Annotated in this window: 51 protein-coding genes; 19 read left to right on the forward strand and 32 right to left on the reverse strand. The window is 69.1% G+C overall.

The annotated features are described in order from the left end of the window. The 3 genes from AC1Q49_RS10550 to AC1Q49_RS10560 form a co-directional block, all read right to left on the reverse strand. Positions 1 to 2,248, reverse strand: a 2,248-nt coding sequence (locus AC1Q49_RS10550; RefSeq protein WP_492492055.1) for a heavy metal translocating P-type ATPase, incomplete at its 3' end; no start/stop codon positions are given. Then, a complete protein-coding gene (locus AC1Q49_RS10555) occupies positions 2,245 to 2,604 on the reverse strand; it encodes a heavy-metal-associated domain-containing protein (RefSeq protein WP_051498747.1) in 360 nt (119 codons plus the stop codon). The genes AC1Q49_RS10550 and AC1Q49_RS10555, both read right to left, overlap by 4 nt. A 46-nt stretch (positions 2,605 to 2,650) precedes the next feature. Further along, positions 2,651 to 2,935, reverse strand: a complete 285-nt coding sequence (locus AC1Q49_RS10560; RefSeq protein ID WP_005049572.1) for a metal-sensitive transcriptional regulator — start codon at positions 2,933 to 2,935, stop codon at positions 2,651 to 2,653. Positions 2,936 to 2,995: 60 nt separating this feature from the next. Between AC1Q49_RS10560 and AC1Q49_RS10565 the strand changes: the two genes are divergently transcribed. The 5 genes from AC1Q49_RS10565 to AC1Q49_RS10585 are packed head-to-tail and all read left to right on the forward strand — an operon-like array spanning position 2,996 to position 8,116. Next, complete coding sequence (locus AC1Q49_RS10565) at positions 2,996 to 3,583, forward strand: AAA family ATPase (protein WP_036286077.1); 588 nt, start codon at positions 2,996 to 2,998, stop codon at positions 3,581 to 3,583. Next, complete coding sequence (locus AC1Q49_RS10570) at positions 3,583 to 5,238, forward strand: ABC1 kinase family protein (RefSeq protein WP_036286080.1); 1,656 nt, start codon at positions 3,583 to 3,585, stop codon at positions 5,236 to 5,238. The genes AC1Q49_RS10565 and AC1Q49_RS10570 overlap by 1 nt, the downstream gene beginning before the upstream one ends. A gap of 39 nt (positions 5,239 to 5,277) precedes the next feature. Next, the gene (locus tag AC1Q49_RS10575; protein ID WP_492492059.1) at positions 5,278 to 5,820 is read left to right on the forward strand and encodes a type II glyceraldehyde-3-phosphate dehydrogenase; all 543 of its coding nucleotides are present in this window, start codon (positions 5,278 to 5,280) and stop codon (positions 5,818 to 5,820) included. A 26-nt stretch (positions 5,821 to 5,846) separates the two neighbouring features. Further along, positions 5,847 to 6,206 (forward strand): Cd(II)/Pb(II)-sensing metalloregulatory transcriptional regulator CmtR, encoded by a 360-nt coding sequence (cmtR, locus tag AC1Q49_RS10580; RefSeq protein WP_060960787.1) that lies wholly within the window; start codon positions 5,847 to 5,849, stop codon positions 6,204 to 6,206. Continuing rightward, positions 6,203 to 8,116, forward strand: coding sequence for a heavy metal translocating P-type ATPase (locus AC1Q49_RS10585; protein WP_492492062.1), 1,914 nt, complete (start codon positions 6,203 to 6,205; stop codon positions 8,114 to 8,116). The genes cmtR and AC1Q49_RS10585 overlap by 4 nt, the downstream gene beginning before the upstream one ends. Positions 8,117 to 8,270: 154 nt before the next feature. On the opposite strand, the gene merT is transcribed toward AC1Q49_RS10585, so the two are convergent. From merT to merA, 3 genes are read right to left on the reverse strand one after another with little or no spacing between them, the layout of a single operon-like run. Further along, entirely contained in the window at positions 8,271 to 8,591 is a 321-nt protein-coding gene (gene merT / locus AC1Q49_RS10590) for a mercuric ion transporter MerT (protein ID WP_492492064.1), read from the reverse strand. A 28-nt stretch (positions 8,592 to 8,619) separates the two neighbouring features. Continuing rightward, a complete protein-coding gene (merB, locus tag AC1Q49_RS10595) occupies positions 8,620 to 9,117 on the reverse strand; it encodes an organomercurial lyase (RefSeq protein ID WP_492492066.1) in 498 nt (165 codons plus the stop codon). After that, positions 9,027 to 10,451 carry a mercury(II) reductase gene (merA, locus tag AC1Q49_RS10600; RefSeq protein ID WP_492492101.1) on the reverse strand — a complete coding sequence of 475 codons (1,425 nt, stop codon included), beginning with the start codon at positions 10,449 to 10,451 and terminating at the stop codon, positions 9,027 to 9,029. The genes merB and merA overlap by 91 nt, the downstream gene beginning before the upstream one ends. 115 nt (positions 10,452 to 10,566) lie before the next feature. Here merA and AC1Q49_RS10605 point away from each other — a divergent pair, with 115 nt between their 5' ends. Then, positions 10,567 to 10,956, forward strand: coding sequence for a heavy metal-responsive transcriptional regulator (locus AC1Q49_RS10605; protein ID WP_017828519.1), 390 nt, complete (start codon positions 10,567 to 10,569; stop codon positions 10,954 to 10,956). Between the two features lie 74 nt (positions 10,957 to 11,030). Here the strand turns inward: AC1Q49_RS10605 and AC1Q49_RS10610 are convergent, their stop codons facing one another. From AC1Q49_RS10610 to AC1Q49_RS10620, 3 genes are read right to left on the reverse strand one after another with little or no spacing between them, the layout of a single operon-like run. Then, positions 11,031 to 12,986, reverse strand: a complete 1,956-nt coding sequence (locus AC1Q49_RS10610; RefSeq protein WP_492492068.1) for a hypothetical protein — start codon at positions 12,984 to 12,986, stop codon at positions 11,031 to 11,033. A gap of 6 nt (positions 12,987 to 12,992) precedes the next feature. After that, complete coding sequence (locus tag AC1Q49_RS10615) at positions 12,993 to 13,328, reverse strand: helix-turn-helix domain-containing protein (protein WP_017828522.1); 336 nt, start codon at positions 13,326 to 13,328, stop codon at positions 12,993 to 12,995. Further along, positions 13,318 to 13,644 carry a tyrosine-type recombinase/integrase gene (locus tag AC1Q49_RS10620; RefSeq protein ID WP_492492070.1) on the reverse strand — a complete coding sequence of 109 codons (327 nt, stop codon included), beginning with the start codon at positions 13,642 to 13,644 and terminating at the stop codon, positions 13,318 to 13,320. The genes AC1Q49_RS10615 and AC1Q49_RS10620 overlap by 11 nt, the downstream gene beginning before the upstream one ends. A 26-nt stretch (positions 13,645 to 13,670) precedes the next feature. Here AC1Q49_RS10620 and AC1Q49_RS10625 point away from each other — a divergent pair, with 26 nt between their 5' ends. The 3 genes from AC1Q49_RS10625 (at position 13,671) to AC1Q49_RS10635 (ending at position 15,484) form a co-directional block, all read left to right on the forward strand. Next, the gene (locus AC1Q49_RS10625; RefSeq protein ID WP_051498749.1) at positions 13,671 to 14,075 is read left to right on the forward strand and encodes a response regulator transcription factor; all 405 of its coding nucleotides are present in this window, start codon (positions 13,671 to 13,673) and stop codon (positions 14,073 to 14,075) included. A gap of 105 nt (positions 14,076 to 14,180) precedes the next feature. Further along, on the forward strand, positions 14,181 to 14,621 hold the full coding sequence (locus AC1Q49_RS10630; protein WP_113681776.1) for a zinc ABC transporter ATPase: 441 nt from the start codon (positions 14,181 to 14,183) through the stop codon (positions 14,619 to 14,621). A gap of 77 nt (positions 14,622 to 14,698) precedes the next feature. Further along, on the forward strand, positions 14,699 to 15,484 hold the full coding sequence (locus tag AC1Q49_RS10635) for a hypothetical protein (RefSeq protein ID WP_101305230.1): 786 nt from the start codon (positions 14,699 to 14,701) through the stop codon (positions 15,482 to 15,484). Positions 15,485 to 15,880: 396 nt separating this feature from the next. Here the strand turns inward: AC1Q49_RS10635 and AC1Q49_RS10640 are convergent, their stop codons facing one another. The 5 genes from AC1Q49_RS10640 to AC1Q49_RS10660 are packed head-to-tail and all read right to left on the reverse strand — an operon-like array spanning position 15,881 to position 22,607. Next, complete coding sequence (locus AC1Q49_RS10640) at positions 15,881 to 16,075, reverse strand: hypothetical protein (protein ID WP_101305229.1); 195 nt, start codon at positions 16,073 to 16,075, stop codon at positions 15,881 to 15,883. After that, positions 16,072 to 18,489 carry a TniQ family protein gene (locus tag AC1Q49_RS10645; protein ID WP_101305228.1) on the reverse strand — a complete coding sequence of 806 codons (2,418 nt, stop codon included), beginning with the start codon at positions 18,487 to 18,489 and terminating at the stop codon, positions 16,072 to 16,074. The genes AC1Q49_RS10640 and AC1Q49_RS10645 overlap by 4 nt, the downstream gene beginning before the upstream one ends. Beyond that, the gene (locus AC1Q49_RS10650) at positions 18,489 to 19,667 is read right to left on the reverse strand and encodes an AAA family ATPase (protein WP_101305227.1); all 1,179 of its coding nucleotides are present in this window, start codon (positions 19,665 to 19,667) and stop codon (positions 18,489 to 18,491) included. Before AC1Q49_RS10650 ends, AC1Q49_RS10645 begins: the two co-directional genes overlap by 1 nt. Next, on the reverse strand, positions 19,664 to 21,814 hold the full coding sequence (locus AC1Q49_RS10655; protein WP_101305226.1) for a TnsB C-terminal domain-containing protein: 2,151 nt from the start codon (positions 21,812 to 21,814) through the stop codon (positions 19,664 to 19,666). Before AC1Q49_RS10655 ends, AC1Q49_RS10650 begins: the two co-directional genes overlap by 4 nt. Positions 21,815 to 21,848: 34 nt before the next feature. After that, on the reverse strand, positions 21,849 to 22,607 hold the full coding sequence (locus AC1Q49_RS10660) for a TnsA-like heteromeric transposase endonuclease subunit (RefSeq protein WP_198553656.1): 759 nt from the start codon (positions 22,605 to 22,607) through the stop codon (positions 21,849 to 21,851). A 264-nt stretch (positions 22,608 to 22,871) separates the two neighbouring features. On the opposite strand from AC1Q49_RS10660, the gene AC1Q49_RS10665 reads away from it, so the two are divergent. Further along, the gene (locus tag AC1Q49_RS10665) at positions 22,872 to 23,192 is read left to right on the forward strand and encodes a hypothetical protein (RefSeq protein WP_113681778.1); all 321 of its coding nucleotides are present in this window, start codon (positions 22,872 to 22,874) and stop codon (positions 23,190 to 23,192) included. A gap of 59 nt (positions 23,193 to 23,251) precedes the next feature. Here AC1Q49_RS10665 and AC1Q49_RS10670 read toward each other — a convergent pair whose 3' ends face one another. The 5 genes from AC1Q49_RS10670 to dnaB all read right to left on the reverse strand — a co-directional run bounded on the left by AC1Q49_RS10670 (position 23,252) and on the right by dnaB (position 29,440). Continuing rightward, on the reverse strand, positions 23,252 to 24,022 hold the full coding sequence (locus tag AC1Q49_RS10670; protein ID WP_101305224.1) for a TatD family hydrolase: 771 nt from the start codon (positions 24,020 to 24,022) through the stop codon (positions 23,252 to 23,254). After that, a complete protein-coding gene (locus tag AC1Q49_RS10675) occupies positions 24,019 to 25,308 on the reverse strand; it encodes a 7-cyano-7-deazaguanine synthase (protein WP_101305223.1) in 1,290 nt (429 codons plus the stop codon). Before AC1Q49_RS10675 ends, AC1Q49_RS10670 begins: the two co-directional genes overlap by 4 nt. Then, positions 25,305 to 25,733 (reverse strand): hypothetical protein, encoded by a 429-nt coding sequence (locus AC1Q49_RS10680; RefSeq protein ID WP_101305222.1) that lies wholly within the window; start codon positions 25,731 to 25,733, stop codon positions 25,305 to 25,307. Before AC1Q49_RS10680 ends, AC1Q49_RS10675 begins: the two co-directional genes overlap by 4 nt. A 338-nt stretch (positions 25,734 to 26,071) precedes the next feature. Then, positions 26,072 to 27,829, reverse strand: a complete 1,758-nt coding sequence (locus AC1Q49_RS10685) for a KAP family P-loop NTPase fold protein (protein WP_198553654.1) — start codon at positions 27,827 to 27,829, stop codon at positions 26,072 to 26,074. Positions 27,830 to 28,057: 228 nt separating this feature from the next. Continuing rightward, entirely contained in the window at positions 28,058 to 29,440 is a 1,383-nt protein-coding gene (dnaB, locus tag AC1Q49_RS10690) for a replicative DNA helicase (protein ID WP_060960798.1), read from the reverse strand. 480 nt (positions 29,441 to 29,920) lie between these two features. On the opposite strand from dnaB, the gene AC1Q49_RS10695 reads away from it, so the two are divergent. Together AC1Q49_RS10695 and AC1Q49_RS10700 are read left to right on the forward strand one after the other, a co-directional pair. Then, on the forward strand, positions 29,921 to 30,874 hold the full coding sequence (locus AC1Q49_RS10695) for a hypothetical protein (RefSeq protein ID WP_492492076.1): 954 nt from the start codon (positions 29,921 to 29,923) through the stop codon (positions 30,872 to 30,874). A gap of 83 nt (positions 30,875 to 30,957) precedes the next feature. Beyond that, positions 30,958 to 32,112, forward strand: coding sequence for a hypothetical protein (locus tag AC1Q49_RS10700; protein ID WP_492492078.1), 1,155 nt, complete (start codon positions 30,958 to 30,960; stop codon positions 32,110 to 32,112). A gap of 211 nt (positions 32,113 to 32,323) precedes the next feature. Here AC1Q49_RS10700 and rplI read toward each other — a convergent pair whose 3' ends face one another. From rplI to rpsF, 4 genes are all read right to left on the reverse strand, one after another. Further along, the gene (gene rplI, locus AC1Q49_RS10705; protein ID WP_036288929.1) at positions 32,324 to 32,776 is read right to left on the reverse strand and encodes a 50S ribosomal protein L9; all 453 of its coding nucleotides are present in this window, start codon (positions 32,774 to 32,776) and stop codon (positions 32,324 to 32,326) included. Between the two features lie 12 nt (positions 32,777 to 32,788). After that, a complete protein-coding gene (rpsR, locus tag AC1Q49_RS10710) occupies positions 32,789 to 33,043 on the reverse strand; it encodes a 30S ribosomal protein S18 (protein ID WP_005054609.1) in 255 nt (84 codons plus the stop codon). A 149-nt stretch (positions 33,044 to 33,192) separates the two neighbouring features. Further along, complete coding sequence (locus AC1Q49_RS10715) at positions 33,193 to 33,699, reverse strand: single-stranded DNA-binding protein (RefSeq protein ID WP_060960800.1); 507 nt, start codon at positions 33,697 to 33,699, stop codon at positions 33,193 to 33,195. 5 nt (positions 33,700 to 33,704) lie between these two features. Next, positions 33,705 to 34,043 carry a 30S ribosomal protein S6 gene (rpsF, locus tag AC1Q49_RS10720; protein ID WP_060960846.1) on the reverse strand — a complete coding sequence of 113 codons (339 nt, stop codon included), beginning with the start codon at positions 34,041 to 34,043 and terminating at the stop codon, positions 33,705 to 33,707. A 196-nt stretch (positions 34,044 to 34,239) separates the two neighbouring features. Between rpsF and AC1Q49_RS10725 the strand changes: the two genes are divergently transcribed. Together AC1Q49_RS10725 and AC1Q49_RS10730 are read left to right on the forward strand one after the other, a co-directional pair. After that, positions 34,240 to 35,805, forward strand: a complete 1,566-nt coding sequence (locus AC1Q49_RS10725; protein WP_492492081.1) for an MFS transporter — start codon at positions 34,240 to 34,242, stop codon at positions 35,803 to 35,805. A gap of 25 nt (positions 35,806 to 35,830) precedes the next feature. After that, positions 35,831 to 37,048 carry a hypothetical protein gene (locus AC1Q49_RS10730; RefSeq protein WP_492492082.1) on the forward strand — a complete coding sequence of 406 codons (1,218 nt, stop codon included), beginning with the start codon at positions 35,831 to 35,833 and terminating at the stop codon, positions 37,046 to 37,048. Between the two features lie 52 nt (positions 37,049 to 37,100). On the opposite strand, the gene AC1Q49_RS10735 is transcribed toward AC1Q49_RS10730, so the two are convergent. The 6 genes from AC1Q49_RS10735 to AC1Q49_RS10760 all read right to left on the reverse strand — a co-directional run bounded on the left by AC1Q49_RS10735 (position 37,101) and on the right by AC1Q49_RS10760 (position 44,054). Beyond that, a complete protein-coding gene (locus AC1Q49_RS10735; RefSeq protein WP_101305180.1) occupies positions 37,101 to 37,499 on the reverse strand; it encodes a VOC family protein in 399 nt (132 codons plus the stop codon). A gap of 191 nt (positions 37,500 to 37,690) precedes the next feature. Beyond that, entirely contained in the window at positions 37,691 to 39,352 is a 1,662-nt protein-coding gene (locus tag AC1Q49_RS10740) for a dipeptide ABC transporter ATP-binding protein (RefSeq protein WP_060960804.1), read from the reverse strand. After that, positions 39,352 to 40,344 (reverse strand): ABC transporter permease, encoded by a 993-nt coding sequence (locus AC1Q49_RS10745; RefSeq protein WP_492492085.1) that lies wholly within the window; start codon positions 40,342 to 40,344, stop codon positions 39,352 to 39,354. Before AC1Q49_RS10745 ends, AC1Q49_RS10740 begins: the two co-directional genes overlap by 1 nt. A gap of 14 nt (positions 40,345 to 40,358) precedes the next feature. Continuing rightward, positions 40,359 to 41,450 carry an ABC transporter permease gene (locus AC1Q49_RS10750; RefSeq protein ID WP_101305179.1) on the reverse strand — a complete coding sequence of 364 codons (1,092 nt, stop codon included), beginning with the start codon at positions 41,448 to 41,450 and terminating at the stop codon, positions 40,359 to 40,361. A gap of 119 nt (positions 41,451 to 41,569) precedes the next feature. Next, the gene (locus AC1Q49_RS10755; RefSeq protein ID WP_101305178.1) at positions 41,570 to 43,216 is read right to left on the reverse strand and encodes an ABC transporter substrate-binding protein; all 1,647 of its coding nucleotides are present in this window, start codon (positions 43,214 to 43,216) and stop codon (positions 41,570 to 41,572) included. 151 nt (positions 43,217 to 43,367) lie between these two features. Next, a complete protein-coding gene (locus AC1Q49_RS10760) occupies positions 43,368 to 44,054 on the reverse strand; it encodes a helix-turn-helix transcriptional regulator (protein WP_205281930.1) in 687 nt (228 codons plus the stop codon). A gap of 146 nt (positions 44,055 to 44,200) precedes the next feature. Between AC1Q49_RS10760 and AC1Q49_RS10765 the strand changes: the two genes are divergently transcribed. The 4 genes from AC1Q49_RS10765 to AC1Q49_RS10780 are packed head-to-tail and all read left to right on the forward strand — an operon-like array spanning position 44,201 to position 47,726. Beyond that, on the forward strand, positions 44,201 to 45,106 hold the full coding sequence (locus AC1Q49_RS10765) for an ABC transporter ATP-binding protein (RefSeq protein WP_101305177.1): 906 nt from the start codon (positions 44,201 to 44,203) through the stop codon (positions 45,104 to 45,106). Continuing rightward, positions 45,103 to 45,936 carry an ABC transporter permease gene (locus tag AC1Q49_RS10770; protein ID WP_492492088.1) on the forward strand — a complete coding sequence of 278 codons (834 nt, stop codon included), beginning with the start codon at positions 45,103 to 45,105 and terminating at the stop codon, positions 45,934 to 45,936. Before AC1Q49_RS10765 ends, AC1Q49_RS10770 begins: the two co-directional genes overlap by 4 nt. A gap of 24 nt (positions 45,937 to 45,960) precedes the next feature. Further along, on the forward strand, positions 45,961 to 47,124 hold the full coding sequence (locus AC1Q49_RS10775; RefSeq protein WP_492492090.1) for a sensor histidine kinase: 1,164 nt from the start codon (positions 45,961 to 45,963) through the stop codon (positions 47,122 to 47,124). Beyond that, positions 47,121 to 47,726, forward strand: coding sequence for a response regulator transcription factor (locus AC1Q49_RS10780; protein WP_492492092.1), 606 nt, complete (start codon positions 47,121 to 47,123; stop codon positions 47,724 to 47,726). Before AC1Q49_RS10775 ends, AC1Q49_RS10780 begins: the two co-directional genes overlap by 4 nt. Here the strand turns inward: AC1Q49_RS10780 and AC1Q49_RS10785 are convergent. Beyond that, positions 47,723 to 48,166, reverse strand: coding sequence for a MarR family winged helix-turn-helix transcriptional regulator (locus AC1Q49_RS10785; protein ID WP_492492094.1), 444 nt, complete (start codon positions 48,164 to 48,166; stop codon positions 47,723 to 47,725). The genes AC1Q49_RS10780 and AC1Q49_RS10785 overlap by 4 nt on opposite strands. A gap of 58 nt (positions 48,167 to 48,224) precedes the next feature. Here AC1Q49_RS10785 and AC1Q49_RS10790 point away from each other — a divergent pair, with 58 nt between their 5' ends. Continuing rightward, positions 48,225 to 48,593: a VOC family protein gene (locus AC1Q49_RS10790; protein ID WP_492492097.1), complete on the forward strand. Its 369-nt coding sequence runs from the start codon at positions 48,225 to 48,227 to the stop codon at positions 48,591 to 48,593. Positions 48,594 to 48,619: 26 nt separating this feature from the next. Here the strand turns inward: AC1Q49_RS10790 and AC1Q49_RS10795 are convergent, their stop codons facing one another. Further along, complete coding sequence (locus tag AC1Q49_RS10795; protein WP_060960814.1) at positions 48,620 to 49,003, reverse strand: DUF779 domain-containing protein; 384 nt, start codon at positions 49,001 to 49,003, stop codon at positions 48,620 to 48,622. Positions 49,004 to 49,086: 83 nt separating this feature from the next. Continuing rightward, positions 49,087 to 50,634 (reverse strand): acetaldehyde dehydrogenase ExaC, encoded by a 1,548-nt coding sequence (gene exaC / locus AC1Q49_RS10800; RefSeq protein WP_492492099.1) that lies wholly within the window; start codon positions 50,632 to 50,634, stop codon positions 49,087 to 49,089. Between the last annotated feature and the right edge of the window lie 219 nt (positions 50,635 to 50,853).

Genomic DNA, 50,853 nt, shown 5'->3' on the forward strand with positions numbered 1-50,853 from the left:
AGAGGGTGGACACGGCGGTCGGGGTGGGCAGGGGGCGGAAGCGGCGCAGGCGGAGGCTGTTGGTGACGACGAACACGCTGCTGAACGCCATTGCCGCGGCGGCGAGGATGGGGTTGAGCAGGGCGAGCATCGCGACCGGGATCGCGGCGACGTTGTACGCGAACGCCCAGAACAGGTTCCCCTTGATCGTACCCAGGGTGCGGCGGGCCAGCCGGATCGCGTCCGGGACCAGCATCAGGTCGCCGGAGACGATGGTCAGGTCCGCGGCGGTGATGGCCGCGTCGGTGCCGGTGCCCATCGCGATCCCGAGGTCGGCGGCGGCGAGGGCTGCGGCGTCGTTGACGCCGTCGCCGACCATCGCGACCACCCGGCCCGCGGCCTGCAGGTCGCGGATGGTGTCGAGCTTGCCCTGCGGGGTGACCCCGGCGCGGACGTCCTCGATCCCGGCCTGGTTGGCGATCGCGCGGGCGGCGCCGGGGTTGTCGCCGGTGAGCAGGATCGGGGTCAACCCGAGCTCCCGGAGCCGTGCGACCGCCTCACGGCTGGTGGGTTTGATGGTGTCGGCGACGCTGATCGCCCCGCGCACCTGCCCGTCCCACGCCACCACCGTCACCGTCGCCCCCGCCGCCTCGTCCGCCGCGATGGTCGCGGCGAGCTCGGCGGGGATGGGGAGCGCCCATTGGGTGGTGATCCAGGAGGCGCGGCCGGCGGCGACCAGGCGGCCGTCGACGATGCCCTGCACGCCTTGACCGGCCTCGGCGGCGAATGACTCCACGGCATCCGTCGGGCCGTCGGCTGCGGCGGTGATGGCGCGGCCGATGGGGTGCTCGGAGCCGTGCTCGAGCGCCGCGGCGAACCGGATCAGCTCCGCCTCATCGGTGCCGGGAGCGGGGTGGATGCCGGTGACGGTCATGGTGCCGGCGGTGATGGTGCCGGTCTTGTCGAGCACGACGGTGTCGATGCGGCGGGTCTGCTCGAGCACCTGGGGTCCGCGGATGAGGATGCCCAGCTGGGCGCCGCGGCCGGTGCCGACCAGCAGAGCGGTCGGCGTCGCCAGCCCCAGCGCGCACGGGCAGGCGATGATCAGGGTGGTCACCGCGGCGGTGAAGGCGACCTCCAAGGGCGCCCCCGCGATCAGCCACCCGGCGAACGCGGCCAGGGCGAGGACGATGACGATGGGGACGAAGACGGCCGACACCCGGTCGGCGAGGCGCTGCACCTGGGCCTTGCCGGTCTGCGCCTCCTCGACCAGCCGCGCCATCCGGGCCAGCTCGGTGTCGGCGCCGACGCGGGTGATCTGCACGAGCAGGCGCCCGCCGGTGTTCACAGTCGCGCCGACCACGCGGGCGCCGGGGGCGACTTCGACCGGCACGGACTCGCCGGTCAGCATCGACTCGTCCACCGCGGACATTCCCTCGGTGACGAGGCCGTCGGCGGGGATCTTCTCACCCGGCCGCACCACCACGACATCACCCGGAACGAGCTGTGCGACGGGGACGCGCTGCTCAGTGCCTTCGCGGAGGATCACTGCGTCCTTGGCGCCGAGCTCCAGCAGGGCGCGCAGGGCCTCGCCGGACTGCCGCTTGGCACGAACCTCGAGGTAGCGGCCGAGGAGGATGAACACGGTCACCAGCGCGGCGACCTCCAGGTACACCTCGTGGCCACCGGCCTGCGGGGTGCCGACGAAGGTGACGCTCATCCGCATTCCCGGCATCCCCGCACCGCCGAAGAACAGCGCGTACAGCGACCAGCCGAACGCGGCCAGCACCCCGACGCTGATCAGAGTGTCCATCGTCGCCGCCCCGTGCCGGGCATTGATCGCCGCGGCGCGGTGGAACGGCCACGCCCCCCACACCACCACCGGCGCGGCCAGGGTGAGCGTGAGCCACTGCCAGTAGGTGAACTGCAGGGCGGGGATCATCGACAGCACCGCGACCGGCACCGCCAGCACCGCCGAGACGATCAGCCGCTGCCGCAGCGACGCCAGCTCATCGTCCCGCGGGATGGTCTGCTCAGCCGTGTCGGGCACAGGCGGGGCTGGGAGGCTCGCTCCGTACCCCGCCTGCTCGACCGCCGCGATCAGCTCCTCCACCGGCACCGGGGCCTCCGAGTGCACGCGGGCCTTCTCGGTGGCGAAGTTGACCGTCGCCTCCACCCCGGGCAGCTTGTTCAGCTTCCGCTCGACCCGCGTCGCGCACGACGCGCAGGTCATCCCGGTGATGTCGAGATCGACGTCCAGCGTGCTCATGAGGCTGCGGCGAGGCTGTACCCGGCCTCCTCCACCGCCGCCCGCACCCGCTCCGCATCCACCGGCGTCGCGCTGGACACCGTCACCGTGGACACGCCACCGGCGTGCAGATCGACCGCGACGTCGGAGACACCGTCGATCGCGGAGACCTCCTCGGTGACGCTACGCACGCAGTGCGCGCAGGTCATCCCCTCCACCAGGAACTGCGCCGACACGGTCTCACCCGCCGCCGTCTGCTGCGCCGGCGCGCCGGTGTCGGTGGCTGCCGTGGCGTGGGAGGTGGGGCTGCAACAGGCGCAGCCACCGCCGGTGCTGGTCGCCTGCAGGCCGAGGTCCTGGAATCCCTGTCCGGTCATGATGTGCTCCCTTCAAGAGCGTTGAACGATGTGAGTGGGGACGACGTTAGGAGCGCACGAGGCGCGCGATCGCGGCGTTCGCCTCGCGGAGCTTCTCCTCCGCGAGCGGGCCGCCTTCGGCGGTCGCCTGCGCGACGCAATGCGCGAGGTGGTCTTCCAGCAGCGACAGCGCGACGGACTCCAGCGCCTTCGTCGCCGCCGACACCTGGGTCAGCACGTCGATGCAGTACACGTCCTCGTCGATCATCCGCGCGATCCCGCGCACCTGACCCTCCGCGCGGCTCAGCCGCGCCAGCAGCGCCGGCTTGTTGTCCACATACCCGTGTGCCATCTCGCACCTCCACCCACAATCTACCATACCCTGTAGGGGTACAGGGTGTAGGGTGAGGTCATGACCGGCATCCAGGAGCCGCGGCCCGCACAGACCACCCGTTGGCACGTCGTGACGGGCGGTCCCAGCTCGGGCAAGACCACCACGGTCAACCTGCTGCGGGGCCGCGGGTACACGACCACAATCGAGCACGCCCGCCACTACATCGACCTGCAACGGATCACCGGGCGCAGCACCGCGGAGGTGCGGGCACGGCAGAGCGAGTTCCAGCGCGCCGTCGTCGACATGCAGATCGAGCAGGAACGCTCCCTCGACCCGCAACAGACCGTGTTCCTGGACCGTGCTCTGCCGGACTCGCTCGCCTACTACCGCTTCCTCGGCCTCGCCCCCGGCACCGCCCTGCTGGGCGCGCTGGCCGGCGCCCGGTACGCGACGGTGTTCCTGCTTGACCTGCTCCCGCTGGCGTCCGACTACGCGCGCACCGAGGACCCCGCCGCGCAGCGGCGCATCCACGACCTGCTCGGGCTGGTGTACCAGGAGCTGGGCTTTCCCGTCGTCACCGTCCCCGCACTCGCCCCCGACGCGCGCGTCGACTTCATCCTCGAACGAGCATCGGCCGGCACTCCAGCCGAGAGGGGCGTGAGCTGATGGGCGCGGGGAGTAGCCGGTACCGGCAGATCGGGGCCGTGCTGCGCCGGCACGGACTCGGCGTCCTGGCCGGCGTGCTGGGCCTGGGCGGCTTGGTGCCGTTCCACCGCGGCGCCCTCGGACACGCCCGGCAGGAGGACCCCTACACGAACCCCGAGCATGTGCGGGTCGCGTTGGAGGAGCTCGGGCCGACGTTCGTGAAACTGGGCCAGATCCTCTCCACCCGGCACGATCTGCTCCCCGCGGCATGGGTCGCCGAGTTCGCCAAACTGCAGGACGACGTCGCCGCGGCACCGTGGGAGGGCATTCGGGACGTGCTCCGTGAAGAGCTCGGCGCCGACCCAGAGCACGTGTTCGCCCAGTTCGACCCGGTGCCGCTGGCGGCGGCGTCCATCGGGCAGGCGTACGCGGCAACTCTTCACGACGGCACCGAGGTCGTCGTGAAGGTGCGCCGGCCCGGCGTGGTCGCGCAGGTGCATGAAGACCTGGACATTCTCCGCAACCTCGCCGACCGCGCCGACCGGCGCTGGGATGCCATCCGGCAGTACGACCTGCCCGGGCTGGTGGAGGAGTTCTCCCGCACGCTGCGTGCCGAGCTGGACTACCTGCAGGAGGCCCGCAACGCCGAACGGTTCGCGCAGGAGTTCGCCCACGCGGCGCGGGTGCGGATTCCCCGCGTGCACGGGGAGACCACGACCTCGCGCGTGCTGACCCTGGAGCGGATGAGCGGGGTGCGGATCGACGACCTGGAGGGCCTGGACGCCGCCGGCATCGACCGGGTCGCACTCGCGCGGCTGGGTGCCGACATCGTGCTCACGATGGTGTTCGACAACCGGTTCTTCCATGCCGACCCCCATCCCGGGAACATGTTCGTGCAGCCCGACGGCGCGCTCGCGCTGATCGACTTCGGGATGGTCGGGGAGCTCACCGAACAGACCACGGACGGCCTCGCCGGCATCGTGCTCGCCTTCACCCGCGACGACCCGGACACCCTCACCACCGCCCTGATAGAACTCTCCCGGACCGCCGACGTCGTCGACCGGGCAGGGCTGCGGCAGGCGATCACCGCGTTCACGGCCCGCTACCGGGGCCGTTCGCTGTCGGAGATCAGCCTCGCAATCATGCTCCAGCAGCTGCTCGGCATCCTGCAGCAGCACCAGCTGCACCTTCCGCAGGAGACGGCGCTGCTGTTCAAAGTGCTGATGATGGCCGAAGGGACCGCGGCGCGGCTGGATCCGGACTTCCAGATGCTCGACGCCCTGCAGCCCTACGCTGAGCAGCTCACCCGCGCCCAGCTGTCCCTGCCGGCTCTGGCCCGGCGATGGGCGCGCGCGGGAGCCGACACCGGGGCACTGCTCACCGAGCTGCCCGCCACCCTGAGCCGGCTCCGGCATCTCCTCGAAGACGGCGGGTTCGAGGTGCACCTGCGCGCGACGGAGCTGGAACCTCTCGTCGGGCGCGCCGAACGCGTCGGCAACCGTGTCGTCGCGGGAATGATCGCCGCCGCGCTGATCAGCGGGATCGGCACCCTCGTCGGCGGGAACACGAAATGGCGCTCCCGGGAAGGCGTCCTGATCGGCGCCGGGACCGGCACGATCGGCGCCCTCGGCAGCTATCTGCTGTGGACGCTGCGGCGCCGCCGACCCCGCCCCTGACCCGCGCACGGCTCAAGAACACCACGAAAGGAGACGAAGATGGACAGGATCAGAGTCGGCGTCAACGGGTACGGAGTGATCGGCAAGAGGGTCGCCGACGCCGTCCACGCCCAACCCGACATGCACCTGGTGGGCGTCGCGGACACCGTCACCGACTGGCGAATACAATCCGCCGTCCCGCGGCTGCCCGTATTCGCCGCCACCCCCGACGCGCACAGCGGCATGGTGGACACCGGCATCCGCCCCGAGGGAACCCTCGACGATCTCCTCGCGCAGAGCGACGTGATCGTCGATACGACCCCCAAGCACGTCGCCGCCGGAAACCTGCCCCGCTACCAGGCGGCGGGAGTAAAGGTGATCGTGCAGGGCGGGGAAGCGCACTCGACCACCGGGCACTCCTTCGTCGCCCAGGCCAACTACGCCACCGCGCTCGGCCGGGACCTGACCCGGGTGGTGTCCTGCAACACCACCAGCATCGTCCGCGTCCTCGGCGCGCTCGAAAACGCCGGGCTGCTGCTGCGCGCCCGCGGGGTTACTGGTAGGGCCGAATGTCGCAGGGTGCACTATTCATCCTGGGATTAGTTCAGTCAACACTGTATGATCAGTGCATGCTGACCATTGCTCCACGTCTCGACGTCATGAACCGGCTCGGCCGGGCCATGGCGGACCCGACGCGCTCCCGGATACTGATGACCCTGCTCGACGGCCCCAGCTACCCGGCGGTGCTCTCGCGTGAGCTGGAGCTGACCCGCTCGAACGTCTCGAACCACCTGACCTGCCTGCGCGACTGCGGCATCGTGGTCGCCGAGCCGGAAGGGCGGCAGACGCGCTACGAGATCGCGGACCCGCACCTCGCGGCGGCGCTGACCGCGCTGGTGGACGTGACGCTCGCGGTGGACGAGCACGCGCCCTGCATGGACGCTTCGTGCACGGTGCCGGGCTGCTGCGGGACGGGAGCGGGCGCGTGAGCGCGGCGTGCGGCTGCGAGCACGACGAGCCTGAGACCGCAGTCGGCGAAGAGGCCGAGGAGGCGGAGCGCCCCTGGTGGCGGGACCGCGGGATCATGGTCCCGGTCTTCTCCGGTGTGGCGTTCCTCACCGGTCTGGCGCTGGAGTGGTCCGGGATGGAGATCCCTGCGCTGGTGCTGTTCTGGATCGGCCTGCTGCTGGGCGCGTCGACGTTCACGCCGGGCGCGATCCGGAACCTCTTCAAGGGCAAGCTCGGCATCGGGCTGCTGATGACCATCAGCGCGGTCGGCGCGGTGATCCTCGGCTACGTCGAGGAGGCCGCAGCGCTGGCATTCCTGTACTCGATCGCCGAGGCGCTGGAGGACAAGGCGATGGACCGTGCCCGCGGCGGGCTGCGGGCACTGCTCAAGCTCGTCCCGGAGACCGCCACCATCCGCCGCGACGGCGTCTCGGTCGAGGTCGCCGCGAAGGATCTGGCTGTCGGGCAGCTGATGTTGGTGCGGCCGGGTGAGCGGATCGCGACCGACGGCGTCGTCCGCACGGGACGTTCCAGCCTGGACACGTCCGCGATCACCGGGGAGTCGATCCCGGTCGAGGTCGAACCCGGCGATGCCGTCTCCGCCGGCGCAATCAACACCGCCGGGGCACTGGAGGTCGAAACGACCGCGGCAGGCACCGACAACTCACTGACCACGATCGTCGACCTCGTGGAGAAGGCTCAGGCGGAGAAGGGCGACCGCGCCCGCCTCGCCGACCGCATCGCCCGCCCTCTCGTCCCGGGCGTGCTGATCCTCGCCGCCCTGGTCGCGATCATCGGCTCGCTGCTCGGCGACCCGGAGCTGTGGATCACCCGCGCCCTGGTCGTGCTGGTCGCGGCATCGCCCTGCGCACTGGCGATCTCCGTGCCGCTGACCGTGGTCGCGGCGATCGGCTCGGCGAGCAAGTTCGGCGTGATCATCAAGTCCGGTGCCGCGTTCGAGCGGTTCGGCGTGATCCGCCACGTCGCCGTCGACAAGACCGGCACCCTCACCCGCAACGAGCCCGCCGTCACCGCCGTCCTCACCGTGGACGGTGTGAGCGAGGCGGAGGCGCTGGCGTGGGCGGCCGCTCTGGAGCAGCACAGCACCCACCCCCTCGCCGCCGCGATCACCGCCGCAGCGCCGGATGCCCCTGCGGCGGAGGGCGTGACCGAGCAGGCCGGGCACGGCATCGAGGGCGAGCTCGCCGGCGCGCGGATCACCGTCGGCAGCCCGCGCTGGCTCGACGCCGGGACCCTCGGCGACCGGGTCGCGGGGCTGGAGGAGCAGGGCATGACAGTCGTGATCGTCCACCGCGGCGGCGTCCCGGTCGCCGCGATCGGCGTCCGCGACGAGCTGCGCCCCGAGGTCCCTGAAGTGGTCCGCACCCTCGCGACCCAGGGCATCGGGGTGACCATGCTCACCGGCGACAACGCCCGCACCGCCCGCGCCCTCGCTGCGCATGCAGGGATCGATGACGTCCGCGCCGAGCTGCGCCCCGAAGACAAGGCCGCCGCGATCGCAGAGCTCGGTGCGAAGGGGCCGGTCGCGATGATCGGCGACGGCATCAACGACGCCCCTGCGCTGGCCGCCGCGGACATCGGGATCGCGATGGGCGCGACGGGCTCCGACGCCGCGATCGAGTCGGCCGACGTGGCCTTCACCGGTCACGATCTGCGGCTTCTCCCGCGCGCGTTCGCCCATGCCCGTCGGGGGCGGCGCATCATCAACCAGAACATCATCCTGTCGCTGCTGATCATCACCGCCCTGCTCCCGCTCGCCCTCTTTGGCGTCCTGGGGCTTGCGGCGGTGGTGCTGGTGCACGAGATCGCCGAGGTGATCGTGATCCTCAACGGCCTGCGCGCCGCGTCGACGCGGAAGGCAAGCACGTGACCGCGCAGGACGTCGCCGCCGCGTGACGGCTTGATCCGGGACCATGCGGATGACCTTTAGATTTCACATCAGAGTTCGCGCGCGTTGATCGGCGACTTGCCTGCTGGCTAGGGGCCTATCGGGCGGGCCGTATGCCGGGGTCTAATGGCCATGATCATTTGGTTCCGGTTTCCCTTCGCCTCGGGTCTGTCTTCGTTATGGTCGGGCGAAGGGGCGGGCAGCAGTCGGGGTCGTTCTCGCCACGGTGTCGCCTGGCACGCGCTGTCATCACGATGCTTGCAACCACCGCGAGGATCAGGAGTGCGGCACCGCCCGTGATCACCCACGGGTTGCGGAGGAGGGTGCCGATCCCTGTGATCGTGCCTCCGACGACGAGAAGTGGAAGGAGGGCGCAGCAGCCGACCACGAGCAGTGCGGCGACGGCTCCGGGGAGCAGGCCACGGCCGCCTCGCTGGTCGTCCTGGTTGGGAGGCATTGGTGTTCTGTCCTCTCGTGGTGCCGTCTCAGCAGCAGGTCTCGGGACCGCAGCAGCTTCCAGACAGTTCGTCGGCACCGGTCCGGGGGCGCTCGAGCATTTCGGTGATCAGGGTGCTGCCAACCTCGAAGGCATCGGCGACCGTGAGGATTTGGGCCATGGGGTGTTCCGTGAGCCATCCGGCGGCGTCCTCGCGGGAAGCGAAGTAGTGGACCTGGTTGCAGAACGAGGAGCGAATCGAGTGCATGGCCTCGGGGCTGACCAAGGACACCACCGCGGTCGCCGGTTCCACGCTAGTGACACCGGCGGTCGAGTCGACGGTGACGCGGATCGTGTCGCCGCTGGCCGGGGAGATCGATTCGACCCGGGCGGGCCGATCGAGGAGCGGGCGAGGCTCCAGTTTCTGATGGGGTGGATTCGCTGTCTGGCGCGCGGTCAGGCGCAGCAGGACAGCATCGACACATCGGTGGTGAAGGCCTTGGCGACGATCCGGATGCCTTCGGCCGTGGTCAGGTACGGGGCCCACGCGTCGGCGACCTCGGTGATGGTCTTGCCGAGGATGTGGACACCTGCGGCGGCGAGTTCGCCGGCGTCCTTGGCGACCGCGGTCAGGCCGAGGATCTCGCCGGTGTCCGCGTTGGCGACCATCTTGATGAACCCGCGGGTGTCCCGGTTCACCAGCGCGCGGGGCACGTACTCCAGTGGCAGGACACGGCAGTCGCAGCGGATCCCGGCCGCGATGACCTCCTTCTCGGTCATCCCGACCGCGCCGACGGCAGGGCTCGTGAATGTGACCCGCGGCATCCGCGTGTAGTCGACCGACGTGCTGGCGTCAGTGAAGGCGTTCTCGGCGACCAACGTGCCGTGCCGGGCTGCGACGTAGACGAACTCGGGGTGCCTGGTGACATCCCCAGCCGCCCAGACGCGAGGGTTGGAGGACTGCAACTGGTCGGTGACCACGACCTCTCCGGCCGCGCCGGTCTTCACTTGCACGGTCTCGAGGTTGAGCCCGTCGGTGACCGGGGCGCGGCCGAGCGCGACGAGGATCTCGTCGGCACGGAACTCCTGCACGCCGCCCGAGACCTCGGCCGCGGCGACGATCTGGCCGGTGCCCGGGTCGCGGGTGACGCGGGTGGGGATGGCGCGGCGGACAACCCGGATGCCCTCGTCCGCGAAAACTCCCTGCAACGCTTTGGAGACTTCCGGCTCCTCCTTCGACGCCAGCCGGGACCTCACCAGCAGAGTCACCTTCGAGCCGAGCCGGGCGAACAGCTGGGCCATCTCCAGGGCCACATAGCCGCCGCCGAGCACCAGCAGCGAGCCCGGGACCTCGGACAGCTCCATCGCCGACGTCGACGTGAGGTAGCCGACGCCGTCCAGTCCCTCGATGGCAGGAGCCCACGGGCGGGAGCCTGTGGCGATGAGGTAGTGGGCGGCCTCGATGGTTTCGACGGTGCCGTCCGCGGCGGTGACCTCGACGACCGGCGCGTCCGGGGTTCCGGCGAACGCCGCCTCGCCCTGGCGGACCGGCCAGCCGTAGGCCTCGGCCACATCGATGTACTTCTCACGCCGCATCGCCTCGACCAGGTCCTGCTTGCCACCCACCAGCCCGTGCATGTCTACCGGGCCAGCGGTGGCGGCGATCCCCGGGAACCGGGAGCCCGCATCCGCGGCCACGTGGCGGGCCTCGGCGGCCGCGAGCAGCGCCTTGGACGGAACGCACCCCGTGTTCACGCACGTGCCGCCCAACGTGCCGCGCTCGATCATCACCACCGACTTTCCCAGTGTGGTGGCGCGGATCGCCGCGGCGAATGCCGCGCCACCCGACCCAATCACGGCCAGATCAAACCTCGATGGCATCCTTATTCCTCCCTGGACATCTTGGAACATCCCGCTGATACACTCATCATGAACCTTCCACCACAGGGGAAGGTCAAGCACGAAATTTGCGACCAGCGAAAAGGGGGGGCGGGGAATGCGGATCGGAGAGCTCGCCGACGCGGCCGGCACCACGGCGAAGACGTTGCGGTTCTACGAGGACCAGGGGCTCCTGCCGCCGGCCGGGCGCACGCCCAGCGGCTACCGCAACTACACCGCCGAGACCATCGCCCGAATCGACTTCATCCACCGCGGCCAAGCCGCTGGACTCACCCTCGCCCAGATCCAGCAGATCCTCCACATCCGCGACCACGGCCAAGCGCCCTGCAGCCACGTCCGCGACCTCCTCGACGCACGCCTCACCGATATCGACCAGCAGCTCAGGCAGCTCCACGACCTGCGCGACACCCTCGCCGGGCTCCGCGACCAGGCCGAGCACGTCGAGCCCGACACGTGCAGCTCGGATCAGGTCTGCCGCTATCTGTAGCCAAGCCCGGGGGTCTGTCCGATAATTCAGGCAGTCCCACTGGAGGCGCAAGCGTAGCGGGAGGCCATTGGTGCTCAGGTCGAGGTTGAGCGCAGCGCGGGATAGTCGGACCATTCGCCCCCGGAGAGGCGTGCCCAGGCGGCAGCTGATGACGCCGTGATGCCGAGCAGGTCGGACACGATTCGAGGATGCAGTTGTCGGGTGAGGTCCATCAGCGCGGTGACACGAGCGCTGCCGGCGAGGAGTCCTTCTTGACGGAGTCGACGGCTGAGCGGCCCGGGGGTGATCGGTCGGCCCGGGTTCCTGCCCGGGAAGAGCCAAGTGTCGGAGCGGTTGCCGTCGAGGAGCTGGACCATTGCTTCGGCGAGGACTTCGGGCAGCTCGATCGGTTCAGTTCCGACCGTCAGCGTCATGGGGCGCGCGGTCGTATCGACTTGTGCGCGGGTGATCGCTGCGATGCGGGTCAGGTGGAGCCCGTAGAACAGGACGAGCAATCCGCTGACTCGCGTCACGGGATCCATGTCGTCTCGCGTGATGAACGCGCGTGCCATCGTCCACCGATGGTCGGCGGCGTAGTCGCGCCCTTCGAGGCGATGGCTGCGGAACTCGACCCGGAGGCGGCTCAGGCGGTGCCGTCGCAGCCACCGGGTGAACGGCGCGAGGGCATCCCGTTGTGAGGGCGAACCGGTGAGGAAGCCGTCGAGAGATCGCTGCGGGTATGTCGTCAGCGTTTCGCCGCTCGCGCGGATCTGCTGCAGGAGGGCCGCGCACCGCTTCAGCGCCGCACGCACCTTCTGATAGGTGGAGCCGGATCGGACGGCCGTAGCTGGTCTGCCCCTGAGTGATCTGCCCGACGGCAGCAGCTCCCAGGTGCAGTACCGCCGTAGGAGGAGCCGGTCCTCGGGATGGGGGACGGTCGGAAGCCACCGTTGGAACCAGTGCTCGAACCTCGCCGCTTGGATGTCGAAATCGGGCAGCACGCCTGAGCGGATGAGGAGCGAGAGCAGGAATGCCACGGACTGGCCGGCGTGCGCTCTGGTCATGATCGCGTCCGCGGTGAGGGGCAGCGTGCCATCGGCGAGCTCACGGAGGACGACCGCACAGCGGCTCTTGTACAGCCACCGCTCGAGGGAGATCGCACTGCCGTGGTGCGTCACCAGATACTCCGCGAGCGGGTGCAGCTCGGGGCGGATCTCTCCGCTGTCGTCAGCAAGCAGTTGCTGGATGGCGATAGGTCGCCGGCACTCTACGCATAGCCGGTGCTTGCGCACCTCTTCGATCGTCCCGCATCCCGGGCATGCCATCGTCACGGGAGCTCCTGCGCACTCGGCGCAGACCTTGTGCCCATTCATGAAGCCAGTGAGGAACACCTTCCGCCCGCACTCCGGGCACGGCTGGGGGCGTCGCATCGCGTAGTAGAAGCGGGCGCAGACCCGTCGGCCGTCCAGGTGCGTCGCTACGCGGCCCGGCTCCCCGCAGAGCTCGCACATCTTGACCGGCGCGGTGTAGCACGCGAGACAGACGAGCGCGGGGCGACGGACGATAATCGTGGCGTTCTGCCCGCATCGCGAGCAGTCGCCGAACGACCGCGGATCGGCTCGCCAGCAGTCCCGGCAGAACCGTTGCCCATCGACGGTGCGCTGCACGGGCTGAACTCGTCCGCATCTGGCACACGCGACCGATCGGGCATTCCGTTCACAGCGCGAGCAGTGGCGACCGCCGGTCTGCGTCTTGTGAGGCATCCGAACGGCACGTCCACAGGAATCGCATGTAGGCAAGACGACCCGCCCGGCACCCTCGTTCACGAGAGCGTGGGCCAGATCCTGCACCGTCACCGGTACGTTCCGGTGTCGCCCTTCGAGGACTCCAGGTTGTTTGAGGAGTGCGAGTTCGAGACGCCGTTGGGTGAGCGGCACGGGTGCGACTTCAGCCACGATCTCAACAAGGCGCTCCACCGGGATCTCCGGCGCGATCGCGTGGACGAGCCCGGCGACCTCAGCAACCCTGGGCTCCTGCGGAGGCTTCGCCACCGCGGCCTACTTCGAGCGCGGGCGACGGATCGTGGCCCGCACGGGCCGCAGATCGCCGATCGCACCCCGCGTCGCCTCTTCACCCACCGCGACCGGGGCCGCAGCCTCCCGGCGGGTGACCTGCACGAGGTCGTCGAGCGAGCACTCCAACGCGTCGCACAGCGCGGCGAGCACGTCGATGCGAACCCGCTGCGGTGCTTGCGTCACCAGTCGGTACACCTGTTCCCGGGACAGGTCGACGCCCCGCTCCTCGAGCAACGGCTTCAGCTTGGAGGTCTGGAAGATCCCGCGCGAGGCCATCACGCTGCGGAGGTTCCATGCGGTCTCGAGCTCAACGGTCATCTGCTTCTCCTTCGATGAGGGCCTTCAATGCGTCCGCGAATACCCGGTTCTTGAAGTCCGAGCTGACGGAGGCGTAGATCGAGGTCGTCGAAGCATGCATGTGCCCGACCTGCTCCTGGACGAATCGGTCGGCGTAGCCGAACTCGAGCAGGTGCGTCACGTACGAATGCCGGAGGCTGTGCAGAGTCAGGGCCTTTGACAAGCCGGCCTCGTCCCGCAGCTCCGCGAACCGCCGGCCGAGATAGCCGGCCGACAGTCGGGTGCGGCGTTCCGTCACCCACAGCGCGTCAAGACGGTATCCACGCCACCCGCGCAATTGTCGACGGCGGGCTGCGGAGCCGCGTGATCGTACTCACGACGTTCGACTTGGACGAGTACGCCTTCGGGGCACTCCGCGCGGGGGCGAGTGCGTTCCTCGTCAAAACTGCGACACACCAAGAACTCGTGGACGCCGTACGCGTCGTCGCTCGAGGCGATGCCATCGTGACGCCCCGCATCACACGGCAGCTCATCGACGCCTACACCGGCCGCGACCAGCCCGTCCCGGGCGGACAGGGCCTCTCGGTTCTGTCCCCCCGAGAACGCGACGTTTTCAACGCGATCGCGCTCGGCCTCTCCAACGGCGAGATCAGCCAGGCACTGCATCTCTCACCCGCAACGGTGAAGACGCATATCAACCGAATCTTCGCCAAGCTCGGCGTCCGCGACCGCGTGCAGGCTGTGATTCTTGCCCACCAGCTCGGGTAGACCATCGGTGGTCAAGCGAACTGATGCGCGAACGCGACGGGGCTGAGCCCTAGACGCCGCGGTGCCGAAGTGAGACACTTCTCTGTTCTACTTCGGGAGGTCACCATGGGCGACGATGAACCGGCGATCGATTGGGAAGGCGTCATCCGCGAGATGATCACGCGTGCGACCGAGGCGGCGCCCACCGAACCGGGCGTCTACAAGATGCCGTGCGGTGAGTGTGTGGTCGATTTCTTCATCACCGCTGAGGGCGAGGAACGCTGGCTCGTCGCCGGGGACGACCGCTCCTACACTCGTGAGACCGTCGCGATCGCCCGTCACGGAGACCACCCCTGGGAGCGTCTCTACACGCTCGCTGACGCGGCAAGGGAAGTGGCGCGAGTCGCCGCCGCGAACGGCGGCGACATCGACCGAGTACTCGAGGAGCTGGTCGAAGCAATCGACGACCGCGAGGTCGAGCGGGTGGTGCGTGAGCGGGATGGCATGAGCGGTGAACCGCTCGAGGATCTGGCGGCGCGCTTCGGGGTCGACCTCGATGATCTCTAGGAACATCTACACCCGTCTAGCGAAACGATAGATATCCCTAGATTTCTCGAGGGCCACGCTCATCGAAGGAGGCCGGTGTGAGCCAGTATCCGTGGTTTGACTTCGACCAGGTGGACTTCGTCACCTCGGACCAGCACTTCAGCCACGCACGGATCAGCGAACTCGCCGACCGCCCGTTCGCGACCGTGGAAGAGATGAACGCGGAGCTGGTGCGACGGTGGAACGAGGTCGTGGGACCGGACGACATCGTCCTTCATCTCGGTGACCTCGCGCTCGGACCGATCGAGGAATCTGTCGGGCTGACCGAGCACCTGAACGGGCGACGATTTCTCGTGCCCGGCAACCACGACCGAGTTTCGCCGGCAACACAGTCAAGGCGCGCGATCGAACGATTCGCCCCGCTGTACGAGGCGGCCGGGTGGAGCATACTCCCCGAGGTCATCGAGGGCACCCGCCGCGGGTACCGGATCCTGGCATCCCACTATCCCTACAGCGGCGACTCGCACGGCACCGACCGGCATACGACGCACCGCCCACGCGGCGACGAGGGCGTTCCGCTGCTGCACGGTCACACGCATGCCCGCGATCACGGCCCCCACGGGCACGAGTTCCACGTCGGCGTCGACGCCCACGACTTCACGCCCATCCGCTTCACCGTCATCGACGAATGGATCCGCAGCCTGCCGGACATCGAGACACGACTGCAGGCCGCAACTCGGGAAGCGCGCACCGTGCTCGCCGATATCGTCGGCGGCGAAACCCCGGGCTCGGACGCGCTGTTCTACACACAGGGATACAACGAGCTCGTCATCGTTCTCGAGGAGCTTCTCGCCGCGCTCCCTCCCGACGAGGCGGACGGGTAGCCGGGAACAGGTCGCCGTTCGCGGTGGGGCCGGATCGGAGAGTGCGCGTCTCGGTCCGGTAGCGCACCCATCCCTGCCTTCGCCAATGCACCATCACGAGGCTCCGGACTGCGCGTGACGACCACGCCTCCTCGTGGTCGGCGTAGTCGGGGTCTTGTGCGGCGAGCTCGGTGAACAGCTCGCGGAACGTCGGCGGTTCGCCGTGCTCGCGGGTGTACCGGTGGATGATCTTCACAGCGCGACGCGCCCAGCTCGGCGCGCTCTTCGCTGACGTGAGCTCGGTGAACAGCGGCGCCAGGTGAGGTGCCGACCACGGCTTTTCGGTCCACCCGGAGTTGTTCCACTGCATCGTGTCGGGCTGGAGGACCGGCTCGCCATCCTCGGTAGAGCCGGGGCTCACCGCCGCGCCTCGGGGTCGACGGACGCGCGCAGTGAACCAGCGGGCGTGGTCGGCGGGGAGCTGAGCTCAGTCTGTGACCCGGCGTCCTCCGTCACGGCCATCAGCGCCGCGGTGTACTTCTCCCCTGTCACCTTCATGCGCTCCCGTGCTGCCCGTTGCAGACGACTGGAGGTCCGCTTCTTCTCGGTCATGATGCCTTCTTCTCTTCGGTAGGTGATGTGGTCTGGGTATGGGGGTCGGCGGCGAGGGCGCGATGGAGCTCGCGAGCGAGCCGTTCGCCGAGTGGGGTGAGGCGCATCGGCCTGTTGCGTGCCGCGGCAACGAACAGGCCCCCGCCGACGTCGGCGCCGAGGCTTGCGAGCTGGGCGCTCAGTGAGCTTTGGGTCGTGCGGATGGTCGCCGCGGCGGCGCGCACGTTGTCGTGCTGTGTGGCGATGAGGAATCGGCGCGCGCGTTCGATGGGGTGGCGGCCGACGAGGGCGCGCTGGAGGAGCCGTGACCGGCCGGCCAGTGGGTGAGGGGTGCGGTCGTGTGGGCCGGGTCGCATCGTGATGCCTGCCGCTTGGATGCGGTGCGCGATCGTGGGAGCGCTGCAGCCGACGAGCGCCGCGATCTGTCGCAGCGTCATCCCTTCCTTCTCGTACCGCTCGCGCAGCCAAGCCTCGTCGATGACGAACGTGGTGGGCCGTCCGCGGCGGAGGGTGCTGTTGCCGTCGGCGAGCACACGCGACACCGTCTGCCGCGATACTCCCGTCCGCCGTGCGAGCTCATAGGTGGTCGCGCCCTCACCGTATTGGGCGATGAGTTCGCGGCTGCGAGATGGTGTGTCGAGTGCGCCACGGACGGGTCTGGCCGTCGCCCACTCACCGACGGGGTCGCTGCGGACGGCGGGTTCGATGTGCGTCGACAGCGGGGGCGCCCAGCTGAGTGGCTCGTCGATCCCTCGGCGGAGCAGGAAGGCGCGGCCGATATCGTTCAGCTCGCGGCGCACGGTGTCCGGCAGCGTCTTCGTGAACGTCGTGACCGTCCGCGGAGATATCCCGGCCGCGTCCCATGCTTCCGGTGCGCGTCGCATCGAGTTGCCGGTGATGGCCCGGTAGAGGTGGGCGCGCGCATGGCGGTGTCGGGCGCCGGAGCCGGGTTGGACATTCAGTCGGGCGCACAGCTGCTGCCATTCCTCTTCGGGAAGGAGTTCAGTGCAGTCGAGTCTGCGGCGGCGTGCGTAGTCGATCGGTGTCTCGTGGCTGTCGAGGTAGGCGGCGAGGTTGAGGATCGCCGCGAGGGCGGGCGTCTCCGCGCCCGGCCTCCCGAACTCGCGCATCACATGAGTGACCTGACGAATGGGCGCCGTCGAGTCCAGGAGGGCGAGGGCAGCGGAGTGGGTCAGCCGTGTGCCGGTGAACACGACGGCCGCGGCCAGCGCGGAGGCGGCGACGTCGCCGTTGATGCGGCGTGGGGTGAGCGCGTTCGTCCATTCATCCCAGAGTTGTGCGGGCACCTTCCGTGCCCGCTCTTCCGGGTTTACGTCCGAGGCTGGCGCAGCTTGTAGGAACAGCGTCGGTCGTCGGGTGCGTCCGAGGGACGCGGCGATCAGTCGCTGCAGCTGCGGCGTCTGACCGGTGTACGACGTGCTCACCGCGAGGCGCCCAGCCAGCAGCCGAACCGCACGGTCGGGGTCTTCGAGTGCGGCGATCGCGATCGTCGTACCGACCGCGCCGCCGGCCGCTGTGGGCGGTCCCGCCCACGTCCACTCATGCTTGTCTCGAGGCACCGCCGCGAGGAGGTCCGTTTCCAGCTCTGGCATGTCGAGGTCGCCGCCATCGCAGAGCGTAACTCCTGCGGCGCGGGTGAGGAGACGGATGTCTTCGAGGACGGTGATCGCGGGTTGCGGGGCGTCCGCATAGATCCCGAACCGGCCCTCGCCGGTGGAGAGGATCTGCATCATTCGGCGCTGTGCGTGGAGCGCCGGGTCGGGTGCGGCGATGCGTTCGGGATGCGCGGTGAGGTCGCCGCGGCAGCGGCTCGCGATCGGGCCCGTCCCGGCACCGGCGACGGGATTGTGGCAGTGCCCGGGATGTGGGATCCCGGCGAGCGGGTGCCCGGTGTGACGCGGTGGCTTGTGGCACACCGGGCAGTTGTCGGCGAGGATGCGGCGGTGTCTGACGCACGCGAAGGTGAATGGGAACTGCCACGACATCCGCCACCTGCCTCCGGAGTCCGCCAGGCATTCGGGGCAGTACCGTCCCGCCATCCCGCCGACGGGGCAGCGGAAGCTGATCCGTCCCTGCCGGGTGTAGCGGATCGCGTGGCGTGCGAACCGCATCCGCGTCATCTCCTGGAACTGCGCCGCCGGGATCCCCGTCGACCGCTCCAGCCGGGACGCCTGCTCATCGGTGAGCTCGGTCGCCCACTGCGCGGCCATCCACGATGTCGCTGACACCGCCCTGCCGCCCTCCTGCTCCACCAGGCCGAGCGCGCACGCCATCTCCGCGACAGTCGCGCGGTTCGCGGCCGCCGAGGCCTCCAGCCAGGAGTCGAACGGCTCATCCGGCAAGGGGCGGACCCGGAACGGAAGGACGCGCACGGCACCGGCCGTCTCGCTCATCAGGCGGCCTCCTCGCCGGTCTCTTCGGCGCCGTCGCTCTTCAGTCGGCGTCGGCGCCGCTCACGGCGTGCCCGATCCTCTTGGTCGTGCTTGGCCTGCAGCTCGGTGCGCTCCGTTTCTGCTCCCTCGTCGATGCGGATGTCGTCGAGGAGCTTCCGGTCGATCCGCTCGGCGCCGGTGCGGATGGCGCGGGACGCGCCGCGGCGGATGAGGTCCATGAGCGAGCCGATGTTGCCGGTGGTGCGGGCAAACAGGTACCGCGACATGTCGACGAGCATCCCTTCGTGCGCGTCCGCGAGCACGAGGGCCTGTTCGATGTGCCAGAGCAGGCTGTCCCACTCCTGGCGGGTCTGCTTGGTGCGCAGGCTGTACGGGTCGAGGCTGAGCACGGTCCAGCGGCGGAACGTCTGCGCCATCGCCGCTTCCTTCCCGGTCGCGCCCTCGCCGACGAGGCCGCGTTCGCGGAGCGCGACGCCGGCGAACAGGAAGGTGGCGCTGTACTCGTTGGACAGCCACTTCAGCTGGTTCGCGACCTCGACACCGTCGCGGGTGCGCATCTGGATGAAGTGCAGATCGTCGATGATCACGAGGCGGGTGTCGTGCCGTTCGATGCAGTCCGCGGCCGCCCGCGCCAGATCTCGGCCGGCCATCGAACGGTGCAGGATGCCCGCGGTCGCGGGGTGGGCGTAGAACCCGAGGATCATCATGTGCAGGCCCTTGATCGTGAGGCGCCCTGGGACGGTGATGTGGCAGACCGGGAGGTGGAGGATGTCGCGATCCTCGTCGAGGTACTCGCCCACTTCCGCGATCCGCTGACGGTGGAAGTCGCGCCCGAACGTGTTGACCACCGTCGACTTCCCGAGGGCCGGTGGGGCGTCGAGGGCGGCGGCGGATTTGACCCGGTCGGAGTCCTGCAGGTTGCTGTCCAGGATGTCGCCCAGTTGCAGGTGCACCCCGTGCACCTGCCGGGTGCGCAGCAGGATGTTCGCGTGCCACGCCCGCCGGTCCGCGTTGTACCGCGCGAACTCGTCCGGGCCGAGCGATCCGAGCTGCTCGGTCGTTAGCAACGCGGGCTTATCGCGCGGGGGACGTTCGGCGAAGTCCTTCCATCCCTCGTAGGTCGACAGGCTCCGCTGCCGGCGAGGCGCGTCGTGCTCGCCCGGGACTGTGGCGGTCATTGGATCATCTCCATCGGCTCGAAGTGGTAGTCGGATCGGATCGTGGGCTCGTCGATGTCGTCCTCGTCGTCGTCATCGCCCGTTTCGGGAATGTCGACGCGCTTGCGTGGGTCGCGGACCTCGCCGGTGAGCTCCCGTCCGAGATCTGTGGTGGGGTTCAGTTCGGCCTCGAGCATCCGCTGCACGGTGCGCAGCGACCACACCCCGTCAGCCGCGGGATCCTTCTCGTTGAGCTGCGCGGCCATGCGGGAACTCATCCGCCTCTCCGATGGGGTGAGCGCGCGTCCCGCGCCCCAGTCCTCGAGCAGCTGCGCGGCGACGTCGTCGACCTGAGAGGGGCGACCCTGGCGGATCGCGATCTTCTTCGCGTACTCCAGCGCGTCGAGGCTGAACGGTGTGTCGAAGGCTCCCTTGTGCTCCCACTCGAGGGTGTGCCAGGTGCCGTCCTCGGGGTCGTGGAAGTAGATCTGCGTCAAGTCGTCGGGGTTGACCACGAACGGCCACTCCGTGCCCTTGTCTCGGTGGATCGACCGGGCGCGGTTGCGGTACTTCGCGACCGAGTCTCCGGTGTAGCGCAGCTTGTGGATCTCGACGCCGTAGTGATTGAACTGCCGTTTCACCACCGGCAGCAGCTCGAGGAGAACGCTCCGGTCGATCGGCATCCGCAGTTGCCCGGCAACGGCGAGCCCCTGGTCGTATCTCTCGGCGGGGCTGAGCTTGACGCCGGGGAGGCGGGGATCCTCGAGGGAGTCGTGGGGTCGGAGGTGGTAGACCGTCGCGACCCATTCGCGGATGATCTGCTCCAGCTGCGGGACCGTGTAGACCGCGTCGGCTTCGACGTCGTCGCCGCGGCCGCCGACGTCCGCGCCCTTGTAGCCAGGGAGTTCCTGGAGGAACGTGTCGAGGGTGCGGAAGAACCTCTCGACAGGGCTCTTGTCGGTGGGCTGGTAGACGCGGGCCGGCTGGATGGATATGCCCAGGCGTGCGCACGCGCTGGTCACGTGCTCCGAGAGGTACGGTGCGCCGTGGTCGACGATGATCGTGTCGGGCAGGATCCCCGCACGGACGAACCGCGGGACGCGGATGCGCGTCGGGTCGACGAGCACGGAACCGGCGACACCGTGGAAGGGCCATCGTGCGCTCGTGCCCCACTCCGCGGGAGTGTCGAAGGGTTGGCACGCTTCCATGAGCACGCCGGATACGTCGATGGATTTCGTTGAGCCGGGCGTCAGCCGCATGCCGAGAATGCAGCGGGAGTAGAGGTCGATCGCGACCGTGAGGTCTGCGGCGACCCACTTGCCCGTCACCGGGGCCACGGCGAAGACGTTGAGCGGCGTCGTATCGAGGAGAACGTATTGGCCGGGCGCGGTGGCGTGCAGGCGTCCGTACGGAGCGGGCGGCCGGTTCGCGTTGGAGCGCTTGCGCTTGGTGCTCCCGGAGAAGGTCGCGCGGCCACGGGAGAGCTCGTCGAGGATCTTGTATGCGGCGCTTCGAGAAGGGGCGGCGACGATACCTGGCCCGTGGGTGCGGTCGGCTCGGGCGTTGACTCTCGCGATGATGATGCTTTTCGCGACCTTCGACTCCGGCGTCTGCTCATCGATGACCTCACGTGCCGCCGTGACCCAGCGGTCGTCGAAGTTGACGAGCAGATTGCCCGGCTGCGCCTTGCGGTGATCGATCAGTCCGATCTCGCCGGCATCCTTATACCGCGCCACCCACCTCGCGACGGTCCGGCGACCCTTACCGAGCTCGAGCGCCTTCGCCGCGATCCGCTCCTCGATGCGACGCTCCGGATGGTAGGCGAGCTTCGGTTCGCCCTCACGTGCGATCTCGGCCGCCCCCGACCGGTAGCCGGTGAGGACCTCTCGCACATGATCAGCGCGCTCGGCGGACACCGCGCGGGCCGCGTCGCTGGCATCGGCCCAGACGACACCCAGTGGAGCCGCGTCCTCATCGCGACTGTTTCCGGGGATGCGTGTCGTACCTCCCTCAGCGCGGGGGCGCAGGAGGTCGATCATCCGCAGGCGCCGAACCTGCCCAGTTCGGGTACGGACGATGACCGCGCCCTCGCAGATCTCCGCAACGGTGCAGGCATCGCCGTCGTAGACGATGTCCACGCCGGGTTTCAGGGTCCACGTGCTGCTCATCGCTATCTCCTTCAGGTGTTGAGGGGGTGGTATCTCAGGCCCGCGTCACGATGCTCGTGGCGCTCAGAAGTCGAGTCAGGTCGGTGCTCAGCCGGCGAGCCCACAGCAGGTGCAGGACAAGCGCGCGTGCTGCGAGAAGCCCGCCGGCGACGGCCGGAATCGCGCGCACCGCCTCGCCGAACGCCATGGGCGATCTCAGCTCGCCGAGCGCGCCGGTGACGTCGCCGTCGGCGAACTGGAAGGGTCGGCGGTAGCCGGCAAGGAACTCGACGTTGCGTAGCAACACCTCATCCGGCTCGGATTGGACGCGGTACTCCCACCCGTGGGGTTCGATCACGCGCCGCGACCAGCTCAGCGAGTCACGCACCTTCGGGATGGTGAGCTTCGCGGCGGGCTTCACATCCACCACGCAGACGGTTTGGTCCGCGTGGACGATCAGATAGTCGGGAATGTGGCGACGGCGTGTGCCCTTGTCCTCCCCCTCGAGGAGGAACGGCTGAGACAGGATCCAGTCGACGCGAGGGTCGAAGTCGGCCAACAGCAGGTTCGCGTACTCGAGCCGCGACTCGTATCCGACATGCGATTGCATGGTTGCCGACCAGTAGCTGCCCGAGAAATGCCGCTGCCCCCGGTACCAGCGGAAATCACGCCACGGGACGGCGGCGTCGAAGACGCTCAATCGAGCTGACTGCAGCGGAACAACGTCCACCTCGCCACCCGCTTTGCGAACCATCAGCCCGACATCCGCCGGGAACGCTCCGCCCCGCGTCCCGAGTTGCTCGCGCTCCGTCATGAAGCCAGCGTGAGGGTCGAATCGGTCCGGGAGAATGCACGCTGCCGCCATAGATTCGCGAAATACGATTCAGGATCTCGCTCTTGCTATCACGGGTTAATTCGGTATATGCGAGTCACGAATACTAGTGAATGTGACATTCACTGTAGTGGACGTCACATAGATAACAAGTCACCGTCAGGGATACAAATATAGGGACCACAAAATCAACGCCCACAGGCCGGCCTGAAGCCCACGTCGGCCGCGTGTGCGACACTCAAGGACATGACCATGTTGGAGCCCATCGCGCCGGAGGAATCCCGGCTCGTCTTCGGCAACAGCTACATGTACAGCGTCATGGTCGAGATCGCCGGGCTACGCGGCGAGAAGTTCTCATCGAAGACGATCACCGACGCCACGCGGCTCTCCCCTGGCATCGTGCACCCACTGATCCAGAAGCTCCGCCGAGCGAACTTCATCGAGTTCGTCGAGCGCGTGCCCGGAGAGCGGACCATCCTGTACCGGGTCCGCGGGAATCCCTGGTGGAATGCGGCGAGCCAGTACGTGGAGGAGCAGAGCACGGCCGAGGAGCGTTCCGCGTCCTGACGGCGACGGTCACCTACGGGCTAGGCCCGCCCGACCGTCTGCGCGCGGAACCACGCGTCTCACCTCGCGGACTGGATCATTTGTCGAAGCGCGGCGGGGAGCAGGGAATCGACTCCTGTGTCGTCGACCAGCGCGGCGAAGTTCGACCAGACGACAGTACGGACAACCGCGGGCGCGAGGCCGAGCGCCCGCGCTATCCCGGCCTCGACCGGTTCCACCCGGCCTGGTCGGCGTGGGCTTTGGGAGAAACGATCACCGCTGGGATGATCGGTCTCGACAAGTAGACGTTCTCGCGGGATAGCTCGGAGCACGTCGGGCGAGCGGGTCATCGAATAGTTGACCGAGAAGTAGCAGCCCAACGCGACAGCCTCCCGAGTCTCTTCAGGCGTGCCCAACCACCAGTGCAGAACGGCCCCCGCACGCAGGTGAGATGCACGCAACACCTCAAGTACAGCGCTGGTCGCCCGGTAGCTATGAATTGAAGCGATCCGAGGGGAGGTCTCGACCGCCTTAACGATGCGTTCGAACGTCGCCCGCTGGGTGTCGCGTGGAACGCGGGACGCGCCATCGAGTCCCACCTCCGCAACATATGAGGTCGACTGGAGCATGGTCGCAAAGCGATCCGGATCGAATCCACGATCGGCGCCGACGAGACCCGGGTGACACCCCACCCCCCATACGCTGGCGCGATCCGAACGCGACTCCACTTGCGCGTATTCGTCGAGTGACCGGGTAGCGATCAGGACAACCGCGCCCAGCTTTTCAAGCTCGAACGGCGCGATGTCCAACGCGACGTGCGCGTGCGTGTCCAGGGGAGGTAGGCGTCTCATCCCAGATAGTTTTCCAACTCGGCCAAGCCCCGTGCGTATAGGGTCCGCGCGTCGGCGACGGTGAGGGCTGGGGGCAGTGGGGTTGTCATGAGGAAGCTCTCGTCCACGCCCGCATCGACGAAGTCTCGGACCGCGTTTTCGATCGACCGCTGCTCCGCATACTTCGCGAAGCGTCCTCCGCGGTCGGCGAGGTACGGGGTGGCATCGGAAAGATCTGCCGCGGCAAACGCGGCGCGACGAAGGACACAGCCGAAGCACTTTCCGCAGTGCGAACCACTGGCGACCTGACCCAAGTACTGCTGGTCGCTGTGCGAGCAGGAGTTCGTTGCGCTGAGGAATGCCGCGGCACGATCCGCGCCGACCAGCTCGACGACGCGTCGGTACTCATCGCCCTTCGTCAAGGCTTGGAAGGGATTCTCAATTTCGCCGTACCCGCCCAGATCTGTCAACAGTGAGCCCACGCGCCAGAGGAACCAAGGCTGCGTCGTGCGGGTCGACAATGCTCCCACCCGCTCTGGGCCAAGTGGGGGGTTGATGGAGGCGAAGCCGTTCTCGGCGATCCACAGGCCGCGGCCACTCTGGCTTGCCACTGCCAGCCCGAGCGCGAGGAACAGCAACGATCGCGAGCGGCTCGACGGTTCCCGTCGAAATCGTGTGCCGTTGAGGCGATGTGTTCTGCGTTGCAAATGCACCTGGTAATGGTGGATGGTCGTCCCGCTGAACAGCGCCTCCAGGGCGGCGGCGACACGCTGCTGCGGGGCGCTCGCTCCCGCACCCGAGCTTGAGTGGGAGACAAGCCGCTGCCCTTCCCCGGACCGGAGCGATGCCGCGGACACCAGCGCGCCGGATGCGGAGTCCGCGCCGCCGCTGACCAGAACCGTCCGAGCGGCCGTGTCGGGCACCAGCACACCACTCGTCTCGGAGGCGGCGAGTCGGGCGAACTGCAGAGTCCACCGGTCGCCGGTGAGGAACGCGAGCGTGCGTTCCAACTCCGCCGCGACGGCCTGCCACTTCTCCGCGTGGATCACCGGCACGGTCAAGACTAGGTCGCGCTGATTCCAGTTCGATCCACCCCGTTCACGTCTCACCGAATGGTCTGCGACATAGACGGTGAGGGCCACACGAACGAAGTCGGCATTGATCGAAGGAACTGTCCCGAGCTGGCGCAGGTCCGGTCGTAACCCCGTATTGAAGGAATCGCCCGGCGTGCCATCCCACAAAAACACCTCGTCCGCCCCGCTCTTGGCAGCATCCTCCCGGGACAGACACAGAGCGATGCTCGTCATGACTCATCCCCATAGATAGCAAGAAGATCCGTCACGCCTGTTTGGACCGCCGCGCTAATGGACGGGCCATCCAGAGTCACCGCGGCGACATCGAATCGCATCGCCCATGCCTTCGCGGCGAGTCGGATCTCATCCTCTGCGGAACGCCGAAGCGCAGCCCTCGGTTCTTGTCGAATCCGGTCGCCGACCTCCGTCAGGATGGAACGAGCGATCATCAACTCGACCGTGTGGCGCACGATCTGCGCCGGATCCCGCGGAGTCTCCAGCGTCCACGTCACGAGGTCTGCGACGATCAGTCGCGCCTCGCCATCGGCGATTGTACTGTCAGGTTCCGACTCGAACGCGGCCTCGACGATGCGCCGGCGCACCTCGAGCGGATCATCAAGGGCGCGAAGCTCATCGAGGTCGAGCCCGGCCGCCTCCAACGGTGCGCGCTCACCCCGCAAGTACGCGGTCGACAGAGTCGCAGCGCTGCCGGCTGGGCCGGCTACGCGTGCGGCCGAGCGCTGCGCGCCGCCGCTAGAACGGCCGCCACCGGAGCTCCCGGATCCTCCAGCGCGACCCGATCGGCCACCACCCGACGGGCCGGACCACAACCGCAACGCCCCGCCCACACGCTTCGGATCCAGGCGCCCGTCGATCGTCGGGCCGCCAGCTGCGGGAGCCGATGGCGCGGATGCGCTGTCAAGCCAGTCGCTCAGCGCATCCCTCAGTCCGGCAGCCGCTGCACCGCCGCCTCCCTTGTACACACCACTAGTTCCCATCAGGACGCCACCACCGGCCCGAGCAGCGATGTCAGCGCCTTCGAGGTGTCGGTATCGTCGGCACCCACCACGCGCCACCCCTCAAGGACATCGACGTACTGAGCTTCGATGGAACGGAACAGCATCACCGTCGAGGCATTCACATCGGTCGCGCGCAGCCGAGCCAGGGCGACGAGCGCCTCCTGCTGTACCGCCGGATGCAGTCGCGCCAGTGTGATGATCGCGTTCACCGCCGCGAACTGCACGCCCGGCTCGTCCTGGAGGCGTCGGCCGAGATGATCGAGCAGCACCGACACATCTCCCAGAGGCAAGGCCTGTAGCTCGTCCTGAGATACCGCCTCACGTTCGATCTGCGACCTTGACGCCAATGCCGCAGCGATATCCCGCAACTGTTCCGGAAGCCCCTCGTCGACGAGCAGCCGACCATGGAACGCCGCCGCAAGCGTCAAGTACCCGCCAGCCGCAGCCGCGTCGAGGGCAGGCGGAAGCTTGGCCCACCGGATCATGGTTGCCGAGAACGACTCTTCGTCGACACCTTCCCCATCATCTGCGTCCCCGCGATCGGCGGCGGCGCCGGACTCTGCGACCTCGGACAAACGCTCCAGCCGGGGACGCAGCACCCCCGCGCTCAGCCAACCGAGCAGAGTGTCGAAGTCGGTCGGCAACGTGCGCTCCAGCACCATGAGTTTCGCGACCGCATCCGGCGACAATGCAATCCCTCGCCGATCCGCGATCGACTGCCGGACGTTCAAGTCATTCATGAACCGCTTGATTCGACGCGGGTTCGCCTGCAACTTCTCATACAGAATCGGGGTCAACCTCGCCGCGCTCTGCATCGCAGACCGCAACGAACCATCCGCCGGCAGCTCCAGGTCATCGAGGCTCCCGGCAGCGACGCGCAGCTCACCACACGCCCGCACCAGCTCTGCGAACGCATCATCACTGCCGCACTCCTGCTTCGCCAGAAGTAGGAACAAGTATGCCCGCGTGTCGAACGCGCTCAATGCCGGAACTGGCACCGTCGTCTGCACGATCTTGTGGAGATACAAGCTCGCAACACTCTCTCGCCCGTCCCCGACAAGCGGTGTTCCAAGATGCATCCGAATCGCCTCCGCGACCCGCGCCTCATCCGCAGCCACGACGAAGCACATCCCCGGGACCGACAGGAACAAGCGGATCGTCTCGAGAGTCTCGACCACAGTCGGCGGTAGACATCGATCGAGGTCGTCGACCAACACGACGACTCGCGACACATGCGCCAACGCCGGGTCGGCCAGCAGCTTCTGGAACTCCTCCTTGAAAGACGCCATGCCCTTGGGCGAATCGAGTGACTCAGGGTCGTCGCTGACCAAGTCGAAGACGTCGTCCAACGACGGAAGCTGCAAGGTCAAAGCCGTTCGGGCCGCCATCTTCACAGCCTTGGACCAGTTGACACGCTTCACCAGCGCCTTCAGTGCAGTCAGACCCGCCGATCCCACAGGGTCGGACGCGTCAAACTCAGCACTCAACGCACCGAGGATCTCGGCTATCAAACTCTCTTTGGCGCCCACTGCCGGGTCGTACTGCCAAGGGTTCGACCGAACCACGACAACCACTTGACCATCCACGTTCTCCGTGGCGATCCGATTTTCAATCAGATGCAGCACCGTCGTCTTGCCGCTACCCCAAGCGCCCTCAAGACCGAGAGCAACTGGATCCAGCTCACCGTCGAATAGCGCATCGACCACGGTGTCCGCGATCGCATCGAACGACAGCAAGTCTGTCGCCGATGGCTCATCCGACCACAACCGAAAATCTGACCCCACAACAACCCCCAGTGCTTCGCAACTCAACCCAGGCCAGCGTTCCGACCCTACGGACTGGAACCGACTCCCTCCCCAGAACCACACGCCTCAGCCACAAGCGCGTGTCCACGGCACTTGGCAGAGATGCCAAGTGCCTGCCAACTACCCGTGGAATATGTCATTTCGGCGTGGAACCTACACCTACCCGAAGTCCCCCGGGGCCATGTCCGTGAAGCGCGAGAAGTGGCCCTGGAAGGCGACGGTGATCGTATCCGTGGGGCCGTTGCGGTGCTTGGCGACGATCAGGTCGGCCTCGCCGGCGCGGGGGCTGTCCTTCTCGTAGGCGGCCTCGCGGTGCAGCAGCACCACCATGTCGGCATCCTGCTCGATCGAGCCCGACTCACGCAGGTCGCTCAGGGCGGGCTTCTTGTCGGCGCGCTGCTCGGGACCACGGTTCAGCTGCGACAGCGCGATCACCGGCACCTGCAGCTCCTTGGCGAGGAGCTTCAGCGCACGCGAGAACTCCGAGACCTCCTGCTGGCGGCTCTCGACGCGCTTGCCCGACGTCATCAGCTGCAGGTAGTCGATGACCACCATCTTCAGACCCACCCGCTGCTTGAGCTTGCGGCACTTCGCGCGGATCTCGACCAGCGTCATGTTCGGGCTGTCGTCGATGTACAGCGGCGCGTCGTTGATGCGGCCGCGGGTGGCTGCGATCGTCGTCCAGTCGCGGGAGTCGAGCGTGCCCTTGCGCATGCTCTGCAGCGGAATCGCACCCTCGGCGCTCATCAGACGCATGGCGATCTCACTGCGCCCCATCTCGAGCGAGAAGACGATCGTCGGCTGCTGCGCCTTGATCGCCGCCGCGCGGGCGAAGTCCAGCGCCAGCGTCGACTTACCCATGGCGGGACGCGCCGCGATGATGATCATCTGACCCGGATGCAGACCGTTGGTCAGCTGGTCCAGCCCGGCGAATCCGGTGGGGATGCCGGTCATCTGACCGTCGCGCCCGCGCGCGGCCTCGATCTCCTCGACGGCCGCGTTGACGGCGACCTCGAGCGGGACGTAGTCCTCGGCCTGCTCGGCACCGGTGACCGAGTAGATCTCCGCCTGCGCGTTGTTGACCAGGTCGAGCGCATCGCCCTGGCCGTTGTAGCCCATCTGCACGATGCGCGTGCCGGCCTCGACGAGCCGTCGCAGCAGCGCGCGCTCGCGCACGATCGACGCATAGTACGCGGCGTTGGCCGCGGTCGGCACGATAGAGGTCAGCGAGTGCAGGTAGTCGGCGCCGCCGGAGCGCTGCAGGTCACCCGTCTTGATGAGCTCGTCGGTGACGGCGACCACATCGGTGGGCTCGCCGTGCGAGTAGAGCGAGAGGATCGCCTCGAAGATCAGCTCGTGCTTCGGCACGTAGAAGTCGGTGCCGCGCAGCGCCTCGATCACATCGGCGACGGCGTCGCTCGACAGCAGCATCCCGCCGAGGGTGCTCTGCTCGGCGAGGAGGTCGTGCGGCGGCGTGCGCTCGGGTCCGCGGCTCTCGAGGGGTCCACCGAAACGATCCTCGGAGATGTCCGCGATCGACATGCAGTCCCCTTCACACGCTCGATGACCGGTCCCGCCGCGAGACCACACGCCACGTTAGGGACGGGGTCCGACAGTCGCAAACAGGCCTGTGGATAACTCTGTGGATGATCTGCGTGAAACGCCGGACACCCTGTGCACAGTGCCTGTGGAAACACGCCGTGGCATCCAAAGATTCTCCCCAGAAAAAGCCACTTGACCGGGCATTCTCTGATTCACACCCTGTGGATTCACAATGTGGTTGAAGTGCCGGTTGAAGGTTCGGCCCGTGCGTGAGGGTTGGGGACAACCATGGGGATGAATGCGTCGTTGTCAAGTCGAGGGGTCGGCTCGCGCGCGTCGGTCGGGCGTGTCCCGCGCGAAGACGCCGCGCGTCCGAGGGGTCTAGACACAAGTGATATATCGGCGTATCTTCACGTATCCAGGCACTCCATGGGCGTCGGCTCGCGCCGGCATCCCGACACATCGTCGTGGGAGGTGAACATGGTGACGATCGCAGTCCCCCCGCTGCGCCGCGGACGTTCGACCACAGAGTCGACACGGCGATGGGCCATGCTGGGCGCCCTCGGTGTCGGCGCCGCGTTCGCCTGGTTCACCCTCACCCTGTTCTCCGGTCCGTCGGCCCATGCCGCCGATGACACCGACAATCCTCTCGGCTCCCTCGTCGGCGGCGTCTCCAGCACGCTGTCGACGGTCACGACGCCCGTGCTCGACCCGGTCGCAGAGATCCTCTCTCCCGTCGCCGAGACCGTCGCTCCCGTGGTCGAGACCGTGGCACCCCCGGTCGGCGATATCGTCACCTCCGTGGCTCCGGCGCTCGAGCCCCTCGCGCCCGCCGGCGACGTCGTCGCCCCGATCGGCTCGGCGGTCGGCGAGATCGTGAGCCCCCTCGCACCTGTCCTCGCACCCGTGACCGGCGCGGTCGCGCCCCTCGTGGATGCCGCGGCCCCCGTGACCGACGCGGTGACATCGCTCCCCGTCGTCGGAAGCCTCGTGACCCCCCTCACGAGCGCGGTCCCCCCTGCCGGGGGCGCGGCATCCCCCACCGACCCGTCCGCGGGCTCGCCGGCCTCCACCGAGGCCGCGCTCGCGGTGCTCACGGCGGCCTGGGATCAGGCGACGGCCGGGCTCGGAGCCACGCTGAACACCGCGCTCGTCTCGCTCGAGACGGCGGTGACCTCGTTCGTTCCCGGTGCCGCCGTGCTGACCCCGGCATCCGTGCTGCCCGCATCACCGACGGGGGGATGGGCCCCGCCCGGGTCTGCCCTGGAGGCGACCTCGTACTTCTCCAGCGCGGCTGGATTCTCCTTCGGCGCGAGCGCTGTGCTCGCCTTCGGTCTGTTCGCAGCGCACCGTGCCTGGATGCTGCGGCGCGCACCGGGAGACGAGTACGCCCTGCCCGCGCCGGTGTTCGACACCGACGTCTCCCCTGACTGACGGGGGTTCGGCCGCCTTCTGAGCGGCACGATCCCGCGCGCTCTCGCGCGCACCCCCGTCAACACTTTCAGGAGAGAGACATCATGAACACCACCATCAAGCGCGCCCTGTGGGGCACGCTCCTGGCCGGAGGCATCACGCTCTTCGGCGCGACGGTCGCACAGGCGGCCGAGACCACGGGCGACGACGGTTTGCTGTCGGGAACCCAGGGGCTCCTCTCCGTGGCGGTGCCCGTCACGGTCGCCGGCAACGGCATCTCGGTGCTGGGCGACGCCACGAGCACCGAGGCGCAGACCTCGGCACCGTCGGTGTCGATCGGCGGCGGAGACGCCTCCACGGGCGGCTCCGACGGCGTCGGCTCCGGCACACAGGCCGTCATCGACGTCGTCGTGCCGGTGACACTCGGCGGCAACGCCGTCTCGGTGCTCGGCGACGCCGACAGCACGGATGCCGCGACCTCCCCGGCCGCGGAACCCGCCGCGCCGGCCTCCGCACCGGCCGAGGCACCCGCTGCCACCACCAGCGGCTCGGACAGCGTCCTGGGCGGCACCCAGGGCGTCGTGGACGTCGCGGTGCCGGTGACCGTGGGTGGCAACGCCATCTCGGTGCTCGGCGATGCCGACAGCACGGATGCCACCACCACGGCCCCGGCCGGCGCCCCCGCCGGAACGACCGACGGCTCCACCACGAGCGGCACCGACGGCGTCCTCGGCGGCACCCAGGTGCTCGCCCCGATCACCGCACCGGTGACCGCCGGCGGCAACGCCATCTCCGTGCTCGGCGACGCCGACAGCGCGGATGCCACCACCACCGCCCCGGCCGGAAGCACGGGCGGCGCGACCGGAGGTGCGACCACCAGCGGCACCGACGGCATCCTCGGCGGCACGCAGCTGGGCCTGCCGATCACGGCGCCGATCACGCTCGGCGGCAACGCGATCGCCGTGGTCGGTGACGCCACCACGACGGCGCCGACCACCGGCCCGACGACGCCCACGACGCCGACCACGCCCACCACGCCCACGACCCCGACGACGCCCACCACGTCGACCACGCCGACCACACCCGGCACGTCGACCACGGGCGGCACCGCTGTCACGGGCGTGCTGGCCGCGAGCGGCGCCGTGAAGACGCTCGCTCAGACCGGCGGCGTCCTCACCCTGCTGCCGCTGCTGGCGGGGCTGGCCGCGCTCGCTCTGGGGGTGATGCTCACCGCACGCCGCCGTGCACGCACCGAATGACCCCCGGCGGGAGGAGCCGGCGACCGTGCCTGGCACCGGCTCCTCCACCGTCCGGCGGAAACGACGGATGCCGTGACCTCACCTTGGGGGAGGTCACGGCATCCGTGCGGCGTTTCGACGCGGCGCTCGCGCGCCTCGCTCAACGACCGGTTCTCGACGCTGCATCGCGGCGCTCGCGCGCCTCGCTCAACGACCGGGAATCCGGCGGGACTTACTTGGCGGCGACCACCTGAAGGGTGATCACAGCGGTGAGGTCGTCGCGCAGACGCACGGTCGCCTCGTGCTCACCGACGGCCTTGATGGGCGCGGTGATGTGGATCTTGCGCTTGTCGAGCTCGCCGAGACCGGCAGCCTTGACGGCGTCTGCCACGTCGGCGGTCTTGACCGACCCGAAGAGGCGGCCTTCCTTGCCGGCCTTGACCGACAGCTTGACCTTGTTCGACTCGAGGGTGTCCTTGAGCGCGACGGCCTCTTCGTGGTCGTGGATCGCACGGGCGTCACGGGCGGCGCGGATGGACGCCACCTGCTTCTCGCCACCGCGGGTCCACGCCACAGCGAAGCCCTGAGGGATGAGGTAGTTGCGGGCGTACCCGTTCTTGACCTCGATGACGTCGCCGGCGCTTCCGAGCCCGGCAACCTCGTTCGTGAGAATCAGCTTTGCCATGATGGGTGCTCCTTAGCGGCCAGCGCCGGCGTAAGGCAGGAGCGCCATTTCGCGCGCGTTCTTGATCGCCTTGGCGATCAGACGCTGCTCCTGCACCGAGACACCGGTGATACGACGGGCGCGGATCTTGCCGCGCTCCGAGATGAACTTGCGAAGCGTTGCGACGTCCTTGTAGTCGATGACGCCGACGCGGATCGCCTTCGCGGGAGCGGCGTTCTTCGCGCCCTTCCGCGGCTTACGGCGATCGCCGGTAGCCTTTCCAGCCATTGTTTTCCTTAGGTGTGTGCGGATGCCGAGGCATCCAGAATTCGAGAATCTTGCGACGGATCCCGGGTTTCGACTCGGCCCTGCGGGCCTCGCTCAACCGTGAGTCGATCTCGCGTCAGTGTCGCTTCGCGACAGTGACCCGAGCCGACTCAAAACGGAGTGTCGTCGCCGTAGGCGCCGGGTGCGCTCCAGGCGTCGGGTGCGGCAGAACCCGGGGTCGCCCACGGCTCCTCCTGCTGCACCTGCTGCTGCGGACGCGACTGCTGGCCGCCTCCGTAGTTGCCTCCGCCGGATGCGGCACGCGTGACCTGAGCCGTGGCATACCGCAGCGAGGGGCCGATCTCGTCGACCTCCAGCTCGATCGCGGTCCGGTTGTTGCCCTCGCGGTCCTGGTAGGAGCGCTGCTTCAACCGACCGGTCGCGATGACACGGGAACCCTTCGTCAGCGAACCGGCGACGTGCTCGGCGAACTCGCGCCACACCGACGCGCGGAGGAACAGCGCTTCGCCGTCCTTCCACTCGTTGGCCTGACGGTCGAAGTTGCGAGGAGTCGACGCGATCGTGAAGTTCGCGACGGGCAGGCCGTTCTGCGTGTACCGCAGCTCGGGGTCTGCCGTGAGGTTTCCCACGACGGTGATGACGGTCTCGCCGGCCATCGTCGTTACGCCTTCGCTGCCTTGCGGGCGGCCTTGGCCTCGGCGCGCTCCTTCTCGGCGGCGACCTGGGCGATCGCCTCCTCGGCACGCAGGACCTTGGTACGCATGATCTGCTCGTTCAGCTTGAGCTGACGGTCGAGCTCCTGCGTGGCCTCGCTCGTGGCGGTGAAGTTGACGACGGCGTAGATGCCCTCGTTCTTCTTCTGGATCTCGTACGCCAGGCGACGCTTGCCCCAGATGTCGACGTTCTCGATGGTGCCACCGTCGCCGGTGATGACCTTGAGGAACCCGTCGAGCTTGGGGGCGACCTGACGCTCGTCGATCTCGGGGTCGAGGATGACCATGAGCTCGTACTGGTGTGAGTGCGTCACTAACCCACCTCCTTCGGACTAGAACGGATGCCGGGCATTTCCCGGCATCAGGAGGGTTGATGCACGTGCCCGCGCGGATTCCGGAACGGAACGCAGACGGGCAACCACAACAGTCTACCCGACGAGCGCTACGCTCAGGGACGACGACGGGACGACGGAAGGACGGCGGATGCCGAGCACGCACGTTCCGGCGCGTTCCGGCGCCGTGCTGACGGCACTACTGCTGGCCGCCGCGGTCTGCAACCTCACCACCGGCGGCGCGACCGTCGCCCTCCCCGACATCGCCGCGACCTTCGACGCCTCGCAGACCACCCTCAACCTCGTCGCCCTCGGCACGGGCCTCGGCCTGGCCATGACCGTGCTGTACGCCGGCGCCATCGGCGATCGCCACGGCCGGGTCCGGGTGCTCTGCATCGGACTCGTGGGACTGCTCGTCGCCGGCACGGCCGCGAGCCTCGCCCCCTCGATCGGGTTCCTCATGGCGGCGCGCGTGCTCACGGGGATCGCCGCCGGATTCGCGTTCCCGACGACGCTCGCCCTGATCACCGCACTGTGGGGCGAGGGGCCCGCCCGCGTCCGCGCGATCGCGCTGTGGACCGCGACGGGCGCGGTCGCGACGGTCGGGGGATCGGTACTGTCGGGGGCCCTCGTCGTCGCCTTCGGGTGGCGTATCGCCCTGCTGCTGCCCGTCCCCGTCGCCGTCGCCGCGCTGCTGATCGCCGCGCGCGCGATCCCGCGCGGTGTCGCCGAGTCGGACGAACCGGTCGACCACCTCGGCGGGGTTCTGTCGGTGCTCGCCGTCGCCGCACTGGTCCTGGGTCTCGGCATCGTGTTCGCGCCGGGAGATGCGGCGGCCGGCCTGACGCTCCTGGTCGCGGCGGCGGCGCTGATCGCGGCCTTCGTCGCGCGCCAGCTGCGCGTCGCGGCGCCCCTGTACGACCTTCGGGTCGCCCGGCGACGCCTCTTCTGGGTGCCGGCGGTCGCGGGAACACTCGCGTTCGGGTCGCTCGTCGGCGCCATGTTCGTCGGTCAGCAGTATCTGCAGAACATCCTCGGCTACGACGCCCTGCAGGCCGGCGTCGCCCTCATCCCGGCCGCGATCGCCCTGCTCGTCTGTGCGCCGTTCGCCGCCGTCCTGGTCGAGCGCGGCACCCGGATCGCGATGATCGTCGGCTACGTCGTGCTCATCGGCGCCTTCGGCACGATGCTCGCGTGGAACGAGGACACCACGCCGGTGGTGGTCGCCGCCGCGTTCGCCCTGGTCGGGGGAGGAGCCTCGTTCGTGATGACCGCGGCATCCCGCTCGCTCACCAGCAGCACGCCGGTGCGCAAAGCGGGCATGGCCTCGGCGACGAGCGACCTGCAGAGCGATCTCGGCGGGGCGGTGCTGCAGGCGCTGCTCGGTGCCGTGCTCGCCGGCGGATTCGCGCACGTGTTCGCGGGGCTGATCGCCGCCTCACCGGATGCCGCGGCCCTCTCCGACGACGTGACGCGCGCACTGCAAGCCTCGTTCGCCTCCGCCGCCCATGTCGCAGCGGAGAACCCGGCATACGCGACGCAGATCCTCGAGGCCGCGCGCCTCAGCTTCGTCGACGGCGCCTGGGCGGCGTATCTCGTGGGGGCCGTCGCGCTGGTGCTGGGGCTGCTCGTGGTCGCGGTCGGGCTGCCGACGGCATCCGTCGAAAAAGAGTTGCGCGCCCGTTATCGTGACGAGGACGCACGGACGGCGCCCTGAAAGCTCGGCCCGGTAGCGTGACGACATGAGCACGCCTGCGGCATCCTCGCCCTTCGACGCGCGACCGCTCATCGAGCCCGCCGATCGCGCGGCGGTGCGCGCCTACGTCCGCGAGCTGCGCGCCGGCGGGCGGGCACCGGCCGCCGCGACGGGCGCGCGCGTCGTCATGGCCGTGATCGTCGGCGTGGTCTTCGCGATCGTCTTCGGGTCGACGATCCTGGGCGTGCTCGCCGGAGCGATGAGCGCCGCATCCGCGGCCGTCTCCGGAGACGGCTTCACGGTGCTGGCCTTCGCGCCGGTGGTCATGCTCGTGGCCGTCGTCGCGGTCCTCGCTGTCGGCATCGTGCGGGCGTTCGGCGCCCGGACGGGGGAGCGCTGGTGGCGCCTCGATCGCTTCGCGCGCGCCAACGCCATGACCTGGTACCCGTCGGTGCCCGCGCCGGCGCTTCCGGGGATGGTGTTCGGCCTCGGGCACGGCCGCGAAGCCACGGACGTGGTCCGCGGCGAGAGCCCGCGCTTCGTGGAGTTCGGCAACTACGTCTACCGCACCGGCTCGGGCAAGAACGAATCCACCCATCGGTGGGGCTACGTCGCGGTGAAGCTCGCGACGCCCCTGCCGAACATCGTGCTGGATGCCCTGGGCAACAACGGACTGTTCGGCTCCACCCTGCCGGCCGCCTTCGACGGGGCGCAGCGGCTCAGTCTCGAGGGCGACTTCGACCGCTACTTCACCCTCTACTGCCCGTCCGGCTACGAGGCCGACGCCCTGTACCTCTTCACGCCCGACATCATGGCCCGCTTCGTCGATCACGCGGCCGCCCTCGACGTGGAGATCGTCGACGACTGGCTGTTCCTCTACACGCAGCGCGAGGCTTCCACCCTCGATCCGGCGACCTGGGCCTGGCTGTTCTCCGTCGTGGCGGCACTGCTCGACAAGCTCGCGCAGTGGGAGCGCTGGCGCGACGACCGGCTCGCTCCGCCCGCAACGGCGGTGACGACGCATCCCGCGGCAGGGGACGCCACGACAAGGGATGCCGCGTCGGCGGAGCCCGCGTCGGCGGCGCTGCCGTTCGGGGCGCCCACGGCATCCCTGCGGCCACCGCCCGGCGTCGCGCCGGCGGGCCGCCGCCTCCGCCGACGCGTTCCGTGGGCCGCCATCATCATCATCGGCACCGTGCTGCTGCTGATGCTGTTCGGCCCGCTCGGCGTGTTCGCCTCGCTCATCGAGAATCTGTCGAACTGACACCCGCGTTGCACGTGAAACGGCGCGCGGCGCCGGTCGCGCGACAACGAGTTCAGGCGGCCGGCAAGGGCGCGAACAGGTCGACGGCGTTGCCGTCGGGGTCGAGCACGGTCGCGTAGCGCTGCCCCCAGAAGGCGTCGAACGGCGCGACGTGACCGTCGTGCCCCGCCGCCACGAGAGCGGCGTAGACGGCATCCACCTCGGCGGGGCTGTCCTGCACGAACGCGAGCGCGATCCGATGGCCCCCCGACGCCGGCTCGTAGCCGGGGTCGAAGCTGCGGATCGTCTCGACCGTGTCCCAGGCGAGGGCGACGCCGCCGTCCAGCACCGCGTCCACGTGCGGCGCATCGTCTTGGCCGTCGGCGATCGGAACGCCGAGCGCGCGGTAGAACGCGAGGGATGCCGCCATGTCGCGCACGACGATGCCGATGAAGCCGAGTTTCACTGTCATCCCGTCAGGCTATGGCAGGCCGGAGACACTCGCCCTCGCGCGCCCCGCGTGCACAACTCCGCCTGAACCGCACGCGCCCGAGCCGCACGCCCCCGCCGGTGCCATCCAGCTGGAGTTACGCACGCCGCGCGCGGGCCGCAGAACCGCGGGCCCCAGGCCCGGGGGCAGCAGGGCACGCGGATGCCGCGGCTTCAGCCGCGAGCGGCGCGCCACGCCTCCCGACGTGCGGCCTGCTCGACGGGGTCGGGCACCGGCAGCGACGCGATCAGCTTGCGCGTGTAGTCGTCCTGTGGGTCGCCGAGCACCTGCGCGGTCGGGCCGGTCTCGGCGATGGTGCCCTTGTGGAGCACGACGACGCGGTGCGCGAGCATGTCGACGACCGCGAGGTCGTGGGTGATGAACAGGGTCGCGAACCCGAAGCGCTCCTGCAGCTCGCCGAACAGCTCGAGCACACGCGCCTGCACCGACACGTCGAGCGCACTGGTCGGCTCATCGGCGATGAGCAGCTTCGGGTCGAGGGCGAGACCGCGCGCGAGCGACGCCCGCTGGCGCTGGCCGCCCGACAGCTCGTGCGGGAAGCGGTCGCCGAACGCCTTGGGAAGCTGCACGGCCTCCAGCAGCTCGTCGACGCGGTCGCGCGCATCGGCCGCATCCCGCGCACCGCCGTGCACGATGAGCGGCTCGGCGACGTTCTGCGCGATCGTCAGCAGCGGGTTGAAGCTCGTCGCCGGGTCTTGGAAGACGAAGCCGAGGTCCTTGCGGTGGCGACGGAACGTGCGCTCCTTCACGCCGTTCATCTCCACATCGAGCACCCGCAGCGACCCCCCGGTCACGGGCGTGAGCCCCGCGATCGCCCGACCGATGGTGGTCTTGCCCGATCCGCTCTCGCCCACCAGTCCCACGACCTCGCCGGGCGCGATCGTGAAGCTCACCCGGTCGACCGCGCGGAAGCCGGCGCGGCGCAGGCGTCCGGCGTACTCGATGACGAGATCCTCGGCCGCGACCACCGGCACCGCCTCCGCGGCACCCGCCGGCGGCTGACGATCGACGATCTCCAGTCGCGGCACGGCCGCCAGCAGACGCCGGGTGTACGCGTCGCGGGGCGCGGCGAACAGCTCGGCGACCGGGGCGGTCTCGACGACCTCGCCGTTGAGCATGACCGCGACGCGATCGGCGAGATCGGCGACGACGCCCATGTTGTGGGTGATGAGCACGATCGCCGTGCCGTCCTCGTCGCGCAGCCGACGCAGCAGATCGAGGATCTCCGCCTGCACGGTCACGTCGAGCGCGGTCGTCGGCTCGTCGGCGATGATCACGGTCGGGTCGAGCGCGAGCGCCGTCGCGATGACGATGCGCTGCTTCTGACCGCCCGAGAACTGGTGGGGATAGTCGTCGACGCGTCGTTCGGGATCGGGGATGCCGACGCGGCCCAGCATCTCGATGGCGCGGGCACGGGCCTGCTTCTTCGTGTACTTCCCGTGCGCCCGCAGGCCCTCCGCGAGCTGCCAGCCGACGGTGAACACCGGATTGAGCGCCGTCGACGGCTCCTGGAAGATCATCGCGGCCGTGGTCCCGCGCAGGCGCCGCAGCGACTCGCGATCGAGCCCCACCACGTCGGTGCCGTCGAGCACGACCGCGCCCTGCGTCAGCGCCGTCTCGGGCAGGAGTCCCAGGATCGTGCGCGCCGTGACGGTCTTGCCGCTGCCCGACTCGCCCACGATCGCGAGCACCTCGCCGGGCCGCACGTCGAGACTCACGCCGCGGACGGCGTGGACGTCGCCGCCGTCGGTCGCGAATGTGACGTCGAGCCCGCGGATGTCGACGGCGGACGCGTCGGAGGATGCCGTGGCCATCACTCCACCTCTCCCATGAACTCGCGCGAGGCCGGCCGCGTGGCGGCGACGGCGTCGGCCGGCGTCTGCGCCTTCGCGCGGCGGCGGGCCCGCAGGCGCGGGTCGGCCAGGTCGTTCAGGCTCTCGCCGATGAGGGTGATGCCCAGCACCGTCAGCACGATCGCGACGCCCGGCGGGATCGCGGTCCACCAGATGCCGGCGGCCACGTCGCTGATCGACTTGTTGAGGTCGTAGCCCCACTCGGCGGCGGCCGTCGGCTCGATGCCGAAACCGAGGAAGCCGAGGGCGGCGAGGGTCGAGATCGCCTCCGACGCGTTGAGCGTCACGATGAGCGGCAGCGTCCGGGTGGCGTTGCGCAGCACGTGGCGGAACATGATGCGCGGCGTGGAGGCGCCGATCACCTTGGCCGACTCGACGAACGCCTCCGCCTTGATGCGCACGACCTCGGCGCGCACGACGCGGAAGTACTGCGGGATGAAGACGACGGTGATGGATGCCGCGGCGGCGAGGATGCCGGGCCACAGCCCCGACTGCCCGCCGCTGATGGCGATCGCGACCACGATCGCGAGCAGCAGGGTCGGGAAGGCGTAGATCGCATCCGCCACGACGACGAGGGTGCGATCGACCCAGCCGCCGAGGTAGCCGGAGACGAGGCCGAGCAGGATGCCGATGAACACCGAGAGCACGATCGCCACGATGACGACGTAGAGCGCCGTCTGGGCGCCCCAGATCACGCGGGAGAGCACGTCGTACCCACCGACGGTGGTGCCGAGCAGATGCTCCGCGCTGGGCGGCTGCTGCGCCCCGAAGTTGCCGTCGGGGCCACTCAGCTGCGCGAACCCGTAGGGCGCGATGAGGGGGGCGAGGATCGCGCAGAGCACGAAGATGCCGGTGAGCACGAGACCGGCGACGAGCATGCCGCGCTGGAGGCCCACGCTCTGGCGGAGTTGATGGACGACCGGCATCCGGTCGATGAGGCGGGGCTTGGTCATGTCCGCATCCCTCTTCAGTACCGGACCCGCGGGTCGATGAACGCGGCGATGATGTCGACGGCGAAGTTCGTGAGCGCGACGATGATCGCGATCATGGCGACGATGCCCTGCACGGCGACGAAGTCGCGGGATGCCAGGTACGCGGCCAGCTGGAAGCCCAGCCCCTTCCACTCGAAGGTCGTCTCGGTGAGCACCGCACCGCCGAGCATGAGGGCGATCTGCAGACCGATCACCGTGATGATCGGGATCAGGGCCGGCTTGTACGCGTGCGTGCGGACCAGACGGCCCTCGCGGACGCCGCGGGAGCGGGCGGCGTCGATGTACGGCATGTTGAACGTGCCGATGACATTCGTGCGCACCAGGCGCAGGAAGATGCCCGCCGTCAGCAGGCCCAGGGTGAGCGCGGGCAGCACCGCGTGCAACAGCACGTCCTGGATGTAGGCGGGGTTCCCGGTCGCGATCGCGTCGATGAGGTAGATGCCGGTCCCACCGTTGCGGCCGATGGCCAGCTCGGTGCGCACGCTTGCCCGGCCCGAGACGGGCAGCCAGCCCAGCCAGACACCGAAGATCAGCTTGGCGACGAGGCCCGCGAAGAACACCGGCGTGGCATAGAAGAGGATGGCGCTCACGCGCAGCAGCGCGTCGGGCCAGCGGTCGCGCAGCGCCGCGGCGACGAGGCCCAGCGGGATGCCGACGAGGAAGGCCACCACGAGCGAGTACAGCACGAGCTCGAGGGTCGCGGTGCCGTACGTGACGATGACCTGCACGACCGGCTGGTTGTCGGTGATGGTCGTGCCGAAGTCGAAGGTGAGGATGCGCCCGAGGTACTCGACGTACTGCACGAAGATCGGGCGGTCGTAGCCCGCCTCGTGGATGCGCTCGGCCAGCTGGTCGGCCGGCAGCCGTCCGCCCAGCGCCGCCGTGATCGGGTCGCCCGTCAGGCGGATGAGGAAGAAGACCAGCGTCACCAGGATGAGCACGGTCGGGAAGATCAGCAGGAACCGGATGAGGATGTACCGGCCCAGCGTCGACCCCGAACGACTCTTCGTCACCTCGAGCGCGGGTGGCGGCTCGGCGATGGAGGATGCCGCGACGTTGCTGGTCATGGATGCCTACTCTACGGATGATGGGCGTTTCGACTCGCTGCGCTCGCTCAACGACCGGGGGTGTGATCCCCCGGTCGTCGAGCGAGGAGCGCAGCGACGAGTCGAAACGCCCGCGGCGGTTACTTCGTGATCGGCGCGAACCGGAGCTTGAACGACGCGTCGAGCGTCACTCCCTTCACGTCCGCACCGGTGACCGCGACCTGGGCGCCCTGCAGCAGCGGGACGGTGGACAGATCCTTCGCGACGAGCTCCTGGATCTTCTCGATGTCGGACGTGCGCGTGGCGGCATCCGGCTCCACGGCCTGCTTGAGGATCAGGTCATTGACCTCCTGGTTGACGTAGTGGTTGCCCAGGAAGTTCTTCTCGAGGAAGAACGGCGTCAGGTAGTTGTCGGCGTCGGAGTAGTCCGGGAACCAGCCCAGCTGGTAGGCGGGGTAGACGTCGGCGGTGCGGTCCTTGGAGTACTGCACCCACTCGGTCGACTGCAGGTTGACCGTGAAGAGACCGTCCTTCTCGAGCTGCTGCTTGACCAGCGCGTACTCGTCACCCGAGGAGGGGCCGTAGTGGTCCGGGCTGTACTGCAGGCTCAGGGTGACGGGCGTCGTGATGCCGGCCGCGGCGAGCGTCGCCTTCGCCTTGTCGGCGTCCGGACCACCGTTGCCGTCGCCGTACAGGCCCTTCAGCGCATCCGTCGCACCCGCGAAGCCGGCCGGGACGTAGGAGTACAGCGGGGTGTACGTGCCCTTGTAGACCTGCTCCGAGATGGTCTCGCGGTCGATGAGGTCGGCCACCGCCTGGCGGACGGCGAGCGCCTTGGCCGGGTCGGCCTCGGCGGTCGTGGCGCCGAACGGCTGCGTGTTGAAGTTGAACACGATGTAGCGGATCTCGCCGCCGGGGCCCTCGACGACCTTGACCTTGTCGTTGCCCGACAGGTCGGACACGTCGGTGGCCGACAGGCTGCGGTAGGCCACGTCGACGTCACCCTGCTGCACGGCGAGCTTCAGGTTCGACGACTCGGCGAAGTAGCTCAGGATGACGCCCGAGTTGGTCGCGGCGGGCAGCAGTCCCTTGTAGTTGGCGTTCGGGGTGAACTCGACGGTCTTGTTGAAGTCCCACTTCGTGATCGAGTAGGGCCCGCCGAAGGCGTCGGCCGAGACGATGTCCTGGTCGGGCGTGATCGCGTCGGCCGAGAACACCTCCTCGTCGACGATCGCGCCGGGGAACGAGGTGAGGATGAAGGGGAAGACCTGGTCGTTGTCGGTCTTGAGCTTGAAGACCACCGTCGTGGCGTCGGGGGTCTCGACGCTGTCGAGGTTGTAGAGCAGGCTCGACGCCCCGTTCGGGTCGGCGATCTTCAGGTTGCGGTCGAAGGAGAACTTCACGTCCGAGGAGGTGAGGTCGTGGCCGTTGGCCCACTTCAGACCGGCCGGGAGCGTGACGGTGTACTCGTTGGGGGCGGTGAACTCGGCCGACTCCGCGAGGTCGGGCACGACCTCGGTCGAGTTGTAGTCCGTGTTCACGAGATACGGGAAGACCTGCGTCTGCACGGCGAGCGAGCCGTTGTCGTACGAGCCGGCCGGGTCGAGGGTGGTCACCTTGTCGGTGGTGCCGACGATGACGGGGCCTCCGGCGGCGCCGTCGGTCGAGCCACCGGTCGAGCCGCCGCCGGCGCAGCCGGCGAGCAGGAGCGCGGAGACGGCGAGTGCCCCGGCGGCCAGGCCGATGCGGCCTCGACCAGTCCCCGGGGAAGTGAAGTGCAGTGCCATATGAACTACCTCTGCTGTGTGTCGGTCGACCCCGCCGGGGAGGCGGAGTCCAGACCGCTATCTTGACCCCGGCATCCGGAATTCACCCCGTCATCGCGTTTTTTGTAACGAGAATGAAACCCGGGACCAGCGATCGTGGATCGCCGTTCCGTCACGAGACGCCGCGGTCGCCGTCCGTCCCGGTGAGCAGCCCGTCGGCGCGCGCGACCCGCGCGATCTCGACCTTCGTGTGCACCGGGCGACCCACCGCCGCGTACTTCGCCTTGACGCGATTGAGGTACTTGCGGGCGGTGTCCTCCCGCACGCCGATGCGTTCGGCGACCTCGCCGATCGTGTGGCCGGCGCCGTAGAGCACGACGAGCCGCTCCTCCTGGGGACTCAGCGCGGGCCGCACGGGCAGCGCCGCGAGAACCGCGCGTGCGCGGGGGGACCAGGCGCGTGCGCGGCGGCGCACGGCGTCGATGACGGCGAGCACGACCCGCTCAGATTCGAGAGAGGACACGATGCCGTCCACCCCGGCATCCCTCAGCACGCACATCGTGCGATCGCCCGCGCCCGGCACCAGGGCGACCACGCGCAGCCCGGCGGCGCGACAGGCGGCGAGCGCTTCGAGTTCCGGTCCGTCGGCCAGCGACGCCGAGACGAGCAGGATCATCTGAGCCCGCCCGGCCCGGTCGGTGCCCCGCAGCCGCATCGCGAGGTCGTGCAGCGAGGCCGACTCGTCCACGACGCTCATGCCGAGACGCCGCGTCAGCAGCTCGCGAGCACGCCCGCGGCGCGCGCTCGACGCATCGACGATGGCGGCGCGCCGCAGCGCTCCCCCTCCCGGCTGGACCATCCCGACTCCTCTCCTCCCGTAAGTGAGAGTCCGAAACCACCGATCTGTGACGCGGTTCGGCGAGATTCCTGCCGTGACGAATGTCATGGCGCGGTCGTGACGCCCGTGTGCGGCAGGTCACGCCGGGCCGCGGCAGAGTCGGAGACATGGATCAGAACGAGGGAGTGCTCGCGGTGGATGCCGCGGGCCTGCGCAAGAGCTTCGGCAGCGTCCGAGCGGTGGAGAGCGTCGATCTGCGAGTGCGCCCGGGGGAGATCGTCGCCTTCCTGGGCCCGAACGGCGCGGGAAAGACGACGACGATCGACATGCTGCTGGGGCTCTCCGACCCCGACGGCGGCGCGGTGCGGGTGTTCGGTGAGAGCCCGCGGGCGGCGATCTCGCACGGACTGGTGTCGGCGGTGCTGCAGACCGGCGGCCTGCTGAAGGACATCACGGTGCGCGAGACGCTCGCTCTCACGGCGAGCCTGTTCGCCGACACGCGTCCGATCGAGGAGGTCATGCAGCGCGCGGGCATCAGTGAGCTCGGGAGTCGACGGGTCGGCCTGTGCTCGGGCGGCCAGCAGCAGCGGCTGCGCTTCGCCATGGCGCTGCTCAGCGACCCCGGACTGCTGATCCTCGACGAGCCGACCACCGGCATGGATGTCGAGGGGCGTCGCGCGTTCTGGAGCGCGATCCGCTCCGACGCCGCCCGTGGCCGCACGGTGCTGTTCGCGACCCACTACCTCGACGAGGCCGACGAGTACGCCGACCGCATCGTGCTCATGAGCCGCGGCCGCATCGTGGCCGACGGCTCCACCGCCGAGATCAAGAACCTCGTGTCGGGACGCATCGTGCGTGCCACCCTGCCGGGCGCCGACCCGGCGCGCCTCGCCGCCCTTCCCGCCGTCGACGACGTCGAGTTCGCCGGCGACCGCATCAGCATCCACACGAAGGACTCGGATGCCGTCGCCCGCCACCTCCTCACCGAGACGGCGGCCCGCGACATCGAGATCACGTCCCAGAACCTCGAGAGCGTCTTCCTCGCGCTCACCTCCGAAGGAGCCCCCGCATGAGCACCGCATCCACCGCGCCGACCGCGCTGTCGACCGATCGCGTCACCCTCGACCGGCGGGTGCCGCCGCTCGGCGGCTTCAACCTGACCTATCTGGGCATCGAGCTGAAGCGCCGCCTGCGCAATCGCCGGACGCTCTTCTTCACGATCGCGTTCCCCGTCGTGATGTACGTCATCATCGGCCTGCGGCTGCGCGACGAACAGCTGACGGCGACGCCCGTCGCCGACGGCGGTGTCTCCGTCGCGGCCTACATCATGGTGTCGATGGCGATGTACGGCGCCATGATGTCGGCCACCCAGACGGGCGCCGCCGTCGCGCTCGAGCGCACGCAGGGGTGGAGCCGCCAGCTGCGCCTCACCCCGCTGAACCCGCTCGTCAACATCATCATCAAGATGATCGCGGGCATGGTGCTGGGGCTGCTCGCCGTGGTCGCGACCTACGCGGCCGGCGCGATCAGCGGCATCCAGCTCAGCGCCGGGCAGTGGATCGGCACGGGCCTGGTGGGCTGGGTGCTCGCGAGCGCCGTGTTCACGACGCTCGGCCTCTTCGTCGGCTACCTCATGCCGAGCGAGAACGCCGCCCAGGTGACGAGCCTCATCGTCGTCTTCCTGTCGTTCCTCGGAGGCCTGTTCTACCCGCTGAGCAGCATGCCCGACTTCATGCAGACGATCGCGAAGTTCACACCGGTGTACGGCATCGGAGAGCTCGCCCGCTCGCCTCTGACCGGGGAGGGCTTCGACGCGATGTGGCTCATCAACGCCTTGGTGTGGCTGGTCGTGTTCGTCGCGGGGACGACCTGGGCGTTCCGGCGCGACACGAAGCGCGTGTGAGAGGCGCGCCCTACAGTGAAGTCCGTGAGCGCGACGCGAGACGATCTCGACGGGACCGGGTGGGACGTTCCCCCGGTCCCCGCCTCGTCGACCGCACCGACACCCCGTGAGATCCTGACCGCCCGCGCCGCCCGCGGCTGGTACGTCGGCGCGTCGATCTCGCTCATCTGGTTGTTCATCGTGGCCACCGAGGCCGTCGCGGCGGCCGACACCGCGGTGTCGAGCGCCGTCGTGATCGCCCTGCTGGTGTGCTTCGCGGCATCCTTCCTGATCGCCGTCCCCGTCTCGCGCCTTCTGCCCCTGCGCCTTCGGCTGCTTCCGGCGGCCTGGCTGTTCGTGCTCTCCTTCAGCCTGTTCCCCTGGATCGGGTGGGACGTCCGCGGCGTCTGGAGTTACGTGGGCGTCGCGATCGGCATGGCCGTGGTCCGGCTGCGCACGACCTGGCTGCTGCTGCTCGCGCTCGGAGCGGCATCCCTGGTCGTCGGGGTGATCTCCGACGGCTGGACCGAGGGCGTGCTGTTCCTGCCCGCGATCATCGTCTCGGTCTCCGCGATGATGGCCGCGTTCGGACGCAACATCGCGGCCATGAACGCCCTCCGGGCGACCCGCGACCAGATGGCGGAGATGGCCGTGGAACGCGAACGCAGCCGCGTCGCGCGCGACCTGCACGACATCCTCGGCCACTCGCTCACGGTCATCACGGTGAAATCCGAGCTCGCCGGACGCCTGATCGAGGTCGATCCGGCACGGGCACGGGGGGAGATCGGCGAAGTCGAGGCCCTCGCCCGCGGGGCTCTCGCCGATGTGCGCACCACCGTCGCCGGCTACCGCGGGGTCAGCGTCGCGGGCGAGCTCGCCGCTGCGCGGGCGGCGCTGGATGCCGCGGGCATCGCGGCCGAGCTGCCCACCGCCACCGAGAACGTCCCTGCCGAGCGCCGCGAACTGGCCGGCTGGATCGTGCGCGAAGGTGTGACCAACGTGATCCGCCATGCGCAGGCGTCGCGGTGCCGCGTGCGCCTGAGCGCGCGCAGCGTCAGCATCGAGGACGACGGGGTGGGCCCGGCATCCGCAGCGACCGCCGCCGGCACCGGGCTGATCGGCCTGCGCGAACGGGTGGAGGCCGCCGGCGGACGCCTCACGCTCGGACGCAGCGACCTCGGCGGGTTCCTCCTGCGGGTGACGCTGTGATCCGGCTGCTCATCGCCGATGACCAGGCGCTCGTGCGCGGCGCGCTCTCCGCCCTGCTCGGGCTCGAGCCCGACATCGAGGTGGTCGCCGAGGTGGGGCGCGGCGACGAGGTGGTGGATGCCGCGGTGCGCACGGCCGCCGATGTCGCGCTGCTGGACATCGAGATGCCCGGGATGGACGGGATCGCGGCGGCATCCGCGCTGCGCAGCGCACGACCCGCGTGCCGGGCGCTCATCGTGACCACCTTCGGGCGACCGGGGTACCTGACGCGCGCGATGCGGGCGGGAGCGGCCGGCTTCGTGGTCAAGGACACACCGGCCGCACAGCTCGCCGACGCCGTGCGCCGCGTGTCGCAGGGGCTGCGGGTGGTCGACCCGGCCCTCGCCGCCGACTCGCTCGCGCAGGGGGAGTCGCCGCTCACGAGCCGAGAGACCGACGTGCTCTCCGTCGCGCGTACCGGCGGCTCGATCGCCGACATCGCGCAGATGCTGCACCTGAGCGAGGGCACCGTCCGCAATCACCTCTCCAGCGCGATCGGCAAGACGGGGGCCCGCAACCGCGCCGATGCCGTGCGGATCGCCGACGAGAACGGCTGGCTCTAGCCGCGCAGCGAACGGATCATCGCCGCGAGCAGGCGCAGCGCCTCATCGCGGTCCTCCGCGTCGAGGCCGTCCAGCATGCGCTCCTCCACCGAGCGCACGGCGGTGCTGGCGGCGGCCAGCGCGGTGCGGCCGCGATCGGTGATCGTCGCGGGGAGCACCTTCCCGCTGACGGGGGTGTCGGGCCGCGAGATCTCACCGTCGCGCTCGAGCTTCTGCAGCAGCACGTTCATCGTCTGGCGGGTGACGAAGGTGCCGCGGGCCAGATCAGAGTTCGACAGGCCGGGGCGCTGTGCCAGCAGCTCGAGGCACGCGTAGTGGGTGACGTTCATCCCGAGCGGTCGCAGAACGTCCTCCATCGCGGCCCGGAGGGCGCTGGCCGCCTCTTTGAGGCGATAGCCGACGGAAGTCGGCAGATCGATGGCGGGAAGGCGTTGACTCATGTCAGTATCCTGACATACAGTTGCATGTCAGATAACTGACACACGAGAGGACGATCCCATGCCCGCCACCGGCCCCGACTTCATTTCCCTGCAGGTTCGCGACCTCGCCGCATCCCAGGCGTTCTACGAGAGCTTCCTCGGCCTCGTGCGCTCACCGGCCGGACCCCCGCACGCCGTCGTGTTCACGACGGCGCCGATCGCGTTCGCCGTGCGCGACATCGTCGATGACGCCGTCCGGGATGCCGCCACCCCGCCGGGGGCGGGCATCGCCCTCTGGCTGCACGCGACCGACGTGCAGCAGATCCACGACGCCCTGGTCGCCGCCGGCCACGAGATCGTCGCGGCGCCGATCGACGGCCCGTTCGGCCGCACCTTCACGTTCGTCGACCCGGACGGTTACCGCATCACGCTGCACGACCGCGCCTGACCGGCGAGGCCGCGGGGATGCCGCCGTCAGCGCAGTCCGAAGTGGTCGAGCTCGGCGTCGTCCAGCATCCGCGAGCGGATGAGGAAGCGCATCCCCGTCGGACCCTCGACGCTGAAGCCGGCCCCGCGGCCCGGGACGACGTCGATCGTGAGGTGCGTGTACTTCCAGTACGCGAACTGCGCCTCGGACATGAACACCTCGATCGGATCGTCCAGTCCCACGTCGAGGTCGCCGAGCCTGATGTCCGACGGCCCCGTCAGGAACATGCCGACGGGGTAGCACATCGGTGCACTGCCGTCGCAGCATCCGCCGGACTGGTGGAACATGAGCTTCCCGTGCTGCGCCGTCAGCCGGCGCAGCAGTGCCGCCGCGGCATCCGTGACCGCGACGCGACTGACAGTGGTGGTCATCGCTCGACCTTTCCCTCCGGAGATGATCCGGCGCCCGAGACGCGCGTGCGTCCCGTGCGCCGGATCGTCTTCGGCGACGCGGCTCAGAAGAAGCCCATCGCTCCTTCGGCGTAGGACACCAGCAGGTTCTTGGTCTGCTGGTAGTGATCGAGCATCTTGAGGTGGTTCTCGCGACCGATGCCCGACTGCTTGTACCCGCCGAACGCGGCGTGCGCCGGGTACTGGTGGTAGGTGTTCGTCCAGACGCGACCCGCCTCGATGCCGCGCCCGGCGCGGTACATCGTGTCGGCCGAGCGGCTCCACACGCCCGCACCCAGGCCGTAGAGGGTGTCGTTGGCGGTGTGGATGGCGTCGTCGAACCCGTCGAAGCTGGTCACCGAGACGACGGGGCCGAAGATCTCCTCCTGGAAGATGCGCATGCTGTTCTGGCCCTCGAACACCGTCGGCGCCACGTAATAGCCCCCGCTGAGCTCGCCGCCGAGGTCCACCCGCTCGCCGCCGGCGAGGAGCTTCGCGCCCTCCGCCTTGCCGATCTCGATGTAGCTGAGGATCTTCTCGAGCTGATCGTTGGAGGCCTGCGCGCCGATCATGGTGGCCGGATCCAGCGGGTTTCCCTGGATGATCTTGCCGACGCGCTCCAGGCCGTCGCCGAGGAACTGGTCGTAGATCGAACGCTGGATGAGCGCGCGCGACGGGCACGTGCACACCTCGCCCTGGTTGAGCGCGAAGAACGTGAAGCCCTCCAGCGCCTTGTCGTAGTAGGCGTCCCGCTGACGCGCGACGTCCTCGAAGAAGATGTTCGCGCTCTTGCCGCCGAGCTCCAGGGTGACCGGGATGAGGTTCTGCGACGCGTACTGCATGATGAGCCGGCCCGTGGTGGTCTCACCCGTGAAGGCGACCTTGCGGATGCGCTTGTGCTGCGCGAGCGGTGCGCCGGCCTCGATGCCGAAACCGTTGACGATGTTCACGACGCCCGCCGGCAGCAGGTCGCCGATGATGTCGAAGAGGAACAGGATGGATGCCGGGGTCTGCTCGGCCGGCTTGAGGACGACGCAGTTGCCGGCGGCGAGCGCGGGGGCGAGCTTCCACGTGGCCATCAGCAGCGGGAAGTTCCACGGGATGATCTGGCCCACCACACCCAGCGGCTCGTGGAAGTGGTACGCGACGGTGTCCTCGTCGATCTGGCTGAGCGTGCCCTCCTGGGCGCGCAGGACGCCGGCGAAGTAGCGGAAGTGGTCGATCGCCAGCGGGATGTCGGCGGCCAGCGTCTCGCGCACCGGCTTGCCGTTCTCCCACGTCTCGGCGACGGCGATCTTCTCGAGGTTCGCCTCGATGCGGTCGGCGATCTTGTTGAGGATGTTCGCGCGGTCGGCGGGCGTCGTCTTCTTCCACGACTCGAACGCCTTCCACGCGACGTCGACGGCGCGGTCGATGTCTTCCGCGGTGCCGCGCCCGACCTCGGTGAACGGCTTGCCGGTAACCGGCGTGATGTTCTCGAAGTACTGGCCCTTGATGGGCTCGACGAACTCGCCGCCGATGTAGTGCCCGTACCGCGGACGGTACTCGGCGATCGCGCCGCGCTGGCCCGGAGCGGCGTAGACGCTCGAGACGCCCTCTTCGACGATGGTCATGATGTCTCCTTCGACAGTGCATGGTCCGCGGCATCCCTCGCCGCGTTCGGATGCGCTGACGCTACGCACCGCAACGTTGCATCGCGTTGCGCCGCGGCATCCGTCGCGAGCTGCGCCGCCGCATCCGTCGCGAGACACACCTTGCGCATCGAGAAACCGCTGCGCGGGGTGTTTCTCGCTGTGCGAGTGGTTTCTCGCGGCGGCGGGGCGGGCGGGCGG

The organism is Microbacterium sp. MPR-TSA4, from assembly GCF_058792815.1.

Coding starts and splice junctions, on each gene's coding strand:
- AC1Q49_RS10670 (WP_101305224.1), bottom strand. CDS start 24,022: ATGAGACGCCTACCTCCCCTGGACACGCACGCGCACGTCGCGTTGGAC.
- cmtR (WP_060960787.1), top strand. CDS start 5,847: ATGCTGACCATTGCTCCACGTCTCGACGTCATGAACCGGCTCGGCCGG.
- AC1Q49_RS10675 (WP_101305223.1), bottom strand. CDS start 25,308: ATGACGAGCATCGCTCTGTGTCTGTCCCGGGAGGATGCTGCCAAGAGC.
- AC1Q49_RS10770 (WP_492492088.1), top strand. CDS start 45,103: ATGAGCACCGCATCCACCGCGCCGACCGCGCTGTCGACCGATCGCGTC.
- exaC (WP_492492099.1), bottom strand. CDS start 50,634: ATGACCATCGTCGAAGAGGGCGTCTCGAGCGTCTACGCCGCTCCGGGC.
- AC1Q49_RS10755 (WP_101305178.1), bottom strand. CDS start 43,216: ATGGCACTGCACTTCACTTCCCCGGGGACTGGTCGAGGCCGCATCGGC.
- AC1Q49_RS10560 (WP_005049572.1), bottom strand. CDS start 2,935: ATGGCACACGGGTATGTGGACAACAAGCCGGCGCTGCTGGCGCGGCTG.
- AC1Q49_RS10615 (WP_017828522.1), bottom strand. CDS start 13,328: ATGACCGTTGAGCTCGAGACCGCATGGAACCTCCGCAGCGTGATGGCC.
- dnaB (WP_060960798.1), bottom strand. CDS start 29,440: ATGTCGATCGCGGACATCTCCGAGGATCGTTTCGGTGGACCCCTCGAG.
- AC1Q49_RS10555 (WP_051498747.1), bottom strand. CDS start 2,604: ATGACCGGACAGGGATTCCAGGACCTCGGCCTGCAGGCGACCAGCACC.
- AC1Q49_RS10715 (WP_060960800.1), bottom strand. CDS start 33,699: ATGGCCGGCGAGACCGTCATCACCGTCGTGGGAAACCTCACGGCAGAC.
- AC1Q49_RS10790 (WP_492492097.1), top strand. CDS start 48,225: ATGCCCGCCACCGGCCCCGACTTCATTTCCCTGCAGGTTCGCGACCTC.
- AC1Q49_RS10745 (WP_492492085.1), bottom strand. CDS start 40,344: ATGACCAAGCCCCGCCTCATCGACCGGATGCCGGTCGTCCATCAACTC.
- AC1Q49_RS10570 (WP_036286080.1), top strand. CDS start 3,583: ATGGGCGCGGGGAGTAGCCGGTACCGGCAGATCGGGGCCGTGCTGCGC.
- AC1Q49_RS10730 (WP_492492082.1), top strand. CDS start 35,831: ATGAGCACGCCTGCGGCATCCTCGCCCTTCGACGCGCGACCGCTCATC.
- AC1Q49_RS10640 (WP_101305229.1), bottom strand. CDS start 16,075: ATGACCGAGAAGAAGCGGACCTCCAGTCGTCTGCAACGGGCAGCACGG.
- rpsF (WP_060960846.1), bottom strand. CDS start 34,043: ATGGTCATCCTCGACCCCGAGATCGACGAGCGTCAGGTCGCCCCCAAG.
- rpsR (WP_005054609.1), bottom strand. CDS start 33,043: ATGGCTGGAAAGGCTACCGGCGATCGCCGTAAGCCGCGGAAGGGCGCG.
- merT (WP_492492064.1), bottom strand. CDS start 8,591: ATGCCTCCCAACCAGGACGACCAGCGAGGCGGCCGTGGCCTGCTCCCC.
- AC1Q49_RS10665 (WP_113681778.1), top strand. CDS start 22,872: ATGACCATGTTGGAGCCCATCGCGCCGGAGGAATCCCGGCTCGTCTTC.
- AC1Q49_RS10795 (WP_060960814.1), bottom strand. CDS start 49,003: ATGACCACCACTGTCAGTCGCGTCGCGGTCACGGATGCCGCGGCGGCA.
- AC1Q49_RS10650 (WP_101305227.1), bottom strand. CDS start 19,667: ATGACCGCCACAGTCCCGGGCGAGCACGACGCGCCTCGCCGGCAGCGG.
- AC1Q49_RS10645 (WP_101305228.1), bottom strand. CDS start 18,489: ATGAGCGAGACGGCCGGTGCCGTGCGCGTCCTTCCGTTCCGGGTCCGC.
- merA (WP_492492101.1), bottom strand. CDS start 10,451: ATGCCATCGAGGTTTGATCTGGCCGTGATTGGGTCGGGTGGCGCGGCA.
- AC1Q49_RS10760 (WP_205281930.1), bottom strand. CDS start 44,054: ATGGTCCAGCCGGGAGGGGGAGCGCTGCGGCGCGCCGCCATCGTCGAT.
- AC1Q49_RS10700 (WP_492492078.1), top strand. CDS start 30,958: ATGAACACCACCATCAAGCGCGCCCTGTGGGGCACGCTCCTGGCCGGA.
- AC1Q49_RS10740 (WP_060960804.1), bottom strand. CDS start 39,352: ATGGCCACGGCATCCTCCGACGCGTCCGCCGTCGACATCCGCGGGCTC.
- AC1Q49_RS10785 (WP_492492094.1), bottom strand. CDS start 48,166: ATGAGTCAACGCCTTCCCGCCATCGATCTGCCGACTTCCGTCGGCTAT.
- AC1Q49_RS10765 (WP_101305177.1), top strand. CDS start 44,201: ATGGATCAGAACGAGGGAGTGCTCGCGGTGGATGCCGCGGGCCTGCGC.
- AC1Q49_RS10660 (WP_198553656.1), bottom strand. CDS start 22,607: ATGACGGAGCGCGAGCAACTCGGGACGCGGGGCGGAGCGTTCCCGGCG.
- AC1Q49_RS10565 (WP_036286077.1), top strand. CDS start 2,996: ATGACCGGCATCCAGGAGCCGCGGCCCGCACAGACCACCCGTTGGCAC.
- rplI (WP_036288929.1), bottom strand. CDS start 32,776: ATGGCAAAGCTGATTCTCACGAACGAGGTTGCCGGGCTCGGAAGCGCC.
- AC1Q49_RS10630 (WP_113681776.1), top strand. CDS start 14,181: ATGGGCGACGATGAACCGGCGATCGATTGGGAAGGCGTCATCCGCGAG.
- AC1Q49_RS10575 (WP_492492059.1), top strand. CDS start 5,278: ATGGACAGGATCAGAGTCGGCGTCAACGGGTACGGAGTGATCGGCAAG.
- AC1Q49_RS10735 (WP_101305180.1), bottom strand. CDS start 37,499: ATGACAGTGAAACTCGGCTTCATCGGCATCGTCGTGCGCGACATGGCG.
- AC1Q49_RS10725 (WP_492492081.1), top strand. CDS start 34,240: ATGCCGAGCACGCACGTTCCGGCGCGTTCCGGCGCCGTGCTGACGGCA.
- AC1Q49_RS10605 (WP_017828519.1), top strand. CDS start 10,567: ATGCGGATCGGAGAGCTCGCCGACGCGGCCGGCACCACGGCGAAGACG.
- AC1Q49_RS10695 (WP_492492076.1), top strand. CDS start 29,921: ATGGTGACGATCGCAGTCCCCCCGCTGCGCCGCGGACGTTCGACCACA.
- AC1Q49_RS10750 (WP_101305179.1), bottom strand. CDS start 41,450: ATGACCAGCAACGTCGCGGCATCCTCCATCGCCGAGCCGCCACCCGCG.
- AC1Q49_RS10655 (WP_101305226.1), bottom strand. CDS start 21,814: ATGAGCAGCACGTGGACCCTGAAACCCGGCGTGGACATCGTCTACGAC.